57 protein-coding genes (2 of these 57 cut by a window edge) are annotated in these 57,671 nt (G+C 49.1%); 37 read left to right on the forward strand and 20 right to left on the reverse strand.

Going from position 1 to position 57,671, the window contains the following annotated elements:
- Together PGL02S_RS05630 and PGL02S_RS05635 are read left to right on the forward strand one after the other, a co-directional pair.
- Positions 1–388, forward strand: the end of a protein-coding gene (locus PGL02S_RS05630; protein ID WP_036642411.1) for a siderophore ABC transporter substrate-binding protein. The gene continues 587 nt to the left of window position 1, outside the view; the window shows 388 of its 975 coding nt (coding positions 588–975); its start codon lies beyond the left edge, outside the window; it ends in the stop codon at positions 386–388.
- A gap of 198 nt (positions 389–586) precedes the next feature.
- Entirely contained in the window at positions 587–2,011 is a 1,425-nt protein-coding gene (locus PGL02S_RS05635; protein WP_036641933.1) for an NAD-dependent succinate-semialdehyde dehydrogenase, read from the forward strand.
- A 138-nt stretch (positions 2,012–2,149) separates the two neighbouring features.
- Here PGL02S_RS05635 and PGL02S_RS05640 read toward each other — a convergent pair whose 3' ends face one another.
- The 4 genes from PGL02S_RS05640 to PGL02S_RS05655 form a co-directional block, all read right to left on the reverse strand.
- Positions 2,150–3,112 carry a Gfo/Idh/MocA family protein gene (locus PGL02S_RS05640; RefSeq protein WP_036641935.1) on the reverse strand — a complete coding sequence of 321 codons (963 nt, stop codon included), beginning with the start codon at positions 3,110–3,112 and terminating at the stop codon, positions 2,150–2,152.
- A gap of 311 nt (positions 3,113–3,423) precedes the next feature.
- A complete protein-coding gene (locus PGL02S_RS05645; RefSeq protein WP_036641938.1) occupies positions 3,424–4,260 on the reverse strand; it encodes a carbohydrate ABC transporter permease in 837 nt (278 codons plus the stop codon).
- 16 nt (positions 4,261–4,276) lie between these two features.
- On the reverse strand, positions 4,277–5,215 hold the full coding sequence (locus PGL02S_RS05650; RefSeq protein ID WP_036641941.1) for a carbohydrate ABC transporter permease: 939 nt from the start codon (positions 5,213–5,215) through the stop codon (positions 4,277–4,279).
- Positions 5,216–5,263: 48 nt separating this feature from the next.
- Entirely contained in the window at positions 5,264–6,523 is a 1,260-nt protein-coding gene (locus tag PGL02S_RS05655; RefSeq protein ID WP_036641942.1) for an ABC transporter substrate-binding protein, read from the reverse strand.
- Positions 6,524–6,963: 440 nt separating this feature from the next.
- Here PGL02S_RS05655 and PGL02S_RS05660 point away from each other — a divergent pair, with 440 nt between their 5' ends.
- The 4 genes from PGL02S_RS05660 to PGL02S_RS05675 all read left to right on the forward strand — a co-directional run bounded on the left by PGL02S_RS05660 (position 6,964) and on the right by PGL02S_RS05675 (position 12,772).
- The gene (locus tag PGL02S_RS05660; protein WP_036642413.1) at positions 6,964–8,166 is read left to right on the forward strand and encodes an ROK family transcriptional regulator; all 1,203 of its coding nucleotides are present in this window, start codon (positions 6,964–6,966) and stop codon (positions 8,164–8,166) included.
- 70 nt (positions 8,167–8,236) lie between these two features.
- Positions 8,237–9,727, forward strand: coding sequence for a glycerol kinase GlpK (glpK, locus tag PGL02S_RS05665; RefSeq protein WP_036641943.1), 1,491 nt, complete (start codon positions 8,237–8,239; stop codon positions 9,725–9,727).
- A gap of 189 nt (positions 9,728–9,916) precedes the next feature.
- On the forward strand, positions 9,917–11,644 hold the full coding sequence (locus tag PGL02S_RS05670) for a glycerol-3-phosphate dehydrogenase/oxidase (RefSeq protein WP_036641946.1): 1,728 nt from the start codon (positions 9,917–9,919) through the stop codon (positions 11,642–11,644).
- Positions 11,645–11,779: 135 nt separating this feature from the next.
- Positions 11,780–12,772 (forward strand): aldose 1-epimerase, encoded by a 993-nt coding sequence (locus PGL02S_RS05675; RefSeq protein ID WP_036641948.1) that lies wholly within the window; start codon positions 11,780–11,782, stop codon positions 12,770–12,772.
- A 103-nt stretch (positions 12,773–12,875) separates the two neighbouring features.
- On the opposite strand, the gene PGL02S_RS05680 is transcribed toward PGL02S_RS05675, so the two are convergent.
- Positions 12,876–13,646 (reverse strand): YwaF family protein, encoded by a 771-nt coding sequence (locus tag PGL02S_RS05680; protein WP_036641949.1) that lies wholly within the window; start codon positions 13,644–13,646, stop codon positions 12,876–12,878.
- 190 nt (positions 13,647–13,836) lie between these two features.
- On the opposite strand from PGL02S_RS05680, the gene PGL02S_RS05685 reads away from it, so the two are divergent.
- Positions 13,837–14,751, forward strand: coding sequence for a hypothetical protein (locus tag PGL02S_RS05685; protein ID WP_255308612.1), 915 nt, complete (start codon positions 13,837–13,839; stop codon positions 14,749–14,751).
- Between the two features lie 96 nt (positions 14,752–14,847).
- Here the strand turns inward: PGL02S_RS05685 and PGL02S_RS05690 are convergent, their stop codons facing one another.
- The 3 genes from PGL02S_RS05690 to PGL02S_RS05700 all read right to left on the reverse strand — a co-directional run bounded on the left by PGL02S_RS05690 (position 14,848) and on the right by PGL02S_RS05700 (position 17,772).
- A complete protein-coding gene (locus tag PGL02S_RS05690) occupies positions 14,848–15,192 on the reverse strand; it encodes a LytTR family transcriptional regulator DNA-binding domain-containing protein (RefSeq protein ID WP_036641952.1) in 345 nt (114 codons plus the stop codon).
- Positions 15,193–15,326: 134 nt separating this feature from the next.
- On the reverse strand, positions 15,327–16,526 hold the full coding sequence (locus PGL02S_RS05695) for a peptidylprolyl isomerase (protein WP_036641955.1): 1,200 nt from the start codon (positions 16,524–16,526) through the stop codon (positions 15,327–15,329).
- A gap of 178 nt (positions 16,527–16,704) precedes the next feature.
- Positions 16,705–17,772 (reverse strand): permease, encoded by a 1,068-nt coding sequence (locus PGL02S_RS05700; RefSeq protein ID WP_036641958.1) that lies wholly within the window; start codon positions 17,770–17,772, stop codon positions 16,705–16,707.
- Between the two features lie 299 nt (positions 17,773–18,071).
- On the opposite strand from PGL02S_RS05700, the gene selD reads away from it, so the two are divergent.
- The 3 genes from selD to PGL02S_RS05715 are packed head-to-tail and all read left to right on the forward strand — an operon-like array spanning position 18,072 to position 20,450.
- The gene (gene selD / locus PGL02S_RS05705) at positions 18,072–19,124 is read left to right on the forward strand and encodes a selenide, water dikinase SelD (protein ID WP_036641960.1); all 1,053 of its coding nucleotides are present in this window, start codon (positions 18,072–18,074) and stop codon (positions 19,122–19,124) included.
- Between the two features lie 41 nt (positions 19,125–19,165).
- Positions 19,166–20,218, forward strand: a complete 1,053-nt coding sequence (gene mnmH / locus PGL02S_RS05710) for a tRNA 2-selenouridine(34) synthase MnmH (protein ID WP_036641961.1) — start codon at positions 19,166–19,168, stop codon at positions 20,216–20,218.
- A 37-nt stretch (positions 20,219–20,255) separates the two neighbouring features.
- Positions 20,256–20,450, forward strand: a complete 195-nt coding sequence (locus PGL02S_RS05715) for a hypothetical protein (protein ID WP_006211422.1) — start codon at positions 20,256–20,258, stop codon at positions 20,448–20,450.
- Positions 20,451–20,536: 86 nt separating this feature from the next.
- Here the strand turns inward: PGL02S_RS05715 and PGL02S_RS05720 are convergent, their stop codons facing one another.
- The gene (locus PGL02S_RS05720; RefSeq protein WP_036641966.1) at positions 20,537–21,181 is read right to left on the reverse strand and encodes an SDR family oxidoreductase; all 645 of its coding nucleotides are present in this window, start codon (positions 21,179–21,181) and stop codon (positions 20,537–20,539) included.
- Positions 21,182–21,362: 181 nt separating this feature from the next.
- Here PGL02S_RS05720 and PGL02S_RS05725 point away from each other — a divergent pair, with 181 nt between their 5' ends.
- From PGL02S_RS05725 to PGL02S_RS05745, 5 genes are all read left to right on the forward strand, one after another.
- Positions 21,363–22,028, forward strand: coding sequence for a phosphatase PAP2 family protein (locus PGL02S_RS05725; RefSeq protein WP_036641968.1), 666 nt, complete (start codon positions 21,363–21,365; stop codon positions 22,026–22,028).
- A gap of 128 nt (positions 22,029–22,156) precedes the next feature.
- Positions 22,157–23,215 carry an FUSC family protein gene (locus PGL02S_RS05730; protein ID WP_006211418.1) on the forward strand — a complete coding sequence of 353 codons (1,059 nt, stop codon included), beginning with the start codon at positions 22,157–22,159 and terminating at the stop codon, positions 23,213–23,215.
- A gap of 310 nt (positions 23,216–23,525) precedes the next feature.
- A complete protein-coding gene (gene helD / locus PGL02S_RS05735) occupies positions 23,526–25,853 on the forward strand; it encodes an RNA polymerase recycling motor HelD (RefSeq protein ID WP_036641971.1) in 2,328 nt (775 codons plus the stop codon).
- 309 nt (positions 25,854–26,162) lie between these two features.
- Entirely contained in the window at positions 26,163–27,866 is a 1,704-nt protein-coding gene (locus PGL02S_RS05740; protein WP_036641974.1) for a methyl-accepting chemotaxis protein, read from the forward strand.
- 107 nt (positions 27,867–27,973) lie between these two features.
- Positions 27,974–29,263 (forward strand): MFS transporter, encoded by a 1,290-nt coding sequence (locus PGL02S_RS05745; RefSeq protein ID WP_036641976.1) that lies wholly within the window; start codon positions 27,974–27,976, stop codon positions 29,261–29,263.
- A 130-nt stretch (positions 29,264–29,393) separates the two neighbouring features.
- Here the strand turns inward: PGL02S_RS05745 and PGL02S_RS05750 are convergent, their stop codons facing one another.
- The 5 genes from PGL02S_RS05750 to PGL02S_RS05770 form a co-directional block, all read right to left on the reverse strand.
- Positions 29,394–30,323 (reverse strand): glycine betaine ABC transporter substrate-binding protein, encoded by a 930-nt coding sequence (locus tag PGL02S_RS05750; protein WP_036641977.1) that lies wholly within the window; start codon positions 30,321–30,323, stop codon positions 29,394–29,396.
- A gap of 22 nt (positions 30,324–30,345) precedes the next feature.
- Positions 30,346–31,002 carry an ABC transporter permease gene (locus PGL02S_RS05755; protein WP_006211412.1) on the reverse strand — a complete coding sequence of 219 codons (657 nt, stop codon included), beginning with the start codon at positions 31,000–31,002 and terminating at the stop codon, positions 30,346–30,348.
- A complete protein-coding gene (locus PGL02S_RS05760) occupies positions 30,999–32,129 on the reverse strand; it encodes an ABC transporter ATP-binding protein (RefSeq protein WP_036641980.1) in 1,131 nt (376 codons plus the stop codon). The genes PGL02S_RS05755 and PGL02S_RS05760 overlap by 4 nt, the downstream gene beginning before the upstream one ends.
- A 215-nt stretch (positions 32,130–32,344) precedes the next feature.
- Positions 32,345–33,589 (reverse strand): MFS transporter, encoded by a 1,245-nt coding sequence (locus tag PGL02S_RS05765; protein ID WP_036641983.1) that lies wholly within the window; start codon positions 33,587–33,589, stop codon positions 32,345–32,347.
- Positions 33,582–34,046: a MarR family winged helix-turn-helix transcriptional regulator gene (locus PGL02S_RS05770; protein WP_036641985.1), complete on the reverse strand. Its 465-nt coding sequence runs from the start codon at positions 34,044–34,046 to the stop codon at positions 33,582–33,584. Before PGL02S_RS05770 ends, PGL02S_RS05765 begins: the two co-directional genes overlap by 8 nt.
- 227 nt (positions 34,047–34,273) lie before the next feature.
- Here PGL02S_RS05770 and PGL02S_RS05775 point away from each other — a divergent pair, with 227 nt between their 5' ends.
- The 4 genes from PGL02S_RS05775 to PGL02S_RS05790 all read left to right on the forward strand — a co-directional run bounded on the left by PGL02S_RS05775 (position 34,274) and on the right by PGL02S_RS05790 (position 40,683).
- A complete protein-coding gene (locus tag PGL02S_RS05775; RefSeq protein ID WP_036641986.1) occupies positions 34,274–35,011 on the forward strand; it encodes a glycerophosphodiester phosphodiesterase in 738 nt (245 codons plus the stop codon).
- Positions 35,012–35,015: 4 nt separating this feature from the next.
- Entirely contained in the window at positions 35,016–36,224 is a 1,209-nt protein-coding gene (locus PGL02S_RS05780; protein ID WP_006211407.1) for an SLC45 family MFS transporter, read from the forward strand.
- 147 nt (positions 36,225–36,371) lie between these two features.
- On the forward strand, positions 36,372–37,382 hold the full coding sequence (locus PGL02S_RS05785; protein ID WP_036642418.1) for a LacI family DNA-binding transcriptional regulator: 1,011 nt from the start codon (positions 36,372–36,374) through the stop codon (positions 37,380–37,382).
- 76 nt (positions 37,383–37,458) lie between these two features.
- Positions 37,459–40,683 carry a hypothetical protein gene (locus PGL02S_RS05790; RefSeq protein ID WP_036641988.1) on the forward strand — a complete coding sequence of 1,075 codons (3,225 nt, stop codon included), beginning with the start codon at positions 37,459–37,461 and terminating at the stop codon, positions 40,681–40,683.
- Positions 40,684–40,753: 70 nt separating this feature from the next.
- Here the strand turns inward: PGL02S_RS05790 and PGL02S_RS05795 are convergent, their stop codons facing one another.
- Positions 40,754–41,026 carry a hypothetical protein gene (locus tag PGL02S_RS05795; protein ID WP_036641991.1) on the reverse strand — a complete coding sequence of 91 codons (273 nt, stop codon included), beginning with the start codon at positions 41,024–41,026 and terminating at the stop codon, positions 40,754–40,756.
- A gap of 118 nt (positions 41,027–41,144) precedes the next feature.
- Here PGL02S_RS05795 and PGL02S_RS05800 point away from each other — a divergent pair, with 118 nt between their 5' ends.
- The 3 genes from PGL02S_RS05800 to PGL02S_RS05810 all read left to right on the forward strand — a co-directional run bounded on the left by PGL02S_RS05800 (position 41,145) and on the right by PGL02S_RS05810 (position 42,901).
- Positions 41,145–41,768, forward strand: a complete 624-nt coding sequence (locus tag PGL02S_RS05800) for a TraX family protein (RefSeq protein WP_036641994.1) — start codon at positions 41,145–41,147, stop codon at positions 41,766–41,768.
- A 56-nt stretch (positions 41,769–41,824) separates the two neighbouring features.
- Positions 41,825–42,256 carry a hypothetical protein gene (locus tag PGL02S_RS05805; protein ID WP_036641996.1) on the forward strand — a complete coding sequence of 144 codons (432 nt, stop codon included), beginning with the start codon at positions 41,825–41,827 and terminating at the stop codon, positions 42,254–42,256.
- 69 nt (positions 42,257–42,325) lie between these two features.
- Complete coding sequence (locus tag PGL02S_RS05810) at positions 42,326–42,901, forward strand: O-acetyl-ADP-ribose deacetylase (protein ID WP_036641998.1); 576 nt, start codon at positions 42,326–42,328, stop codon at positions 42,899–42,901.
- A gap of 45 nt (positions 42,902–42,946) precedes the next feature.
- Here the strand turns inward: PGL02S_RS05810 and PGL02S_RS05815 are convergent, their stop codons facing one another.
- Complete coding sequence (locus PGL02S_RS05815; RefSeq protein ID WP_006211401.1) at positions 42,947–43,144, reverse strand: hypothetical protein; 198 nt, start codon at positions 43,142–43,144, stop codon at positions 42,947–42,949.
- 90 nt (positions 43,145–43,234) lie between these two features.
- Here PGL02S_RS05815 and rpiA point away from each other — a divergent pair, with 90 nt between their 5' ends.
- The 4 genes from rpiA to PGL02S_RS05835 all read left to right on the forward strand — a co-directional run bounded on the left by rpiA (position 43,235) and on the right by PGL02S_RS05835 (position 45,675).
- Positions 43,235–43,951 carry a ribose-5-phosphate isomerase RpiA gene (gene rpiA, locus PGL02S_RS05820; protein ID WP_036642001.1) on the forward strand — a complete coding sequence of 239 codons (717 nt, stop codon included), beginning with the start codon at positions 43,235–43,237 and terminating at the stop codon, positions 43,949–43,951.
- Positions 43,952–44,000: 49 nt separating this feature from the next.
- Positions 44,001–44,450 (forward strand): MarR family winged helix-turn-helix transcriptional regulator, encoded by a 450-nt coding sequence (locus PGL02S_RS05825; protein ID WP_036642002.1) that lies wholly within the window; start codon positions 44,001–44,003, stop codon positions 44,448–44,450.
- A gap of 28 nt (positions 44,451–44,478) precedes the next feature.
- On the forward strand, positions 44,479–44,910 hold the full coding sequence (locus tag PGL02S_RS05830; RefSeq protein ID WP_036642004.1) for a GNAT family N-acetyltransferase: 432 nt from the start codon (positions 44,479–44,481) through the stop codon (positions 44,908–44,910).
- A gap of 129 nt (positions 44,911–45,039) precedes the next feature.
- Entirely contained in the window at positions 45,040–45,675 is a 636-nt protein-coding gene (locus PGL02S_RS05835) for a GDSL-type esterase/lipase family protein (protein WP_063456013.1), read from the forward strand.
- Positions 45,676–45,756: 81 nt separating this feature from the next.
- On the opposite strand, the gene PGL02S_RS05840 is transcribed toward PGL02S_RS05835, so the two are convergent.
- Positions 45,757–46,428 (reverse strand): tetratricopeptide repeat protein, encoded by a 672-nt coding sequence (locus tag PGL02S_RS05840; protein WP_036642006.1) that lies wholly within the window; start codon positions 46,426–46,428, stop codon positions 45,757–45,759.
- A 177-nt stretch (positions 46,429–46,605) separates the two neighbouring features.
- Between PGL02S_RS05840 and PGL02S_RS05845 the strand changes: the two genes are divergently transcribed.
- From PGL02S_RS05845 to PGL02S_RS28705, 5 genes are all read left to right on the forward strand, one after another.
- Positions 46,606–46,860 (forward strand): helix-turn-helix domain-containing protein, encoded by a 255-nt coding sequence (locus PGL02S_RS05845; protein WP_006211395.1) that lies wholly within the window; start codon positions 46,606–46,608, stop codon positions 46,858–46,860.
- Between the two features lie 212 nt (positions 46,861–47,072).
- Positions 47,073–47,180, forward strand: a complete 108-nt coding sequence (locus tag PGL02S_RS05850) for a YjcZ family sporulation protein (protein WP_006211394.1) — start codon at positions 47,073–47,075, stop codon at positions 47,178–47,180.
- A gap of 261 nt (positions 47,181–47,441) precedes the next feature.
- Positions 47,442–48,110, forward strand: a complete 669-nt coding sequence (locus tag PGL02S_RS05855) for a hypothetical protein (RefSeq protein WP_036642419.1) — start codon at positions 47,442–47,444, stop codon at positions 48,108–48,110.
- Positions 48,100–48,633 (forward strand): accessory gene regulator B family protein, encoded by a 534-nt coding sequence (locus PGL02S_RS05860; RefSeq protein WP_036642008.1) that lies wholly within the window; start codon positions 48,100–48,102, stop codon positions 48,631–48,633. The genes PGL02S_RS05855 and PGL02S_RS05860 overlap by 11 nt, the downstream gene beginning before the upstream one ends.
- Positions 48,630–48,758, forward strand: a complete 129-nt coding sequence (locus PGL02S_RS28705; RefSeq protein ID WP_006211391.1) for a hypothetical protein — start codon at positions 48,630–48,632, stop codon at positions 48,756–48,758. Before PGL02S_RS05860 ends, PGL02S_RS28705 begins: the two co-directional genes overlap by 4 nt.
- A 114-nt stretch (positions 48,759–48,872) precedes the next feature.
- Here the strand turns inward: PGL02S_RS28705 and PGL02S_RS05865 are convergent, their stop codons facing one another.
- Positions 48,873–50,834, reverse strand: coding sequence for a stalk domain-containing protein (locus PGL02S_RS05865; RefSeq protein ID WP_152826451.1), 1,962 nt, complete (start codon positions 50,832–50,834; stop codon positions 48,873–48,875).
- A gap of 536 nt (positions 50,835–51,370) precedes the next feature.
- Between PGL02S_RS05865 and rsmD the strand changes: the two genes are divergently transcribed.
- Positions 51,371–51,976, forward strand: coding sequence for a 16S rRNA (guanine(966)-N(2))-methyltransferase RsmD (gene rsmD, locus PGL02S_RS05870; RefSeq protein WP_036642421.1), 606 nt, complete (start codon positions 51,371–51,373; stop codon positions 51,974–51,976).
- Positions 51,966–52,481, forward strand: coding sequence for a pantetheine-phosphate adenylyltransferase (gene coaD, locus PGL02S_RS05875; RefSeq protein WP_006211388.1), 516 nt, complete (start codon positions 51,966–51,968; stop codon positions 52,479–52,481). The genes rsmD and coaD overlap by 11 nt, the downstream gene beginning before the upstream one ends.
- Here the strand turns inward: coaD and PGL02S_RS05880 are convergent.
- The gene (locus PGL02S_RS05880; RefSeq protein ID WP_036642010.1) at positions 52,459–53,691 is read right to left on the reverse strand and encodes a nucleoside recognition domain-containing protein; all 1,233 of its coding nucleotides are present in this window, start codon (positions 53,689–53,691) and stop codon (positions 52,459–52,461) included. The two genes, coaD and PGL02S_RS05880, sit on opposite strands and share 23 nt — an antisense overlap.
- A 113-nt stretch (positions 53,692–53,804) precedes the next feature.
- Between PGL02S_RS05880 and PGL02S_RS05885 the strand changes: the two genes are divergently transcribed.
- Complete coding sequence (locus PGL02S_RS05885; protein ID WP_036642012.1) at positions 53,805–54,845, forward strand: SepM family pheromone-processing serine protease; 1,041 nt, start codon at positions 53,805–53,807, stop codon at positions 54,843–54,845.
- Here the strand turns inward: PGL02S_RS05885 and PGL02S_RS05890 are convergent.
- Positions 54,835–56,070: a nucleotidyltransferase gene (locus tag PGL02S_RS05890; protein ID WP_036642014.1), complete on the reverse strand. Its 1,236-nt coding sequence runs from the start codon at positions 56,068–56,070 to the stop codon at positions 54,835–54,837. The genes PGL02S_RS05885 and PGL02S_RS05890 overlap by 11 nt on opposite strands.
- A 198-nt stretch (positions 56,071–56,268) precedes the next feature.
- Here PGL02S_RS05890 and PGL02S_RS05895 point away from each other — a divergent pair, with 198 nt between their 5' ends.
- The 3 genes from PGL02S_RS05895 to fapR all read left to right on the forward strand — a co-directional run.
- Entirely contained in the window at positions 56,269–56,778 is a 510-nt protein-coding gene (locus tag PGL02S_RS05895; protein ID WP_036642015.1) for a YceD family protein, read from the forward strand.
- 53 nt (positions 56,779–56,831) lie between these two features.
- The gene (gene rpmF, locus PGL02S_RS05900; RefSeq protein ID WP_006211382.1) at positions 56,832–57,005 is read left to right on the forward strand and encodes a 50S ribosomal protein L32; all 174 of its coding nucleotides are present in this window, start codon (positions 56,832–56,834) and stop codon (positions 57,003–57,005) included.
- Between the two features lie 184 nt (positions 57,006–57,189).
- A protein-coding gene (fapR, locus tag PGL02S_RS05905) for a transcription factor FapR (RefSeq protein WP_036642423.1) crosses the window boundary here: on the forward strand, positions 57,190–57,671 show its 5' portion. 85 nt of this gene lie beyond the right edge of the window; 482 of the gene's 567 nt are visible here — the first part of the coding sequence; its start codon is at positions 57,190–57,192; the stop codon falls past the right edge of the window.

Raw genomic sequence — 57,671 nt, forward strand, 5'->3', positions numbered from 1 at the left:
CAAAAAGGCATTGATCATTCTTGCTAACGAAGGCAAAATCAGTGCATACGGTCCAGGTTCCCGTTTTGGTATTCTGCATGATGTGTTTGGTTTCGGAGCAATAGATCCTAACATCGAAGTCAGCACACATGGTAAAGATATTTCGAACGAGTATATTGTAGAGATGAACCCTGACTATCTGTTTGTGGTTGACCGCGGTGCAGCTGTTGCCACTGGCGAAGGGGAATCAGGCGCTAAAGCGGTAGTTGAGAATGAGCTTGTAAAAACAACCAATGCCGCTAAAGACGGAAACATCGTTTACTTGAACCCGGATTTCTGGTATCTTTCCGGCGGCGGGTTGACTTCCGTATCTGAAATGATTACTGAAGTTGACGCAGCTATTAAATAATCCAAGACCCTTTTCGAAGGGAACGGTAATGAACATAGAAGACACCGGAGCAGCTTTTACCAGGCGCTCCGGTGTTTTATTTTTTTGCATTAGGGTAAGTGGTTAACGGATAATAAGATAAGGCAGATGTTGACGTAATGAGATGATGATCATCAGGCTCGCTCAACCTGGAATAGTCGATTAGGAGGAGGTCTTTATATGTATCGGAATCAAATCTATATAGATGGACAATGGGTCCAGACCGAGGAGCAAATGGACGTATACAATCCGGCGGACGGGAAGGTTATAGGCACCGTGCCTAAAGGCGGCAAGAGAGAAGCCCAGCAAGCGGTGGATGCTGCAGCGGCAGCTTTTTCGGATTGGTCCGGCAGAACCGCGAATGATCGCGGGGAACTGCTTCGCCGGTGGCATCAGTTAATTGCAGATCATACGGATGAATTGGCCCGAATCATGACCACGGAGCAGGGGAAACCGCTGAAGGAAGCAGCAGGCGAGATTCGATATGCCAACAGCTTTGTTGATTGGTATGCGGAAGAAGGTAAACGAATATATGGCGAGACCATACCCGGTTCTTCCAGTCGTCAACGTATCATCGTGACCAAGCAACCAGTGGGTGTTGTAGCTGCCATTACGCCTTGGAACTTCCCGGCTTCGATGATTACACGCAAGGTAGCCCCTGCGCTGGCAGCTGGCTGCACCGTAGTTATCAAGCCGTCCGGTGAGACGCCATTCACGGCGATCAAGCTGGTGGAGCTAGCAGATGAGGCGGGCATTCCTGCCGGGGTAATCAACATCGTAACTGGACCTTCAGGTGATATCGCTGACGTGTGGCAGAAGGACAGTCGGGTGAGAAAACTGTCATTCACGGGTTCAACCGAAGTGGGGAAACAACTGATGGCTGGCGCTGCGGCCAATGTGAAGAAAATATCGCTGGAGCTTGGTGGTCATGCTCCATTTATCGTGACAGATCAGGCAGACCTGGATCAAGCGGCAGCGGGATTAATCTCTTCCAAGTTCCGCAATGGGGGACAGACCTGTGTATGTGCCAACCGGATTTATGTTCAAGAATCAGTTGCGGAGAAGTTCGCAGCGAAGTTTACGGAGCTTGTCAAACAATTGAGGGTGGGGAATGGACTGGAGAACGGAATCGATATCGGACCCTTGATTAACGAGGAGGCTGTGGATAAAGTCGTTCGACAGATCAAGGATGCGGAAGAGAAGGGCGGCGTTATATTGGCTGGCGGTCAAGCTCTCCCTGATCTGGGAGGCAACTATGTCGAGCCAACCGTGATCATGAATGCCACGGATGACATGGAGTGCATGAATGAGGAGACCTTCGGTCCCCTTGCACCCATTACCACCTTCAAAACCATAGACGAAGCGGTCAAGCGAGCCAATAACAGTCCTTACGGATTGGCTGCCTATGTGTTTACGCAGAATTTGGGCGAAGCGGTCAAAATCGCGGAATCTCTCGATTATGGCATCGTAGGAGTGAATGACCCTGTACCTTCCACCGCTCAAGCTCCGTTTGGCGGATTTAAAGAGAGCGGACTGGGCCGGGAAGGCGGCCATTACGGAATGGAGGAATTCCTGGAGGTAAAGTACATTTCACTTGGTTTGTAAGAGCGGAATGAGTATTGCGATATTCAATGAACATGGACAAGCTGAGCTGTCCAAACGAATTTAAGCCGTACTGCATCAGGGCAACAAAAATTCAGGGGCGTTCTCCAGGTTCAGACCTGGAGAACGCCCCCTTTTGAGCTATTGCTGAATCAATACCGGCTTACCGGTTTCCGCGGATTCATTCGCGGCCAGCGTCACCTCGAGTGTCTTGAACCCGTCTTCGTAGGAGGCAAGCACAAGGCTTGGATCCTGGTTTCGAATGGCGTCGATCAAGGCCGTAGTAAGATCCTTGTAGAAGTCGGTTTTGCTGCGGTATACCACTTCTTTCTCCTTATCTGCGATGGAAAGCGTGGTTCCATCCAGAACGACCCGGAAATCGCGTCCCATGATCTCAATTCCGCTCCGATGATCGAATTGGATAAATCCCGTCTGCATATGGCCGACTGCTCCAGAGTCCAGCACGAATTGAATCGCGCCTACATCGGGAATGTCCAGATCCGGAATATCCTGCATAAGCAAGAGACTCATATCGGCATACAAACGGGTGATGTCGCCGCACAGGTAGCGTACAAGGTCCATGGTATGAGTAGACTGCTCAACCAGCTGTCCGCCGGACAATTCTTTTTTGCGCCACCAAGGAGTAGGTACAGGTGTCGTTATGTAGTGGGCACGGACCATGCCGATTTTTTTGTCTTTAAGAAAATCCTTGGCGATTGCAACGGTGTCCAGGTACCGCAGACAGTATCCGGAAGCTGCTATGATTCCGCTTTCATTGATGACTTTGACTTTGTGACGGACGGACTCCACGTCCAGACCCAGCGGCTTCTCGACCATCAAGTGAATGCCTTTGGTTGCTGCCTGTTCTTCAATATCTCCATGGCAGAATGGCGGGATGCATACGTACAGAACATCCAGCGGTTCCTGTTCCAGCATCGTGCTGCCGTCCGTATAATAAGCGGAGCCATACAATTCGGCCTGCTGTTTGGCTAATGCTTCATTCGTATCGCATATTGCAGCCAGTTGAACATGTTCATTCTGGTGAAGGTTTTTAATATGGACAGCGCCCATACCTCCGGCTCCAATTACACCTGCTTTAATCATAGGTTGCTCACTCCTGATCGTATAATGATGATGGATAAATATTCCTCAATTCTAGGACTCACACGTGATTATAGCCCCGCTATCCATATTATTCAAGCTTTCCTTTGATGCCGGTACAGAGGATTCACCTGGAAAAAAGTACAGCAAACCTTCCTGAATACATACTAGGTGCTTGCTGCTAATAACCCTCATACCCGGCATAGGTGCATCGGCAGCGCCATAGGGACGATGTTTCCCATAGCGCCAACACCAACTCTGACATCGGTATCATCCGGCAGACTCCTTTATCGTGTATATTGCTGCGGCATGTGTTATCCTTTAATCCCGTTCATGGCAATGCCCTCAATGAAGTAGCGCTGAAGGAATATAAACAGGATGATGATCGGAAGGGTTGCCATAAGCGCACCGGCCATCAGGAGAGGATAGTCGGTGGAATGCTGTCCCTGAAAGCTGGAGATTCCAATGGATAGCACCCGCATGTCCTCTGAGCTTGTCATAATGAGCGGCCACAGTAAATCGTTCCACGAGGCGAGTATGGTGAAGATGGCCAGGGAGACAAGCGCAGCTTTGGATAACGGTAAGTAAATATTCCAGTAGATCCGGAAATAACTGCAGCCATCGATTTTGGCTGCCTCCTCCAGATCCTTCGGCAATGTCATGAAGAATTGTCTTAACAAGAACGTACCGAAGGCACTGAAAATACCCGGTACAATGAGCACATAGAACGTATCCAGCCAATTGAACTCACGCATAATGACAAAGCTCGGGATCATCACAACCTGTGACGGTACCATCAATACCGCAAGGAGCGCGAGGAAGATAGCATTCTTGAAAGGAAATCTCAAACTTGCAAAAGAATAGGCTGCAAGTGAGCACAGGACAAGCTGGCCCACTGTGCGTCCGAGTGTGACGATAACGGTATTCAAGTAATACGTGCCAAAATCAATGGTTTGAATGACACGGAGGTAGTTGTCCAAGTGCCATTCGACAGGGAGCCATTTGGGCGGAATCGACATGGAATCGGCAAAGGACTTGAAGGATGTGGATATCATCCACAGAAACGGCATAATCATGAGCAGCGCCCCGGCAGCTAACAGAACGTGGACTGCCAGACGGCTTGCTTTTCCCGATCGGGTTGAAGTATTCACGTCTTCATTCCTCCTGTTATTGGTAGTGAACCCAGCGCTTTTGAATATACATTTGAACCATGGTGATGACTAGAATCACAACGAATAGAATGAAGGCCTGCGCTGAAGCGTAACCCATATTGAAATATTTGAACCCGTCTTCCCAAATGCTGTAAACGACGGTCCGGGTGGATTCCAGCATCGTAGTCTGCTGATCCATCATAATGAAAATCAGGTCAAACACCTGGAATGAATTGATAAAGGACATGACCAATACAAAGAACAGGCTGGGCGTCAGCAGCGGCAGCGTGATCCGAAAGAACTTGTACATCGTTCCGGCACCGTCCAGCGAAGCGGCTTCATAATAGCTGCTGGAGATGCCCTGGAGACCGGAGAGCAGAATGACGGCGTTATACCCGATACTGCTCCAGACGCTGACAAGCACGATGGAAAACAAAGCGAATTTTTCATCAAACAGCCAATTCGGCTGAGGTAGATTCAACACTCCCAGCACATGGTTGATCAACCCGAATTCGGAGTTGTACAGCCATTTCCAGACCATGCCGACCGCAATCGGCATCGTGATTACCGGGATGAAATACAGTGTGCGGTAGAAGACCATGCCTCTGATCTTCTGATTCAGCAGTACGGCCAGAACCGTTGCGATTGCAACGGACAACGGAACGGTGCCGACGGTATACATCATCGTGTTCAGCATGGAGCCGGTGAATTTGTCGTCCTTCATCAGATTCGTGAAATTATCCATTCCGACGAACTGGGGAGAGGTTAACCCGTCCCACGATGTAAACGACAGGAACAGGGATGCGGCGGAAGGGGCCATGTAGAACAAACCAAGCCCCAGCACGACCGGCAGGATGAAAATATATCCCCACAGGGCTTCGTGCCGGGCAAGTTTCCCGACCTTTCGCTTGGGCATCTCAGGAGGTTTCGTGGTCACAGTTATAGGAGAGCTCACAGGCTGCACCGTCCTTTCTTGGTATTCCTACTTGGGAGCGGATGGTTGTCATTTGGTTTCAGTTGCAAGGATTGCATCCATTTGTTCACCGGCGTTTTTGAGCGCTTCTTCAAAGGTTTTTTTGCCAAGAAAGGCTGCCTGGATTTCCTTCACTTCCGCATCCTGCCATTCCGCTGTTTTCTGGGACACCGGATAAGGCACGGCAAATTCCAGACTGTCCACAAATACCTGCAGATCGAGAGAAGGAATGGATTTCAGCCAGCCACCTTCCGTGCCTTTGTAGGCAGGCATCGAGAAGCCGGAATCGGCCAGCAGTTCCTGTCCTTCCTTGCCCGATAGTATCTGCAGCAATTCCCAGGATTCCTGCTCTACTTTTGTCTTGCCGTTGATTGCCCAGCTCAGTCCGTGAACGATGGAAGCTTTCTGTTTACCGGCAGGAAGAACAGCAACGCCGAGTTTATCGCCGAGAAGCTTGTGCAGCTCAGGCGAGTTGACCGAAATCCCCGGAAACATGGCGGCCTTGCCGGAGCCGAACAATTGGCGGGACTTCGTTTCAAGCTGCTGCTGCGCATTCGGCGAGTAGCCTTTGTCAATCAAGCCTTGTTCCCACTTAAAGGCCGACAGAGCTTCAGGCGTATTAAAGCCGGATGACTTCTTATCGTCCGAGATTACAAATCCTCCTGCTTGGGCAATAAAGTTGTAGTAACCGATTTGATTGTCGATCGGCGCTATGTAACCGTAAATACCGTTTGTTTTATCGGTCAGCTTGGCCGCATTCTCCTCTACGGTTTCCCAGGTCCAGGTATCGTCGGGATAGGACAAGCCCGCGTTGTCAAACAACTCTTTGTTGTAATAGAGTCCGATGGAATCCTGGAAGTAAGGAAGACCGTGAAGCTTGCCTTGATAGGTATACATATCGACGAGTGCTTCGGTATAAACCGAGGTGTCCAGTCCGCTTTGCTCAATGAGGGGAGAGAGGTCTTTGATCAGACCGGAGGAGGCGTAGGAGTGAAAGTTGGGTCCGTTCATCCAGTAAACATCAGGACCACTATTGCCGGCGAGGCTTGTTCTCAGCTTGGTCCAATAATCCGCCCATGGCGTATACGTTACTTTCACTTGAACATTCGGATGCTTCTCATTGAAAATTTTGATGGACTTGTCCAGCGTGTCCCGTACATTTTCGTCCCAGAGGGCGACGTTGATTACCTTTTTCCCATTGTCGCCACCGGAGGCATTGCCACCACAAGCGGACAGTAAGACAGTAAACACGAATAGCATCGTAATCAGGACAGACATTCCTTTTTTCATTACATAACCCTCCTTAAAATGTTGGCATGGTTTTGATCAAGCATGATGGGGTCATAAAGCTTGTTCGACGTGAAAACCAGTCTCCTTGGATGGGAGCGCCCCCTTTGTATAGCTGGAGTAAAAAGCATTAGTTATTCCAATCATCGAAAAAAGTTAACATCAACATGCTATCTTTTGTGACAGAATAACTAGCTTCTATTGCGAAAGATTATATAATCCCCTCGATTATTTTTCAAGATAGCGATTTCAATTACTTTTAAATTATTTTTTTCACATATTGTGAGGTTGGGATGAATTCTTACATATAACATTATTTTGATTGATGGAATAAGTTAATTTCGGTTATTGAAAATGTTATAGTGTAGCTAACCTTATTTTTCCGATACAGAAAGTCGCACTAATTGATGAACCTATAGAAAGGTTGAGCTTGCTTGAACAATATGAAAAAAGGGGATCACAAGCTGATCCAGGCGTTAAACCGATCCAAGGTGCTGAACAAGATTCGTACGGATGGTCCCATATCGAGAATTGAGCTGGCCAAAAAAAATAAGCTGAGCCCCTCCACAGTCGCTTCCGCCGTTCAGGAGCTGATTAAGGAGGGCTACGTCTCTGAAATCGGCACGGGTTCTTCCAGCGGAGGGAGAAAACCCATTCTTCTCCAATTCAATCCGGATAATCATTATTTATTTGCTGTAGCCATAACGAATTCATTCCTAAATCTGGCCCAGATGAACCTGGAGGCAAGGGTGCTGAGAAAGGAAACCTATCCGATCGAAGGACTTCAGGGTAATGCGGTTATCGAGCGGCTGCTCGAGCTCATGGATGATTTCACTGCAGGAGCGGAGGACTTGGAACGTTGTGTCGGCATTTCCCTCACCGTTCCAGGTATTGTGAGTGATAGTCAGGGAGTGCTGCACTATAACACCAAGCTGCGGATGACCGATGTTCCGCTAAGGCAGATCCTCGAAGACCGCTATGGAATGCGGACCTGGGTTGAAAACGATATGAATTCCGTTGTGCTCGCAGAGCGGCGATTTGGTGATTATGCATTCGGGAATTTGATCTATATTTCCATCGGTGACGGACTCGGCTCCGGTATATTAATAAACGATAGCCTCCTGAGAGGCAAGCATGGGGGTGCCGGCGAGTTTGGACACACCAGCGTGAATCGCAGCGGAATCCGGTGTGAATGCGGCAATGTAGGCTGCTTGGACAGTTATATCAGCTGGATCGCCGTGTATTCACGAATCATTACAGCAATAGCCACAGGACGACCGACTCTAATTCAGGAGCTGAGCGGAGGGGATTACAGCAAAATCGTTCCGTCCGTGTACAAGGAAGCCCTGTGCAGAGGGGACAAGCTGGCCATGGATCTGAATGAAGAAGTAGCGGAACACCTCGGCGCAGCCATTGTTAATCTGGTCAATATGTTTAATCCCGAAGCACTCGTTCTGGGCGGGGAGATGGCGCATGGGAATCCGGAGCTTTTGGCAATGGTTCGAAAATATATGGACCGGCATGCGATGCCGATCCTGAAGGATGATATGGTGTTTGGATTGGCATCCCTTGGCGAAGATGATAAGTTAATCGGTGCGGCTTCTGTCCTTCTGCAGGACTTATTTGGTTTCACCCTGACGGAATAATGAATTTGACAACGTTTCCACCTGCACGTTATCTTTGGTTAAATGCACTTAACGGAAGGGGAGAAGATGATTGGAGCAGTACATTCTGTCGCTTGACCAGGGAACGACAAGCTCTCGGGCAATCTTGTTTAACAGGGAAGGAGAAATTGTACACTCAGCGCAAAAGGAGTTCCCTCAGTATTTTCCTCAACCGGGGTGGGTGGAGCAGAATGCCAATGAAATATGGGGCTCCATCCTTGCGGTTATTGCGACCTGTTTATCCGAATCGGGTGTGAAGGCGGATCAGATAGCGGGCATCGGGATCACGAATCAGCGGGAGACCGCAGTACTGTGGGACCGCAACACGGGTGAACCGATATATCATGCGATTGTATGGCAGTCCAGGCAGACAGCCGGCCTATGCGAGGAGCTGATCGCTGCAGGGCATGACGGAAAGGTAAGGGAGAAGACCGGGCTTTTGATCGATCCGTATTTCTCTGGTACCAAAATCAAATGGATTCTCGACCATGTGGAGGGTGCGCGGGAACGCGCCCGGGGTGGAGAGATTATATTCGGCACCATTGATACCTGGCTGATCTGGAAGCTGTCCGGAGGCCAAGCGCATGTGACCGACTATTCCAATGCTTCACGCACGATGCTCTATAACATCCATGACCTTAAATGGGATGATGAGCTGCTGCAGCTGCTGGATATTCCGAAGGTCATGCTGCCTGAGGTAAGGCCTTCTTCCGAGATATACGCCAATACGGTGACTTATCACTTCTTCGGGCGTGAAGTGCCGATTGCCGGGGCTGCGGGAGATCAACAGGCAGCGCTGTTTGGTCAGACCTGCTTCTCCGAGGGCATGGTCAAGACAACGTACGGAACAGGCAGCTTCATGCTGATGAACACTGGCGACAAGCCGGTCAAATCCGAACATGGGCTGATTACGACGATTGCCTGGGGACTCGATGGCAAGGTGCAGTATGCGCTGGAGGGCAGCGTATTTGTGGCCGGATCAGCTATACAGTGGCTGCGCGACGGTCTGCGGATGTTCCGTGAGGCGAAGGACAGCGAGCCTTATGCGCGCAGGGTTGATTCAACGGAAGGCGTGTACGTTGTGCCCGCTTTTGTCGGACTTGGCAGTCCGTACTGGAACAGCAACGTACGGGGCGCTGTTTTTGGTCTGACCAGAGGTACGTCGAAGGAGCATTTCATCCGTGCAACCCTGGAGTCGCTTGCCTACCAGACCCGGGATGTACTGTCCGTCATGGAGGAGGATTCAGGGTATAACATCACATCCCTGCGAGTGGATGGAGGCGCGGTGACCAACACCTTTCTTATGGAATTCCAGAGCGATATTCTGAACGTTCCCGTGGAACGCCCGGACATCACGGAGACGACGGCTCTTGGAGCCGCATTCTTGGCGGGTCTTGCTGTTGGCTTCTGGAAGGACCAGGATGAGATATGCAGCAAATGGAGCATGGGGCGGAGCTTTACGCCAACCATGCAGGAAGAAGTAAGGGAACAATTATATGCGGGGTGGAAAAAAGCCGTTTATGCGGCAATGGCTTTTCATTAGCATTTTATATGTTATAATAATTCATAAGTGAATATTTGTCTGGAGACTTGGAGAGACCACTAGGCGCGGAAGACCTCATGGAACGAGGTTTGTTACTGCGTGTTTCGTGGTCTCTTTTTTGTTGCTGTTTCTATAAGAGGTAACAATAGATAAAAAAAAGGGTAAAACATACTGGGAGGGATTTGTTTGATGTTGCCACAGTCGTTTTCAAGCTTGGATCGCAAGCGTCGTTTTGAGGGAATTGCAGAGAGCACTTATGAGCTGATCGTGATTGGCGGAGGGATCACCGGTGCGGGGATTGCACTCGATGCGGTCACGCGCGGCATGTCGGTCCTGCTGGTGGAGATGCAGGATTTTGCCGCAGGAACCAGCAGCCGCTCGACCAAGCTGGTGCATGGCGGACTGCGGTATTTGAAGCAGTTTGAAGTGGGGATGGTGGCTGAAGTCGGCAAGGAACGGGCGGTAGTCTACGAGAACGGACCGCATGTTACTACGCCGGAGTGGATGCTGCTGCCCATACATCAAGGAGGCACCTTCGGGAAGTTCAGCACTTCTGTCGGCTTGATGGTATACGATTTCCTGGCTGGCGTGAAGCGGGGAGAACGGCGCTCCATGCTGTCTGTCTCCGAGACGCTGAAGCGGGAGCCGCTTCTGAAGCAGGAAGGCCTGAAGGGCGGCGGTTACTATGTAGAGTACCGGACGGATGATGCCAGACTCACGCTTGAGGTCATGAAAGAGGCAGCGGCCAGAGGGGCTGTGCTGTTCAATTACGCGAAGGCCGAGTCTTTGAACTATGATACGAATGGACGGATTACCGGCATCACGGTGAGAGATATGCTGGACGGCGAGGTCAGGACCGTAACCGGAACCAAAATCGTGAACGCCGCTGGTCCTTGGGTGGATCAGGTGCGAGAGATGGATAAGTCCAAGAAGGGAAAAATGCTTCAGTTGACCAAAGGGGTCCATCTGGTCATTGACCAGTCCAAATTCCCGCTCCGTCAAGCGGTGTACTTCGATACACCTGACGGCAGAATGGTGTTTGCTATTCCTCGTGACGGAAAGACCTACGTGGGAACAACCGATACGGTGTACAAGGCCAATCCCGTGCGTCCCCTGATTACGGTGGAAGACCGGGATTATATATTGAAAGCTATTCACTATATGTTTCCCGATGTGAAGCTGTCCGCGGCTGACGTTGAATCTGGGTGGGCCGGAGTCCGGCCGCTGATCTTGGAGGAGGGCAAGAGCCCGTCCGAAATTTCACGCAAGGATGAGATATGGGAATCCCCGTCCGGTCTGATCACCATTGCGGGTGGCAAACTGACCGGTTACCGCAAAATGGCGGATACGGTTGTGGATCTGGTTGCCAAACGAATTCAGGAGCAGGGCGGCCAAACGTTTGGTCCCGGGATAACGAAGAATCTGCCGATATCCGGCGGGCATATAGGCGGCTCCCGTCAATTTCCTGAATTTGTTCGCAAGCAGGCGGATATCGGAGCGGCACAAGGAATCGACCGTAAGCTCGCCGAGCAATGGGCGCAGATGTACGGCTCCAACGTAACGGAGTTGTTTCGCTTGGCCAGCGCAGGATCCGATCAAGCGGAAGCATCCGCGCTTCCCGTATCGGTTCTGGTACCGCTGATGTATGCGATCCAGTATGAGTTGGCGTCGAAGCCGACGGACTTTTTCATCCGCCGTACGGGTTCCCTGTTATTTAACATCCAGTGGACAAGAAAATGGAAGGAGCCCGTAATGGATTATATGGCTTCCGTTCTGGCATGGAGCGAGCAGCAGAGAACGGAATACGCAAGGGAACTGGATGAGGAACTGGCATCTGCCACACAGCCAATAGCACAGGAGCAATCGGAGGCAGTGTCCCTCTCACAAGACTCCACACAAGAAAAACTATCTTCTTAAACGATGTGCCTAACCAAGATGCAAGGAAGAGGGTTTGGTTAGAGCCATAACGGCTTATTCAAGCTCGACAATCTAGTCGTAAGGGCAACGGTATGATAATCTATATACGTTCACATTGAGAGGAGAGATGACCCGATGAACCACAAAGCGTATGAAGAATTATATCACGGAGAGAGCGCGGTTTGGCTCCAGCATGGCCCTTACGAAGCGGCGATATTGCCTGGGATCGGAGGCAATCTCATCGCTTTCAGGGATAACGAAAGCGGTTACCGTTTCCTTCGCGAACCTGAAGCACACGAGATGGAAGCATTCAAGTCCAATCCAGGCGTTCACGGCATTCCTGTCCTGTTTCCGCCGAATCGATATGAAGACGGGAGGTTTCCATGGAATGGACAGACCTATCAATTCCCGGTGAATGAGGTTGAGACAGCTAATCACCTCCATGGCTTTTTACATACGATACCGTGGACGGTCGAGGATTATGGCAGCAGTGAGGCTGAAAGTTATGTGGTCGTTTCCGTAACGATCGATGAGGATCACCCGGTGTACGCCATGCTTCCGCACACGTTCACGTTTCGGCTCCGCTATACGCTGAATCGGGATGGATTAGCCCAGCATGTGTTGATACGCAACCGGGGAACGAGCAGCATGCCTTGCCTGCTTGCCTTCCATACGGCGATCAATGCTCCGTTTGCACCTGAGAGCACAGCGGATGATTGCGTTGCAAGAATAACGATCGGAGAGCGGTGGGAAATGAGTGACCGCATGCTGCCGACCGGGGAATTCCAGTCCCTGACGGCGGAAGAAGAACGGCTGCGGACAAGCGGGGTCAACCCCTATTTTGCCCCCATGGACAACCATTACACGGCTGTACCGCAGAACGGCAGAAACCGTATGGAATTGACGGATACCAGGCTGGGAAAAACCTTGGTCTATGATGTCGGCAACTCATATAAGCAGTGGATGGTATGGAATAACAAGGCATCCCGGAAGTTTTTCTGTCCCGAGCCTCAGATCAATCTGGTGAATGCTCCAAACGTGAATTTGCCGGCGGATGATATCGGTTTGTTCGGTTTGGCACCGGGTGATATTTGGGAAGCCACCTCTCGGCTGTATCTTAAAGGCTGATCCTTAATTCCTCCTCCATAAAAAAGCGTATGGATCGCAACACCTGTTACTCAGGGCGTTTACAGTCCATACGTTTTTGCTATAAGACATATGATTTCATGCTTCAGCTCCCTGCGGAAGAGCCGGGAATCTCTTCACGCCCATGCCTGCGACTGCGTTTGATGTGGTCCGGAATGACAAAAAAGACAACATACATAAGGATAAATAATACAAGTGCAATGAATTCCTCAACCATAATGTATAGGGGATGTGGACCCAGCAGATCCAGTAGCGACGCGGTTTCCGGCTTGCGCATCAGGAACATGTAATTGGAACCAACAGCCCAATTAACAAGACCGACAAGCACGGCGGACACGTTAAGAAAGACCATCGTCCAGCCAATAGATTTCCAGGTTGGCCGGTATCCTCTTACCCATGTCATGTACAGCGCTGTTAATATAATGGCGGTATGGACGGTAAAGAAATGAAAGAAGCGGAAGTGAGGGAAAGGATAACCCAGATTGGGTGTCAGTATGGCCTGAAGCGCCCCTCCGATGCCTGCAAAATAAACGAGCGGATATAAGCGGCGCTCATCCGTAAGCAGGATGGCTATGGAGAGAAACAGGGTCAGACTGCACAATTCCAGCGGCAATGACGTGGCGGGATCCCAGATGCCGGTTAACACATACCAGAGGTGAAGGGAGGCCTCCGGCAACGAAAGTGCGGCAAGCAGGCTCCATTTCACGGTCTTTTGAAGGGCAGTCGTTGAGACGATTACAGACCTGAACAGATACAGGAACGCGGCAAGGGCGATCAGGATAACGATGGCTATCCAATGCTCGGTGGAGAAGGCGGCAAATGCCTTCGGATAACTCGGATCAAATAAGGATTCGATGCTGTATCATCCTCTCTGTAGTTCGCAAGCCCATTATGATCGATATTACCATGAACTGGATGTGGAATGAATATCATTTTTATGCCGGAATACATTGAAGTTATGTCGGTGTCGAGAATCCGAGAAGCATATCGGTTATTAAGGAAGTGGGTGCGTTATTGTGAAAAGACTGTATGGGCTCAAGCGGTATTTGAATATAGGATTACGTTTGGTTTTGATCTTCACCCTCATCGGTTTTGCTTACCCTGGTGAGGCGCAGGCTGCTTCCTCCAAGTACAAAAAGTTTTTTGATATTAGCAGAAAGGGAGCCGTGGTCCCCGGCTTATCCGGAAACAAAGAATGGATACCGCAGGGACTCGGCCTTGTGCCGAGCAAGAATTGGGTTATTATTTCTCATTATTGGGGCGATACAAAGAGCAAGCAGGCCAGCAGTATCTCGATCACCAGCAGCAAAACCAACAAGCGAATCAAAACGCTCTATTTATATGAGAGCGGAAGCAATAAGCATACCGGTCATGTTGGCGGACTCGCCGTCAGCAAAAATCATCTGTGGGTGGCGTCTGGCAAAAATGTGTACAAAATTCCGCTAAGCACCATCGAGGGCAAAAAAGATTACAGCCATGTTGTCATGACCCGATATGCGCTCGGTCATAAGGCATCTTATGCCACTTATTCCGACGGGATTCTATGGGTAGGTGAATATATGGATGGAGAGGATAAGGGCAGCAAGCAGTGTATACCCGGACCGAAGGGCAAGCTTCGAGGTTATAGATTGACTTCCGGCGATGACCTGCCGTCGAACCGGAAGGCGGCTTATACATGGAGCACGCCTGATCGTATCCAGGGTGCGGTTGTGACGAAATCCCGCGTATTGTACAGTCAGTCCTGCGGCCGCAACAATGCAAGCAAGCTGCTTATTTATACACGTGGGGCATCCGGCAAGGTCGCAGCTACCCCTTTGACCATGCCGCCCATGTCCGAGAATATTGCGATACGTGGCAATGATTTGTATGTTCTGTTTGAATCCGGTGCCCGGAAGTACAGAAATGGCGCATTACCGCTGAAGAACCTTTACATTGTGAATGCCAAGAAACTGAAGATTTGATACTGAACAAGCAAAAGATCCCGACTCCGCTCAACGGATAAGGGATCTTTTGCTTGTGATTCGAAAAACAGAACCATATACATGTTGCGGCACTGCTCAAACAGGCTGTTTGGATTCCGTGATCAGGCGCTTCAGCGACTCCTGCTTCCATCTCGGAATACGCAGATGCTTGGCAGAGGGCGCCTTTTCTCCAAAGTAAACGATGCCTTGCTCTACCGTAGTGACTTTGTCTACATTCACATAGCAGTTGCTGCCGACATGATAGAACTGTTTACCGGAGAGCAGGGATGCGATTTTGTCGGCAGTCATTCTCTTTTTAATATTATAGTTCCTGCCGTGAAAGCTGACCAAACCGTGTGATCCGGTTTTAAAGAACAGAATGTCTGTCTCCACCACGAAGTCCTCATACATGTTGCGGGATTCCGATACGTGCTTCATCATTCTGCTTCCCCCTTTGTCAAGATCAACAATTGATAACGCTTACATTCTAACATGTTTTCCGCAGGGTTTAAAGAACTTTTTATTTTGGCATGATAAAAGCCCCGCACCACGAGGGTGCAGGGCTTGGTCAATCTTTAGGGTGCAGCAGGTGCTTCCGGTGTCTCTGTTGCAGGATCTGCCGGCGCTACTTCCTCCAGCGTGTTGGTGATGGTTGCTTTGTCTTTCAACTCTTGAATGTAAGCGGAAGATTCCTGGTAAACTTTTTGATTCTCAAGCTGTTTACGGATTTCATCCTTCTTGTCTTCCAGAGTAGGATTCGTAGCTTCCTTGCGATCGGTAAGCTTGATAATATGATAACCGAAGGAGCTCTTCACCGGGTCGCTGATTTCATCCTTCTTCAATTTGAAGGCTGCTTCTTCAAAAGCAGGATCCATCTCGCCGCGTCCGAAGAAGTCCAGGTCACCGCCTGTGTCCTTGGTAGCGTCTTGATTTTTCTCTTTGGCGATTGCCGCGAAATCAGCGCCATCCTTAAGCTGCTTCACAATCTCATCGGCTTCTTCTTTGGTTTCAACCAGGATATGAGAAGCGCGAACCTGTTCAGGTGTAGCAAAGGATTCTTTGTTCTGATCATAAATGGTTTTGATCTCTTCGTCCGTTACTTTGATTTTGTCGCCCATCAGTTTTTTGAGTTCGACTTGGGTTTTGGTCTGCCCTTTCAGATCCTCAAGTGTCATTCCCGATTGCTGAAGGGCCATATTGAATTGATCTTCGGATGGGAAGGATGCCTTGAGAGCGTCAACTTCTTCATTCACTTCCGCGTCCGTCACGGTAATGGACTGCTTGGCCAGTTCCTGCTTAATCAGCTCTTCCGTGATCATGGAATTTACGGTTTGTACCCCGCCCGCTTCAACAAGCTCATTGTACAGGGTATCCTTCGTAATCTTGACGTCATTGACTTTGGCCACTGCCTCGTTACCGGATCCCTTGGCAAATGGAGGTACTATCAGGACTACGATCAACGCTGCCGCGAGTACCAGTGAAGCGATCATCCAGCCTTTGCTTCCATTACCGCTATCACCAGCCGGAGGCTGCTCATCGTGCAGGGGCTGCTCGGGCTGATCCTCTGAATGCATGACAGCAACCGGAGACAGGGGCTGATCGCTCTCTTCCTTATAAGGTTCACTGGATTCAGGATAGGTTGAATCCGAATCTATTCTTTCCTCTTCATTAGACAAGTCGCCCGGTTCTTGGGGGATAATCTCTTTCTCTTGGGCTTGTCCCTGTTCATCCTCGGGTTGCCCCGGGTGGTTTGGCTGCAAATCGTTATCTTTCATTTAATGATTGACTCCCTTCGACTGCATATAATAATGAGTTGGTTCATTCTTTAATCACTTTACCAGATAAGCTTTTGGTTTACCTTAAGAAAAAATAAAAATTGAAAATATAATTGAAAGCCCTTGATTTGAATACAACTGATTATAACTCTTTGAAAAAAGTGCACCCATGTGCTGGTTACAGTATAAGCATTCCCGCTATGCCGCATGCAATACCAAGCAAGACTACAGACGAAACCACAAACCATATGACCTTTCTCGGGAACGAACGTCTTACCATGAGAAGGGAGGGAAGGCTGATGGCCGGCAAAGTAAGGAGCAGCGCTGCTGCGGGGCCGGCTCCAAGCCCTGCTGCCATGAAGGCTTGAATGATCGGGATTTCGGCGGCAGTCGGAATGACAAAGAGCATCCCCATGACGGCAAAGAAAATGACAGCCAGCATGCTGTTCCCGGCTGCTGTTCCCAGGTGAGGGAACATCCAGACTTGCAGCGCGCCAAGCAGCAGGACTGCGATAAAATAAGCCGGAACCACGCGAATGAGCATATTGCCGATGCTGGCGAGCCAGCGTTTCCACAGTGGGCGATCGTCTTGCAGATCGGTGCTCGGCGGTGTGTCGATCTCCACCGGCTCCGATTCTTTGGCAAAGCGGTTTGCCAAGTAGCTGACGCCAAAGGTTAGAAGGATGCCAAAGACCAGTCGCAGCAAGGTGAATTTCCAGGATAGAACAAACGTCATAAAGACGAGTGTTGCCGGATTAATGGTTGGATTACCGATCCAGAACGCAAGTGCAGACCCTACAGATACCTTTTTCTTGCGTAGACCGATGGCGATAGGCGCGGCACAGCAGGAGCACATCATGCCTGGAATGGATGCAATCCCTCCTATCGCCGTACTGCCAAAGGTCGATTTGCCGAGAACGCGAAGGAGCCACTGGGAGGGCAGCAGGGACTGGACTAATGTGCCAAGCAGAATGCCCAGTACGGCTGCTTTCCAGACGGCTTTGAAATAAGTGATGGCATAATCCCAGGCAGCTTGCCATGAAGGGGTGGCACCGCTATCCATGCCTAGTATGGATGAGCCGATACTGTGCTCGACAATCGCCTTGAGTGCTTTATCGTAATAAGGCCACCACTTCACATAGGTCAGACCGGTTGCTGCAATTATAATGAAGATTGTGATGAACCAGATGGTTTTTCTGCGATTCGAATGATCAAAGGCCATTCTACCGTCGCTTGAGTGATTCATAATTCGTACTCCCCCGATATATCGTGAAATTATTTACATATCCAATCTAATAGTATATCACAATGTGGACTTGTCGTAGAGAGATTTTCCCGGGAATTGCAAGAAATAGGAAGATCATTAGACTTGCGGCAGCTGATTTCATATAATATAAGTATTGTGTGCATAAATGAAGTGATTGGCAAAGATTAATATTAGATGATCCCCGGAGTAGATGAGACGTATTTCGAGCATCCGTGCCGGGGTTGTTGCACGTGCTCTTGCAATATATCAAAATTTAGATGATGAAGGGACGACCTGTGATGACTCAATCGGAGAAAATAAAATTAACTTCCTATTCCTCTAAAGGAGGATGCGGCTGCAAAATTGGTCCTGCGGATCTGGCTCAGGTCATTCGCAAGCTCCCCCAAGCGGAACCCAATCCGAATCTGCTGGTTGGTCTGGATACGAGCGATGATGCAGGTGTATACCGTCTTACCGATGATTTGGCTATGGTCCAGACGGTTGATTTCTTTACACCGATCGTGGATGACCCTTATGATTTCGGTCAAGTGGCAGCGGCCAATGCAATCAGCGATATCTATGCGATGGGAGGCAAGCCGCTAACGGCATTGAATATTGTGGCATTTCCGATCTCAACGCTCGATAAGCAGGTGTTGACCGATATTTTGAGAGGTGCTGGGGATAAACTGAAAGAAGCGGGTGTAACACTGGTAGGTGGACACTCCATTGATGATAAAGAGCCGAAATTCGGCCTTGCCGTAACAGGTACCGTACATCCTGACAAAGTGAGAACGAATGCGGGAGCCAAGCCGGGCGATGTGCTGATTCTTACAAAGCCCATAGGTGTCGGTATCCTTACGAGCTCCATTAAGAAAGACCTGTTAAGTGATGAGGAGATCCGCCGGGTTACCGCCGTAATGGCAGCACTCAACAAGACCGCTGCCGAAATGATGGAATCGTATAACGTTCACGCGTGCACCGATGTGACCGGATTCGGGCTGCTTGGCCATACACTCGAAATGGCAAAAGGAAGCGGGACGGGGATACGCATTTCCAAGTCCTCTGTACCTGTCCTGGAGCGAGTTAGAGAAATGGCCGAGGGTGGTGTCATTCCGGGTGGGACAAAAAACAACTATGATCACGTGAAGGACGATGTTGATTTTCCGGACGATATGGATCAGATCGACAAGTGGATACTGTGTGATGCGGTAACTTCGGGTGGACTTCTTATCGCCGTTGACGGCTCTCAGGCGGATCAGCTTCTAATGGAGCTTCGGCAAGCCGGGCTGGAAGCGGGAAGTGTCGGCAAGGTCGTAAACGATCATCCGTCCCGCATTGTCGTTGAGTTGTAAGTGAGCCTTTTTTTTGGGATCAATAAAGGAGCGAGCAGACCATGTTTCAAGACATCAGCGTTAACGAGTTATTGGAGCTTCAGAATAAAAAGAAGATGACATTAATCGATGTCCGTTCCCCGTCGGAATACAGGGATTCAACGATCCCGGGAAGCCTGAACATTCCGGTCTTTAATGACGAAGAACGGGCGGAGATTGGCACCATCTATAAGCAGGTAGGCGTAGACGCGGCTAAAGAGCGCGGACTTGCCATTATGTCGGCCAAGCTTCCCGCCTTCGTTAAGCAATTCAAGGAAATTGACGGTGATAAAGCAGTTTATTGCTGGCGTGGGGGCATGCGCAGCCGGACAGCGGCAACCGTGCTCTCCCTGATGGATATCCATGTCAGCCGGATTACTGGCGGGATTAAGGCTTATCGAAAGTATGTGCTGGATACGCTTGAACATAAGACATTAGAGGCCGAAGCGTTTGTTCTGCATGGTTTGACGGGAACGGGCAAGACGGCCGTGCTCAGGCAGCTTCAGCAGGAGGGGTATCCTGTCGTTGACCTGGAAGGGCTGGCAGGTCATCGCGGCTCGATATTTGGCCATATCGGTTTACAGGCCAGCAATCAAAAGACCTTTGATTCGGAATTGGTTGAACGACTGAAGCAAGTGGAGTCGGCCCCTTACGTGTTATTCGAAGCCGAGAGCAAGCGGATTGGCAAAATCGTTGTACCCGACTTCCTTATGGAGAAGAAGGAGTCCGGCGTAGCTATCGTACTTGAACTGCCGATGGAAGAGCGTGTTCGCCAGATCATGGAGGACTACAATCCCGCTGCATACAAAGAACAGTATTTGGCGGCTTTCCAATTGATTAAAAACAGGATCCATACTCCTGTTGCTGCTGAGATCGGGAGGTCGCTGGAGGAGGGACGGTTTCCACAGGGAATCCGGATGCTGCTTGAGCATTATTATGATCCCAAGTATAACCATACCTCCAGTCAATATGAAGATGCCTCGCCTATCGTTGTCTCAGTGGATAAAGTAGAGGAAGCCGTGAAAGCCGTAAAAGAAATATTGCGGAATCAGATGCTGCAGAAGACCGGCACGTAATCATTCGTATAATCCGAGAGGATAAGGAGGATCCATTGTGGTTCTGTATTTAATCGTGATTACTTTGGCTTTGATCGGCGGCATTGCGACGCTGCTTGTTGGTTTTTCCCAGGAAAACCGCAAGTCGAATCCAGCGTATGAAAGTAAAACCAAAGCTAATATTACCAAGCTGATCGTCATCTATGTGTTGGCCTTGATCGCATTTATTGTGATTTGGTCACTATTCGATTAGAAAAAACAGATCGCCCCTGACCAAGAGCTGGATACCTGACGTATCGCTTTTGGCAGGGGCGATTTCTTTGAGATGAAAGGCTTTCTTTAAATAGACGAAAGGGCTTCGGATATGGGCGAATCGCCTGCGATCAGATCGAAGGAACGCCGGAAGGTGTTCTCTTCATCCAGGGATAACAGAATCGTGCTTGCTACATCCTCCCGCGGAATGGAGCCGCTATGGATGTCCTCGGCAGCGGTGATACGGCCTGTACCGGGTTCATTCAGAAGTCCTCCTGGACGAATAATCGTATAGGAGAGGCTGCTGCTGCGCAGGATCTGATCCGCATAATGCTTGGCTGCATAATAGGGCTTGATTTTTTCATTCCAGGACTCCCGGTTGTGGGCCTGTATGGCGCTAACCATAATGAAGCGTGAGACATGTGCCTGCTCGGCAGCCTCGATCATTTTTGCAGCCCCATCCAGATCAATTAAGAGAGTTTTATCGTAACCGGTTGCACCGCCTGAACCGGCGGCAAATACAATGGCTTGGCAATCCTGCGCGGCCTGTGCAAGCTCATCAACCGCTCCTTCCAGATTAGCAAGGACGGTTTCGATTCCGGCATTTTCGAAATATCGTGCCTGCTCCTCTTTTCGAACCATCGCTTTTACGGTGTAGGCTTCATGATCTTGAAGCAGGTGTGTAAGGTGTTTTCCGATTTGACCATTCGCACCGACTACTAGAACCTTCATAGGACAAACTCCTTTATCGTTAAAATTTATCATATTAGAGTAATAATACCAAATTTAGCATAACCTAAGGGAAATTTCTTGGGAATCAGCGCTGGACTTTTCTTTATCTCTGGAAAATGATATTATCTTGTTTTCACCCAAGTCATATAGATTTGAAACAACGCAAAGGAGAAAAGAGAGTTTGAGCGGACAGATGAATTGGGCTTCAGGAAGACAACGCTGGATTTTCTTTATATCACTCATCAGCTTCGTAGGATTTATCATAATGGCCGCATTGGTTAAGTTTCAGCTCTTGGCTCCACTCGATCTGGCCATCATAACCTCAATACAGAACCTGGAGCATCCATTCATTACGGATATCGCAATAGGCCTCTCATTTATAGGCTCGATCGGTCCGGTTACTGTATTGTGTCTTATCGTAATCGCCGTGCTATATTGGGTATTGAGGCGTCGCACGGAGATTCTTCTACTTATTGTAGTCGTATTCGGTTCATCTATTCTTAATCTATTATTAAAATTTATTTTTCAACGGGTGAGGCCGGATATCCACCGCCTGGTTGAAATTACGGGATACAGCTTTCCTAGCGGGCATTCGATGGGTGCTTTTTCCTTCTATAGCGTGCTGGCATATTTGTTGTGGAGACATATAGACAGCAGGACAGGAAGAGGAGTATTAATCGCCTTTGCAATCATCATGATTCTAAGCATTGGGCTTAGCAGGATATATCTGGGTGTTCACTATCCAAGCGACATCCTCGGGGGCTATTTGGCTTCCTGCGCATGGGTTAGTTTTATGGTCCGATATTATGAGAGAAGAATGGGGAAGCGGGCCTTCCCGGATGCGTGAACGTCATGTCGGCCTGCATCACTTTGGAAAAGTAAGGGTAATTCATGGAATAGCGGTTTAAGCGGAGGAGTATGTATCATGGTGTGTAAGCATAGATTTGAATTTGGGTTATGTAAGGAGGGCTGTCTATGGCATTTGGAGCAAGAATGTTCAAAACCGGCCTAGCCGTAACGCTGGCTCTTTATTTGGCTATGCTGTTTGATTTTCAATCCCCTGTTGTAGCCGCCATAGCCGCGATTTTTGCGATGCAGCCGTCTATCTATCGGTCGTGGAGATATTTTCTGGACCAACTGCAGACGAGTACGCTTGGGGCGATACTGGCGATGCTCGGAGGATATTTTTTATCCAATCAACCGATTTCGGTCGGTCTGGTATGTATTTTAGTGATCATGATCTGCATGAAATTAAAAATGGGAGAGACGATCGGTCTCACCTTGGTTACGGTTATATCCGTAATGGAAGCTTCCGGTCAATGGGACTTTGCACTCAACCGGTTTATTCTCACGATCATCGGCATCGTATCTGCTTTCCTTATTAATATTCTCGTATTTCCTCCAAAGCCGAAGGAGCAGTACATTAAACGGATTCATATTGTCTTCGGCAAAATGTCGCTGCTGCTGCGGACGGCCATTTCCCACGAGATGAAGGATTCGGTCTACCGTGCGGAGAAGAAGGAACTTGAAACAGCAATCAAATCGTTGTCGGACAAATACAATTTGTTTGAGGAGGAGCAGAAGAAGCTGAAGCGAGCCAAGTATAGTCAAGCTAGACAGCTTGTTGTGTATAAGCAGCTGCTCCAATCCCTTCGTAAAGGATATGAAGTGCTGGACGCCGTGGAGAATCATTACTTCCAGGCGGAACGGTCGGAACTGATCGATGAGCAATTTGATAGCAATCTGGAGCGGCTGATGAAGTACCATGAGCATATTCTATGGAAGTTCGAAGGAAAGCTGAAGCCGAATGAGGACGAGGCGGAGACCATGGCCGAGAACAATGAAGCGTTTATGGAGCAAGTGATGTGCGGACCGGGCGCAGATCCTGGCGGGCTTCGGCTGTCGGTTGTGGCTGCCTCCATGTATGATTACGGTTATCAACTTGACCGGTTGAATCGGGTGGCGGATCAAATCAGCCGTGTCGTGGAGGACAAGGAACAGGAAGAAGCCTTGTTCTCCTGGTTGAGAAAATAAGCATATCAAACGATATGAAGGGGCCGATCAAGACTCGCTTTTGATCAGCCGTTATGACCAACATGCGGATGGCAGGAGCTTTCTTGGCAAGCCCAATCGGACATGGTATGGTAGATGAACCACACGATATGAATGCAAAAAAACCGGCCATTCAGGCCGGTTACTAAATTCAAATGTTGTATTAACTGTAGCATGCTGTTATAATTAGCAATGGTTTGTCATTAAAAACAACTAATGTGGTTAGAATACCACAACTGTATTATATCACAGACATTTTGCGCTGTCAACCAGTATATTAGGGGGATGAACAATGGCTATCAGCGAACAGGATTGGCAAGAAGAACAGAAACGGGTAACGGAAGTATCAACGAAAATCAGCAATAAAATATCTCAGTTGGAAGCGAGTGTCGGAGATATCCGTGATGTCGTTATCGATATGCGGAAGGACTTCTGGGACGAAGTTACGGTTAACTTCAGCAACCCGGATGATTTAGGTGAAACATCGACCAATCTGAGACAGCAGTCACAGGTACTGGCAGAACGTGAGCATGCTCATCTGCAGTCAAGCAAGCTGCTTAAAAAGTACAGAAAACTCGTGGAATCTCCTTACTTTGGTCGCATTGATTTTAAAGAGGAAGGAACCTCGGAGACGGAGACTATTTATCTGGGAACCGGTTCTTTTCTGGATGAAAATATGGAGACGTTCCTCGTCTATGACTGGCGCGCACCGATATCCAGCCTGTATTATGACGGAGCCCCGGGTCCCGCCCAGTATGAGACGCCCTCCGGCCTGGTGAAAGGTGAAATGCTGCTGAAGCGCCAGTTTGTAATCCATAGCGGCCAGATCAAGGTATTGTTTGATACTGGCGTGACGATTGGTGATGAACTGCTCCAGCAGGTACTCAGCCACAGCGCGGATGACCGGATGAAGAGCATTGTAGCTACCATTCAGAAGGAGCAGAATGCGGTCATACGAAACGACAAAACACGCATGCTGATCGTTCAGGGAGCTGCTGGCAGCGGAAAAACCTCAGCCGCACTGCAGCGGGTGGCTTATCTACTGTACAAATACCGGGAGACACTCCGGGCCGATCAGATGATTCTGTTCTCCCCGAACCCGCTGTTTAACAGTTATGTGTCCACCGTGCTTCCCGAGCTTGGCGAGGACAACATGCAGCAAACGACCTTCCAGTCCTATCTGGAGCACCGTTTGGGCAAGGAATTTGATCTCGAAGATGTATTCACACAGACGGAAACTTTGCTGAATGCAGATGATTCGCTCCGCTACCGCGCGCGTCTGGAGAGCATATCCTATAAATCCTCCGGCGCTTATCTGGATACCATCCGACGATATAAAGAGCTGCTTGAGAAGAATGGCATGCTCTTTAAACCGGTTGTATTCCAAGGCAAGGTCATCGTCAGCTCGGATGAAATGACCGCCCAGTTCTATGGTTATGATTCAGCGGTTAAACTCGCCGGCCGGATTGATCTTATGAAGGAATGGATGCTGAAACGTCTGTCGGATTTTGCCCAAAGTGAAAAAGACGCTCCATGGGTCGAGGAGCAAATCGAGCTGCTGGATTCGGATGATTACCAGCGCGCCTTCCAAACGATGAAGCGGAAGCAGAAACGGAAGGAAGAGACGTTTGACGATTTTGATAAGGAAAAGGACGTCCTTGCAAAAATGGTGATCAGCCAACGTCTCAAACCGGTCAGACGCTGGATCAAGCGATTCCGCTACGTGGATGTCAAGGGGATGTACCGTAAACTGTTCACAGACGAATCCTTGTTCCGCCGGGCTGCGGGCGATCCTGAGAATCTTCCGGCACATTGGGAGGATATCTGTAAGCTCACCACAGCCTCCCTGGACGATAAATCGTTGATGTACGAAGATGCTACCCCGTTCCTGTACCTGAAGGAGCTGCTCCAGGGTTTCCGTACGAACACCGCCATTCGTCATGTGATTGTCGATGAGGTTCAGGACTATTCGGGTTTCCAGCTGGAATTCCTGAAGCGATTGTTCCCTCGGGCCAAAATGACGGTACTCGGTGATCTTAATCAAGCGATTTATGCGCATGGGGAGGCTCTGGGAAGCTTGGAGAACTTGGTCAGTTTGTATGGTAAAGAGGATACGGAAGTTATCACCCTGACGCAAAGTTACCGCTCCACGTATGAAATCGTTGATTTCACTCGGCAAATGATTCCTGGAGGAGAGCGGATCGTTCCCTTTAACCGTCCGGGTGAAGCGCCGCGGGTGATTCAGGTTCAGGATGAAGAAGCGCTGAACGGAACGATTATTTCCGATATACGTGAGCTTCATGAGCAGGGATTCCAGTACGTCGCGGTCATCTGTCGAACGGAAGAAGAGAGCCGGCGTGTGCACAAGCAGCTGTCAGATGATATTCATACGAGATTGATCACCAAGACGACCCCGGCATTTGAAAAAGGAACCCTTGTTGTTCCCGCCTATTTGGCAAAGGGTGTCGAATTCGATGCGGTTATCATTTACAACGGTTCCGAGGACGTGTATCACCGGGAAAGCGACCGGAAGCTGTTCTATACCGCCTGCACACGTGCGATGCATAAACTGCATGTTTATCATATCGGGGAAAAAAGCCATTTTATCCCGGAAACTTGAAATAGGAAGATCTGTCTGAGCTCTGGGTTCAGGCAGATCTTTTTTTTGAGGAGTGATTCATGAAAAAAAATGTTCTGTTTCATGCAAGGAAAAAATCGGAAATTATTTTGTGGATGAATCAGGGTAATTTCTTATGTCTTATGGAGGGTGTTATCCAATTTAAAGCATTATTTGACCGTTGATTAATAAATTTTTTGAAATATTTTTGGGTTAAGCGGTTTCATGGCCTCCATAACTATTCATTTTAGACACAATTTTGACGAAAATAGAATGGGGGTATATTACTTATCAAAGGTCGGGTGCTTGCGGATGAAGATAAAAACAAAATTAATTCTATCGTCTACGATTCTTGCGACGGTTACAGCGGTTATCGTAATCATTGCATTTATCACTTCGAACATGACGGAGAAGAGGTTCAGCAAGATTATTGAAGAGGATCAAAAGGTCATTTACAACCTGACCCAACTTGAAACATTATTGACAGGGATTTCAAATGACGAGCGCGGCTACTTGTTGACCGGGGATTCGACCTTTGTAGATTCGTTAAAATCGAGACAGGAATCCGTTAGTAAACTTATGAAAGAAACCAAAGTCCTAATGACGGCTGAGGAAGATGTAAAGGTCTTCAACCAGATTGAAACCGGATATGTAATTTACACGGAAGCTGTGACACAGGTCTTAAACAAATTGGGGTACGATACGGGGTTTTACAAGGCGGTACCATTTCGGGTATACGAAGCCGCGTTTAAACAGGAACGTGAGATTCGCAACTCTTTCAGTACGCTTATAGCGGAGTTCACGATCAATAAAAATGAAGCTTTGGCCAAGCAGGCCGATGAGATTGCCAGCAGCAGCGAACTTCAGAATATGATGATTATGCTGATTGGTGTGGCAGCCGTCGTTTATTTTGCGATCCAGGGATATCTTCTTACCCGCTCCATTCGTCCATTGAACCAGATGAGCGATCAGCTATTAAGAATCGCCGATGGCGGCGGTGATCTTGTTACCCGCCTGAACATAACCACGAAAGACGAGATCAGGGCGGTTGCCGATGCGTATAACAAGCTGGTCGAGGGGTTCCGAGCATTGGTTGTACAGGTGCAGGATACCGCTGGACAAGTCGGTACCGCAGCGTCGACATTGCACTCGACCACGGAGGAAATTCGTCAGGCATCTCAGCAAACCTCGGGTATCATGGAAGAATTGGCAGCCGGGGTTGAGAACCAGCTTCAGGATACGGAGGAAACGACAGCAACGGTAACGGATATGGCGGAAGGAATGAAGCATATCACGCTCGCCGCACAAGACGTATCCGGGTTGGCAGCCACTGCGAACAAGTTAGCATCCGAAGGCGAACAGGCGATTATACATACGTTGAACCAAATGGAAGGCATCCGCACCAGTGTAGATCAATCCGCACAGTCGGTAAGAGCTCTTGGTGAAAAAGCCTCAAACATCGGGGCGATGGGACAAATTATTATTGAAATTGCGGAGCAGACTTCCCTTCTGGCTTTGAATGCTTCGATTGAGGCAGCTCGCGCGGGAGAGCACGGAAGAGGTTTTGCAGTCGTTGCTGCTGAGGTACGGAAATTGGCAGACCAGGCTTCCAATTCCTCTGTTGAAATCAGGCAGTTTGTGCACGAGCTTCAGCAGGATATTTATGATTTGGCCGGGGTCATGGAACAGGGTACACGCGAGGTTACAGAAGGCATGTCCGTGGCGCAGGGAGCCGAGAGAGCCTTTAAGGACATCGAGCAGTCCGTTGTGGAATTGAATGAACAGATTCAAGGCGTAACCGTTGCAACCGAACAGATGAACTCCGGGGCTGATGATCTCGTTCATGCCATTCGCAGAATTCAGGAAGTTACAGAAACCACAGCCGGCGGAACACAAAGTGTCAGCGCTGCAACGGAAGAACAGCTGGCTTCCATGGAGGAAATTACCAATTCCGTAGAAGATCTGAACGTAATGTCCGGCAAGCTGCGACAGTTGATGTCCGGTTTTAAAGTATAAATAAGGAAAAATTGCATAAGGGAAAAATTGACCACCTTGCAGTCATGCATATTCTAGGCGAAAGAACCTACAATATGGATGACAGATAACGCAAAGGTGGTCTTCTCATGGAAAACAAGAAATGGGATCTGGTTGCCTTGGCATCCATACCACTCATCATGACGCTGGGCAATTCCATGCTCATTCCCATTTTGCCGCAGATTTCCAAAGTCCTGGGAATCAGCTCCTTTAAAGTCAGTATGCTCATTACGGTTTATGCTGTTGTGGCTATCTTGTTAATTCCGATTGCCGGCTATTTATCGGATCGGTATGGACGAAAGAAGATCATCATCCCAAGCTTAATCATTGCCGCATTAGGCGGAGCGGTATCCGCCGTGGCCGCATGGATGCTGAGCGGGACGACGGCGTATTATGTTATTTTGGCGGGGAGATTTCTGCAGGGTATAGGGGCCGCCGGTGCATTTCCCATCGTTATTCCGCTTGTGGGAGATATGTTTAAGGGTGAAGAAGAGGTCAGCAAGAGTTTAGGTATTATAGAAACCTCCAATACATTCGGTAAGGTAATCAGTCCGATATTGGGCGCTTTATTAGGGAGTTTTATTTGGTTCCTGCCCTTTACAGCGATTCCGATTCTGTGTCTGATTTCACTCGTTCTGGTCATATTTCTTGTGAAGACGCCAAAAACGAGCAGCAACAATAATAAACAGTCCCTCCGTGAATTTTTGAAAACGACAAAGCAGGTTTTGCACGAGAAGGGCCGATGGCTGTACGCGATTTTTGCTATCGGCGGTATCGCTATGTTCGGCGTGTTCGGTGTGCTTTTTTATTTGTCAGAGACACTGGAGAGCACCTACAAACTGCAAGGCGTGGTAAAAGGCCTTGTACTTGCGATTCCGCTTGCATTGCTGTGTCTCGCGTCGTATCTGGCAGGTAAATTCACGGGCAAGAACAAGGCGGCCAAAAAGTGGACAGGTTTTGCAGGTATGACCCTCTTAACCGCTTCCTTGATTGTGACCGGCTTCAGTTCACAGATTTATTTTGTGGTCGGTATGATGACGCTTGGCGGCATCGGGATCGGCATGGTCCTGCCATGTATGGATACGCTGCTTACCGAAGGCGTTGAGAAGGAACAGCGCGGCACCATCACTTCATTGTACAGCAGCATGCGTTTTATTGGCGTATCTCTTGGACCCCCTGTCGTCTCACTGCTGCTCGGCGCGAATCATTGGGTGATGTTCGGCACCTTGGCCGCTGTTGCAGCAGTGGGCGGGCTCCTCACATTATTCGCCGTGAAGCCGGAGGCCAAAGAAGAAGACGACTCGCCGGGAGGAAATGCATACCGAGCGGATTTCAAGAAGCCGCAGGAATTCAAGAAAAAGGGTCTTGTCCATAAATAATGGACAAGACCCTTTTTTGTATGGGCGAAAGCCGTTCACTCCAAATTGAATCGCTGCATTCTACTCCGTATACGGGTCTATTTCTTTGATCATACGATGCCCGGATGGTGTTTCCTCCCCTAAGGCGATTCTACTTATCGAGCAGACCCGCTTTGACGAGGTACTCCCGCGCTACCAGATCCTCGCGGTATCCTTCATCCACCAGCGCGTTCAACTCCTGCATGTTCTCTTCGTTGATCTGTCCGCCAAGCGCATTCAGCGCCTCGCGCACTTCCGGATACTTTTTCAGCAGATCGCTCCGCACAATGGCACCCGCATCGTACGGAGGGAAGAAGCCCTTGTCATCCTCCAGAACAAAGAGATTGTTCACCTTGACCTGTCCGTCTGTTGTATAGGCACTGGCAACGTCAAGGTCATTTTGGGCAATCAAGCGATATTTGATCCCCTGATCCATTCCTTTGACACGCTTGAAGTTCATATGGTACAGCTCCTTCAGACCTGGATACGTATCTGGCCGGTCCGTGAATTCAAACTCGGCGCCAAGCTCCATATTCTCAGAAACCTTGGCAAGATCACTGTAGGTCCTGAGGCCGTATTTCGCGGCGGTATCCTGAGTAACTGCAAGAGCATAGGAGTTGTTGAATCCGATGGGCTCCAGGAATTCCAAGCCGTCTTGTGCAACGAGCTCTCTTGTGCGCTTAAGAGTCTCTTCCGCACTGCCGGTTTCCTCCAGATAATAGTTAGCCACAATGGTACCGGTATAGTCGGGATAGAGCTGTATGTCATTGTTCTGCAGTGCCTTCCAGGTTACGCTGGATCCCCCGAGATTTAGCGTTCGCTTGACGCTCAGCCCCGTACGGTCTTCGATCAGGTCTGCCATCATATGAGCCAGGATAATGTTTTCTGTGAAGTTTTTGGAGCCGATGACCAGATCGGCAGGACCGCTGGAACTTACGCCGGGGGATTGCGGATTGGTACAGCCGTTAAGGCTGACGGTCAACGAAACAAGTAGCAGTAAAGTAAGGATTCTAGAAGCGGCAGATTTTTTTGTGTTTTTCATGCGGTTTCCCTTTCGCTCCACGTTATATTTTCAATCCGCGCGGTGTTGTCCACTTCTCGAGGAGTCCGAGCAAATAATCCAGCAGCAGGGCCATAATGGCTGCCGGCAGCGCACCCAGGAGAATCAGTGCATCGATATTGCGGGTGATCCCGAGAAAGATAAAATCCCCCAGGCCGCCAGCCCCGATAAAAGCCGCCAGTGTCGCGGTACCGACATTAATAACCGTTGCCGTCCGGATTCCTGCAAGGATGACCGACATGGCGAGAGGCAGCTGAACCCGTAACAGGATTTGGGTTCCCGTCATTCCCATGCCGCGTGCCGCTTCGATAACTGAGGGGTCCACATCCTTGATACCGGTGAAGGTATTGCGGATAATCGGCAGCAGTGAATAGAGGAACAGTGCGGCTATCGCAGTTTTCATGCCGATCCCGAGGAGCGGGATCATAAAGCCGAGCAGAGCCAAGCTTGGAATAGTCTGAAGAATGCTGGCTCCGCCTATGATCCAGGTTCGCAGGAAGCTATACCTGGATACCAGAATTCCGGCAGGAACTCCAATGATGATGGCGATGACCATCGAGATGAGAACGAGCTGAATATGTTCTCCAACGGATACCAGAAGCTCGCCCCACCGCAAAGAGAACTGACGGCCGATTTGCTCCCAGATGGATGAGGAATTCATGCTTCATCACCCCCTCCGGCCCAGTGGCTTGCAAAGGTGGAGATTAGAGTCCCGCGTGTGACAACGCCAATGAGCCGCTCCCGCTGGTCGACAACGGGAATGATGCCGAATGGGGCATCATTTACAGCGATTAAGGCATCTTTGGCCGTTGCCGTATCAGGCAGCGTCAGCTTCACGGGTTTCATAATTTGCTGCACAGTCGCCGCGGTATCGATGTTGGATTGCAGATCATAGGCCGATACCAGACCCGCGAGAACGCCATCTTCCGTTAGCACAAGCAAGGTATCCGTCTTCCGCTGGCGCATAAATGTGATGGCGCGCAGCGGAGACCGGTTCAGGCTAACTGTCGCCGGGTTTCTGCGCATCACTTCCGTAACCGGTATGAAAGTAGGATTTTGATAAACCCGATTCTTGCCGATGAATTCTTCAACGAATCCATGTCCCGGCTCCCGGAGCAGCGTCTCAGGTGAATCCAGCTGAACCATCGTTCCGGATTTCATCACGCCGATCCGATCTCCCATCTTAAGGGCTTCATCCATATCATGGGTAACAAATACAATCGTTTTCTTCATATCCTGCTGCAGCCGAAGCACCTCATCCTGCAGCTGTTCGCGCGTGATCGGATCGAGTGCACCAAATGGCTCGTCCATCAGTATGATTTCGGGATCTGCAGCCAGGGCGCGTGCAACGCCGACGCGCTGCTGCTGCCCACCTGAGAGCTCTTTTGGGTATCTTGAAGCAAAGGTGTCGGGATCGAGTCCGACCAATTCAAGCAGCTCATAGACCCGCTGCTTTTTCTTAGCCTTGTCCCATCCCTTCAAATCCGGGACCAGTCCGATATTCTGTTCCAATGTATAGTGCGGGAACAGCCCCGTCTGCTGGATAACATAACCGATGCTGCGGCGGAGCTCAACGGGATTGGTGGAACGGATATCCTTGCCATGAATCGTAATCGTTCCGCCAGTATGGGGAATCAGACGATTGATCATTTTCATGGTGGTTGTTTTTCCGCAGCCGCTTGGTCCGATCAGAACGAGAAATTCCCCCGACTGAATCTCGAAATTCAGTTCTTTAACAGCATGAAAGCCGTCGGAATAGGTTTTGCTGACGTTATCGAATGTAATCATAAACATCCTCCCTTGAACATGGGTGTTTCATATGGCTGTAACGAAAAATTCAAATAAAGCGCAAAAGTCTTCAGCGTAAGGCTGAAGACGGTTTGCACATGATTTTCATTTTGGCGTAAGTATGAAATCCAATTATCGTCATTGTGTCCGGGAGGTGGAAGCTTTATGCGTGAATGATCTGTGAATGGATGTTTACATGAGGGCAGCTCTGCCTGTTATGATCCTGCTGCCGTAGACTTGGTCTCCTCAAGTCTTGTTCGGGCTTTGGAGCGAGATTTGCCGATGATGTGCGCTAGGATATAGATCAGAATTAACAGTGCAAGCGCGAGGGCTGAATAACGGTACATGATGGCATACGATGTGGATTTGGCGATGGAACCGAGCACGATGGAGCCTATGGCAACACCGAAATCGAGGGAGTTAAAGAACATGCCGTTTGCCATGCCGCGCTGCAGGGGATGAACCTCCTGAATCATCCAGGTCTGGATGGACGGCTGAATGGCACCAAAGCCAAGACCGTAACATAATGCCGATAACAGCATGGTTCCGGTTGAGGATGCTAAGGTCAGGAGCAGAAGACCCGAAACCATCAGCACCGCTGCGGGCACAACGAGCGCTTTATGTCCATAACGATCATAAATTCTGCCGGAGAAGGGTCTGACCAGAATAATGGCGATCGCATTAAATAAGAAGAAATACTGGGGATTCCGAAGGTGAGCCTCGGCTCCGTACAGCGCCATGAAACTCAGCAGACCTCCGTAAGTAATGGACATTAAAAAGTTAAGAACGCTGGGGAGGATCAGCTTGCTGTTAAAGGAACTCCGTGGTTTATCTTCCAGGTGGACTGGCTCGGTTACGGGGCGCTCAGGTATTCGTCGTGCAGGCGCCCTGGACGTAAGAATGTAAGCGAGCGGGAAGATGAGGACATTGATGATAACGGTGATGATCACTAAGGGGGTGAAGCCGCCGCCTTGGAGCAATGTTAAACCGATCATAGGTCCGATCGACATGGCAAGGGTGGTGGATAATCCGAAGTATCCCATACCTTCACCCAATCGTTTGATGGGAATGACATCGGATGCCATCGTCGGAAACGAGGTGCTTGTCATACCGAATCCGATGCCGAACAAGATGCGCATCAGCAGCAGAAATACGATGCCGGATGCCCAATAGTATCCGAGCGTGGCTGCCAGAGATATCAGGAGTCCGACATAGAGAAGCAGCCGGAGCTTTCCTTTTTCAAGTGCTCTGCTTGAGACAAAGCGGGAAGCAATCGCACTGAAGGCGAAGAGGCTGGTAATCAGGCTGACCTGCAGGGGGCTTGCCATAAAAGTTTCCTTGGCATAAGCGGGCAGCGTGGTCAGCATCATCTGCAAGGTCAGAAACAGAAAGAGGTTGCTGACCATCAAGGTGATAAATTCTTTAGTCCATAATGGTTGTTTGGCTTTCATTTCATTCATGTGAAACATCTCTCCTGTTGTTGTGTATATGATTCATGTTGTTGTTGATGCGTGAGAGAGTGTCCCGGAACATCTCCAATTGACGATCGTCAATTCCTTCTATTATTTGGCGTCCGCATTCACTTTCGATTGCGGTGGTAGCCTCGATCAATTCTTTACCGGTGTCCGTCAAATAGAGCTGGAAAGCTCGGCGGTCGTTAACCGATACGGATTTGCGCGTGTAACCTTTTTTCTCGAGCAGATCCAGTATGCGGGTTGTCGTAGGTTGGTCTTTGTCCGCTTTTACGGCAACTTCCTTTTGGTTTAACCCTTCATGTTCGCCAATATGAAACAGGACCAGCCATTGTTCAGGGGTGATGTCAAAGGGTTTTAGGGCATTGGCAAACAATTGGGATGCACGGCGATAGGTGTAACCCAGGTGAAAGCCGATGGAGGGATTGCGTGTAGGTTCTTTCAAAAAACAAGTCACACCTTTCATTTTTAGGTTATCGAAATAATAGTTGTCTTAACAATTATATGTTTAACAATTAAATACGTCAAATCCTCATAAAATTTAAATCGTTTACATGACAGGGTTTCACAGGCCGATGTGGAATATGAAAATTGACGATAACATAGTTCTAACAATTGGGAGCTATATTTATATTACAAAACCAATATCCCAACACTCAGGAGGAATAAGGAATGTCACAATTGATTAATTTTGCCCACCGCGGCGCATCGGCCGTATGCCCGGAGAATACGATGGCAGCTTTTGCAAAGGGGCTTGAACTGGGAGCTACCGGGATTGAAACCGATGTCCAGATGACCAAGGACGGAAAGCTGGTTCTAATCCATGATGAGAGCGTAGCACGTACGACGGGAGCCGAAGGACTTGTCAAGGATTACACTTATGAGGAGCTCTCTTCATTGGATGCGGGTTCATGGTTTGGAGCTGCATTTCAAGGCGAGCGCATTCCGCTGCTGGAGGAATTGCTGGAATTAACAAAGAATCCGGGCACGATCGTGAATATTGAGCTGAAGAACGGGGCGATTCAATATCCGGAGCTGGAGAAGCGTGTAATCGAGGCGGTAAGACATTACGGCATGTCGGAGCAAATCGTCATCTCAAGCTTCAATCACTATTCGCTGGTAGAGTGCAAGTTAATTGATCCTGAAATCCGCACGGGCCTGCTGTATGGGGAAGGCTTATACAAACCGTGGGAGTATGCCAAGCTGGCAAAGGCCGATGCCCTTCATGCATATCATCGAGCGGTTCTCCCGGAGTGGGTAACGGAAGCGAAGCTGCACGGCGTTGTTTATCATCCATGGACGGTGAATGACGAGGAACAGATGAAGGCTTTGATCGATGCAGGCGTAGCCGGAATTATTACCGATTACCCGGATGTGCTCAGTGGATTGCTTCAAACCAAGGGAGTGTGACCCTGTGAAGAAAACATGGCTGCTGGGCTTTGGTTTTTTCAGCATTAGCATAACATGGGCGCTATATAATGCTTTTGTGCCCTATTTTCTGGAAGATTACATATCCAGTGTCGCATTGATCGGTTTTTTTATGACAATTGACAACTACTTTGCTCTATTCTTGCAGCCATGGATTGGAAGTCGAAGCGACCGGACACATACCCGGTTTGGAAGAAGAATGCCTTATCTGCTTATCGGAATGCCGCTGGGCGCCCTGTTTACGGCGATCATACCGTTTCATACCGGAATGGCAACACTCATTCTGTTCATGGTTCTTATGAATCTGGCGATGAGCTTGTATCGTTCACCGACCGTCTCTTTAATGCCGGACATTACAGAAGAGAAGCGGCGGACAAGAGCCAACGGCGTTATTAATTTTATGGGTGGCATCGGATCGATACTGGCTTTTGGCGTGGGCTCGGTGCTTTATAAAGCCCATCAGTCCTTGCCGTTTATAGCCGCTGCCGGCATAACGCTTGTATCTTTATTTATCCTAATGACATTTATCAAGGAGAAGCGTGACGCACCCGGCTATCAGGCCCAGACTGCCGCCAAGCCCAAAGTTTCCTTCAGGAGCCAGCTCGATCGGACGACGGTGCTGCTGTTGGCGGCGATCTTCTTCTGGTTTGTAGCCTATCAAGGCGTAGAGACGCTGTTCACATTGTATGGCAAGAATGAGGTAGGGCTGACCGAATCGCAGGCTTCCTTCTCCTTAACGTTTTTTTCACTTGCTTTTGTGCTGTTTGCTATTCCAAGCGGATGGCTTGGCGGCAAATTCGGCAAAAAGCGGATGATTCTCATCGGTGTCAGCGGTCTGCTGATTGTTTTCTCGATGGTACCACTGGTCGATTCGCTGTTATTGCTCCGCATTTTGCTGACGGTGGGTGGGTTGTTCTGGGCATGCATCAATATCAATTCCTATCCATTCATCGTATCAACAGGATCGGAGGACAGCATCGGAACACGGACAGGGATGTACTATTTGGTGTCATCGCTCGCGGCGATCTCCTCACCTCCTCTTCTGGGCAAGCTCATTGATGGAATGGGGTATTGGATTCTGTTCTATTGTGCCGCGGGCAGCATGCTGCTCGCCTTGATCTGTGTACTGATGATTCGTTATCCGGAAACGGCAAGCCCCTCCACACCGAAGGGAGCGACTGCCGGCTTATCCTAGTGGATGAATATGTCGTGACCGAAGTTTTGGCTCCTGCTTGTTAGTGCGGAATAACATTGACGAGAGCCGGTTAGCGCAGGTAGAATCTTATATCAGATACACCCGTATCGGAATATGCCGGCGAAGGTGCAGGAGCTGATTCTTAGGTTGACTACTATTTATGATATTGCGAAGAAAACAGGCTATTCGCCTACGACGGTGTCCAAAGTCTTCAACAACTATCCGGATGTCAGGGAGAAGACGAGGGTCAAGATTCTGGAGACAGCGAAGGAAATGGGCTATCTTCCGAACGCGAATGCCAGGTCTCTAACGACCAAGCGTTCATGGACCATCGGTATACTGTTCGTAGAAGCAACAGGAGCGGGGATTCGTCACCCTTACTTTGGGGCTGTTATCGAAAGCTTCAAGAAAATCGCCGTCTCCAAAGGGTATGATCTGATGTTTATTTCCAAGGATGTTGGCGGACTGAGAAGCAGCTACGTGGAGCATTGTAAAATCCGCGGGGTCGATGGCGTAGTTGTCATTCTCTCGAGCAACGATGATCCTGATTTCCAGGAGCTGCTGGACAGCGGCATCCCTTGCGTTATTCTGGATTCCTCGCCAGAGAAGGCCCATTCCGTCTGCTCCGATAACATCGAAGGAAGCTTGCAGGCACTTCGGTATCTGCATTCACTCGGACATCGCAGCATCGCCCATATCTCCGGCGGATTGAATACGTTTGCAGGCGATCAGCGTCAGCAGGGCTATGAGCAAGCTCTTCGCGAGCTGGGTTTGACATTCAGGAAAGAATACATAACAAGCAGCGACTTCTTCTCCATGGAGAGCGGATATGATGCGATGAACGGGTTGCTTGCACTGCCGGATCCTCCGACAGCTGTTTTTGCCGCTGGGGATTTACTTGCGCTTGGAGCTATTCGCGCCGTGCAGGATCGCGGCCTGAATGTGCCTGGGGATGTGTCGATTGTCGGGTTTGATGATATTGAGATGTCCCGTTACATAACCCCTGCGCTCACGACCATACGTCAGCATACAGAACAGCTGGGCTCTGTTGCCGCCGAGATTCTAACGTCTTCGATTGAAGAGCAAGATACCGCAGTGAAGTCGGTTATGCTGCCTGTTGAATTAATTATTCGGGATTCCTGCCGCCCGGTCACTTAGGTGAACCTGAAAGAGCAGGCCTATTTTTACACCATTTCGAAACCGGTTTCGAAATTAATTTAAGGGGGATACGAACATGGCAAATTACCGTTTTGAGAAGGATACCTTTGTTATCGAGCAATATGATCAAGCCAAGACCTTTTCCAGCTTTCTGCCGGGCATTGCAGGTTTGAAGGGAATTCCGATGTGGACTTTTTACGTGAATCGGGGTCAAGGGATATGCAGCTTCGGGATACGCGACAAGAACTCGCCGATTATGGAGTTTTCGCCAGCTAATATTGCATACAAGAATGTGTCTGCTACAGGATTTAGGACGTTTATCAAGCTTGCCGGGACCCCGTCCGTCTACGAGCCGTTTCAATCCTTTCAACCCGACCCGCAGGCGCAGCGAACGATGTTTATTCGTCAGAATGAGCTGGTGATCGAAGAAGATCATGCCGGAAACGGACTTCGCACCTCGGTATCGTATTTCCAGCTGCCTGGAGAAGACTTTGCCGCGCTGGTCCGTGAGGTTAAGATAACGAATGCTGGAACTCGGAACGTATCGTTTGAGCTGCTGGACGGTTTGCCGGAGATTTTGCCTTACGGTGTTGCGAACAGCGGCTACAAGGAGATCGGCAACCTGCTTCGCAGCTGGATGGAAGTGGAGAATCTGGATCAAGGCATCCCGTTTTATAAAGTGCGCTCCAGCACGCATGACGAGGCGGAAGTGAGCGAGGTTACGAACGGTCACTTTTATCTGTCATTTGATCAGCACGGAAAGTTAATCAAGCCACTCGTAGACTTCGAGCTGATATTTGGTGGGAATACATCACTAATCTATCCCGATCGCTTTGCCACAGCGTCCATCGAATCGCTGGCACAGACGATACCCTATGCTGTGAACAAAGTACCCTGCGGCTTTAGCGGCTTGCCGGCTGAGCTTGGGCCCGGGGAGTCGATAACCGTCTACACTCTGGTTGGTCATGTGAATGACATTACCAGAATCAATAAACGCTCAAATGATTTGTCCTCGCCTGCTTATATCCTCAGTAAGCGAATGGAGGCAGCCGCATTGACACGCGAATTAACCGATGATGTTGCCACGAATACGGGGTTGCCGATATTTGATGAATACAGCCGTCAATCCTATCTGGACAATTTCTTGAGAGGCGGGTATCCGTTTATATTCGATAACGGGAAGGAAGGCGCCGTTGTCCATCTGTACTCCCGTAAACACGGGGATTTGGAGAGAGATTACAACTTCTTCTCGCTCGCCCCGGAGTATTATTCGCAAGGGAACGGCAACTTCCGGGATATGAATCAGAATCGACGGAATGATGTGTTCTTTAATCCCAAGGTGGGCACATTCAATATCCGGATGTTTTTCAGTCTGATCCAAGCTGACGGGTATAACCCCTTAAGCGTGGAAGGGACCAAATTCCGCGTGACTGAAGGTATGGAGGAGCAGCTGGAGAAGCTGCTGCGCGCCTCGGTATCGGGGGATGAGGATTACGATAAGCTGAAGGCGGTCTGTGGCGGCGATTATACGCCAGGGAACATCATAAACGCGATTGCGGATCAGGGCATTGAATTGTCCATCGGCGAGGAACCCTTCTTATCCAAGCTGCTCACCATCTCCGATCAACATTTTGCAGCATCTTTTGGTGAGGGATTCTGGTCGGATCACTGGACATATAACATGGATTTGGTTGATGCCTACCTTAATATTTATCCTGACCGTTGTGAGGAACTGCTGTTTGGCGAGAAAACGTATTCGTTTTTTGACAGTCCGGTTTATGTGCTTCCGCGGCACGAGAAGGTTGTGATCAGCCGTGGCAAGGTTCGTCAATATGGTGCCCTGCTGGAGGATGAGGAGAAGCTGATGAAGCTGGGCAGAAAACGGAACGCGGCGGAATGGCTGCGGGTTGACGGCGGGAAGGGCAGCATATACCGTACCAATCTGTTTGTCAAAATGATCTCATTATCACTCAGCAAAATGGCTACACTCGATCCGTACGGGATGGGGGTCGAGATGGAGGCCAATAAGCCAGGCTGGAACGATGCAATGAACGGCTTGCCGGGCTTGTTTGGTTCAGGCATGAGCGAGACGATGGAATTGAAGCGCATGGCGGCTTTTATTGTGGATACTGCTGAGCAGTTCAGCCGGCATACCATTCAAGTACCGGAAGAGATTGCTTCCTATTTAGAAGGTGTATTTGCTGCAGTGCAACAATATCATTCCGGGGCATTGGATTCTTTCCGTTACTGGGATCAGGTGGCGGGATTACGCGAAACCTACCGCGCTTCCGTAAGGTTTGGCATTACAGGCCGCGAAGTCGAGTTGCCGGTGAAGGACGTGAAGATCATATATGCTGCATTCCTCGGCAAAATTAATGAAGGGATTGAGCGTGCGGAGCAGATGGGAGGCGGAATCGTGCCGACCTATTTCCGGTTTGAAGTGGAGCAGTTTGAGGAGATACGGGATGCGGAGGGGAATCCGGTGATAACCGGATACGGCCTGCCTGCCGCTAAAGTACTCGGGTTCAAACCCTGTGCGCTTCCGCACTTTCTGGAGGCCCCAGCCCGGGGAATGAAACTCGCCGGTGAGGAACAGGCAAGAGCGATGTATGAGCGAATCAAGGCTTCCGAGCTGTATGATCCGGAACTTGGGATGTACAAAACTTCCGTCAGCCTTGAGGAAGAAAGCGACGAAATCGGGCGCATTCGTGCTTTTACAGCCGGATGGCTGGAGCGGGAATCAGTATTCTTGCATATGACTTATAAATATTTGCTTTCTTTATTAAAAGCCGGCTTGTATGACGAGTTCTTCTCGGAGATCAGGTTATCGCTTATTCCATTTCTGGACCCGGCAGTGTATGGACGAAGTACGCTGGAGAACTCCTCCTTTATTGCAAGCAGCGTCAACCCGGATCCCCATGTCCATGGACGCGGTTTTGTGGCTAGGCTTAGCGGATCGACGGCCGAATTCCTCAGCATGTGGATTACGATGATGGCAGGGAAGCAGGTATTCCGTTACGAAGACCATCAGCTTCAGCTGCATTTGAACCCCGTGCTCCCGGCTTGGTTGTTCGATGAGAACCATGAGGTGTCGTTTACTCTCCTCGGTTCCGTCAAGATTACGTATCGTAGTAAGCGCACCGCCAATACGTACGGACAAGATGGGGTTCGTATCCAGCGTTTGACCCTGACGACAGTGGATGGAGATCAGGTTGAGGTAGATGGGCCGATTCTTTCAGGGGAATGGGCACATGAGGTTCGTAACGGGAATGTCCAATCGATTCAAGCTGTTATGGGGTAAAATAGTATCCCCAAACCAATAGACCGCCAGGCAGCAGAACGGCGGTCTATTGGTTTTCCTGAAGCTGCCTTTATTCCTCGGGCGGCTTTTTATGTTTGGTTGTTAAGATGGAGCTAAACGAAATGCCTATGGCAACACCAATCGCTATCCCGATGGCGATGTTATTCATGGCGACGCCAATCGCAATGCCGACGCCAATTCCTATACTTATGCCTAATGCCGTATTGTTCTTTTTCTTTTCCATATTGCTGTCACCTCCGCCTTCATGATGCTGCTCTACCGTTACTTCGCCGGGTCTCCAATCATCCTTGTCCTTGTGTTGGAGGATGTTGATCACAGCCATAGAAATACGGCTGCTTCGTATTCTTTCACTTGCAAGTCCTCTTGCTGCAACCCATAATAGGTATATCGATTTGCATACATAAATGAAACATCATCTTAGAGGGTTAGGAGGGGGCTGCATGCAGTGGATTGCAATGCTGACGATGCTGATTGATCATGTGGGGCTCGTGTTTTTTCCAGGCCAGGAGATTTGGAGAATTATCGGCCGCATTGCTTTTCCGATTTATGTATACGCTCTGGTTCAAGGACATCATTATACTTCTTCCAGGCCCAAGTATATCATGCGGCTGGCTATCATTGCAGCGATTTCCCAAATTCCGTATCAGCTTGCTCTGGATCCCGGGGGACTGAATGTGGTCGTAACGCTGGTTGCCGGAGCATTGGTGCTGTATGTGCTGGAACGCTCGGAGTCTTTGTTCCTATCAACGATGCTGGTCGTTGCCGCCTGCGCCCTGATGAGTGAATTTCCATTTGATTACGGGGCTTACGGTTTGCTGCTGATCTTGATTTTCCGTTATGCGCAAGCCAGCTGGCTTGTTTTTCTTCATATTTTATTGAACGTGATGTTCTGGTTTCTTAATAACTGGGAACTTCAGATGTGGAGTGTGATTCCGACGGCGATGATAGCTTATGGTCCGCATCTATGGAAAAAACTTGAGTCCATCCGGGTAAGCCAGTGGGTATGGCGTTCGTTTTATCCTCTGCATTTACTTGCGATTGCATTATTAAGGGTATTTATATAGAGAGGTCCTGATTAGGTCATACCTAATGGATGGATCCTTTACAAGGAGAGACACACATGTTGAATATAGCAATTGCTGCATGCGTCCTTTTGTTTGCTGCAGCGGGTTACATTGCGTTCATGAATTCCAGAATAATTGCGGATAAAAAACGGGAAGCATACATTCCTCCGCCCCCTTCGGAATATACCGTTTATATGACACCTCAATTCTCTGAGGAGGACAAAAGATCTCTTGTTCCCATCGGCGTGATGGAATTCCGTGATTCGCAAGAGATGATGAAGGTTTATCTCTGCCGGGTTAAAAATGAGAAGGATGACTTGCAGCTGGAGCAGGCCGGTAACGTATTTCTTCATCACCTGACCAAGGCCAGAGATACCGGCGCACTCATGTTTTACCGTACAGTGGAGGAAGCGCTGCAGGGACCGGAGGAGAAAAGCTTGACGGACCGAATCTCTGCGGTCGCGAAAAAAAAGGCGAGAACAGAATAGGCTTTCCGGGTCAATCCACCTACTTGCGGGGTAATAAAGAATTAAAAGACCGAAAGGAGATTTTCCGAAATGAAAACATTTAAAATCGGAAGGACATCGGTCTCCGTCTTTATAGGCGATATTACGACATGGACGGGCGACATTATCGTCAACGCTGCCAATTCGGGACTGCTGGGCGGAAAAGGTGTGGATGGCGCAATTCATAGCGCCGGAGGACCGGAGATTATGGAGCAGTGTATGGAAATTCGCAAGCAGCAAGGCGGATGCCCGCCAGGCAACGCTGTTATTACAGGAGCGGGCAATTTGCCTGCCCAGCACATCATTCACACCGTTGGCCCGATATGGGAGGGTGGTGGACGGCGTGAGGAGCATACTCTGGCCGAATGCTACCGCAATAGCTTACTGCTTGCAATAGAGGTCGGTGCGAGAAGCATTGCCTTTCCTAATATAAGCACAGGTATCTATGGGTACCCTAAAGCTCCTGCTTGTGATGTTGCGTTAAAGGCGGTTACCAAACTGCTGGAGGAGGATCCTCCGGATAACCGTCTGGAGCGGATAGACTTCATTTGTTTTTCTCCCGAGAATGAAGAGCTCTATGCTCATTGGCTCGAGCAATTCATCCAGGAGAAGGAGGCGCAAATATAAAAAGCAGGGGCGCAAATTGCGCCCCTGCCGTTTGTTTGGATGTCCTTACATATGATAAGAGCCGTTTGGCTCAAACAATACCCATTCCAGCATGGTGATCATATCGTCAAGACGAGTTTCCTGATGGAGAAGGGAACTGCGCTGAGGACTGTTCTCTTCAAGAGACGTTAGTCGGGTCTGCAGCATTTTCTTTTGCATTGTAAGTTCATTGATCTTGGATTTGATTTGATTTTCTGTTCGCATGGTATAAATCCTTTCGTTTGGTATGAAATCCACCACTTTACCCAATATTATAGCATTTGATGCTGCTTATGACGAAGGAGCGGGGCCGATATGACAAATGAAAAGAATATGAAGAAAATCGCGGCAGAGCATGCCGCGAAGTATGTGCAGGATGGAATGAAGATAGGCCTCGGTACAGGGTCTACTGCTTATTACGCCATTTTAAAAATTGGAGAGATGGTCAGAGGCGGACTTAACATTCAGGCAGTGGCTACCTCTGAAGCATCCGAGAGGCTTGCTGTTGAACAGGGGATATCCCTGACACCCATACAACATATGGATCGTCTGGATTTGACCATTGACGGAGCGGATGAGCTGGATGATCGTCTGCGGTTAATTAAGGGCGGAGGCGGAGCGCTTCTTCGGGAGAAGATTACCGCCTATCAAAGTGACCGGCTCGTGATTGTGGCCGATGAGGCCAAGCAAGTAACTCAGCTAGGAGCTTTTCCACTGCCGGTTGAAATTGTACCGTTTGCTTATGAGTGGACGGTTCAGTCACTTGCCCGGCTTGGGTGTTCGGTGCAGATACGCCGCAGCCTGTCCGAAGGGTTTTATGTCACGGATAATGGGAACTATATTGCGGATTGCAAATTCCAGCTCATTACCCACCCCGAGGAATTGAGTACGCGCCTTGGCTCCATTCCGGGCGTAGTAGAACACGGACTGTTTATCGGTATGGCGGATCAAGCAATTATTGGCTGTAAGGATGGAACCGTTCGGATATTGCATTCCGGCAGCTCTGAGGCGAAGAATATATTTGACAGTTGATCCGGCGTTCATTAACCTTAATTACATGATATCTTTCGGAGGGTGAAGTATGTCGGATATTCAAGAACAAGAGGACTACCCATTATATTTGCTGGTGGTGCTGGCTAGAGCTTATAACGCAGTCATGACGCATTCGAATCGGAGCATCAACAGTCACGGACTGAATTCCACGGAATTTGGTGTGCTGGATGTGTTATACCACAAGGGGCCGCAGCCGCTGCAGAAAATCGGTGAGAAGGTACTGATCTCCAGCGGTAACATTACATACGTGGTGGACAAGCTCCAGAAGAAAAACCTGCTCGTCCGCCGGGCTTCCGCTGAGGATCGCCGCGTTATTTACGCTGAGTTAACCGCGGAGGGGGAAGAATTCTTTGAAGCCATCTTCCCGGTTCATCAGGAGCTGATGGTGAAGGTGCTCAGTGGTTTGTCGGAGGACGAGAGAGCGAAGGCCGCCGTTTTGCTGCGGAAGCTGGGTATCAGTGCTGAGAAGATGTTATAGTCCTAGTTAAAACAGATTGGAGATTAGTATGCTTAAAGATATAACTACGCAGGCTTTGCAGCAAGAAGTGAAGGAATTGCTGGAATACTCGGTCTTTCCGGATCCAGAGGCGGTGGAACGCGCGGCCTCATCCTATCAGACCGGTGAAAGCCGGCTATTCGGATATGAAGAAGACGGACTTCTGGTGGGAGTCATCGGTTTTGACGTTGAGCAGGACGAGCTTACGATAAGACATATCGCGGTTCTTCCCGAGAATCGGGGTAAGGGGTACGGACGGGGCATGATTCTGGAGCTGCTGCTTGAGCTTCTGCCCAAACCGGATCGTGTCATTGCGGAGACGGACGAAGAGACCGTGGACTTTTATCGCAATATCGGATTTGAGGTTTACAGCCAAGGGGAGAAATATCCGGGTGTAGAGAGATTCCGTTGCATTTATGAGGTCGAGGAATCAGAAGAATAAGCTGTTATTGACATAGAAAGCATGTTCATCGTTGTGAAATGGAATTAAAATTGCCATTCGAGACAATATACCGTTTCCCGTTTAAGACATGATTCATATAATGTCGTAACGAGCGGGCAGGGGGTGAACATGTTGGTGTACCATTATACCGCTGTCGGCGATTCCTTGACCTTCGGGTTTGGGGCCATGCCAGGCAGCGGTTTTGTTCCGTTATACCGCCGGATGGCGGAGGAGAAGCTTCGCCAGTTCGTAGCCCACGAAAATCTGGGAGTCAACGGATTAACCTCGGATGAGTTATACGATCGGGTGGTTCAGTCTCCGGCTTATCGTTATCATCTGCAGCAGGCCCAGATTATAACGATATCCATCGGGGGCAATGATCTGATACGTGCCGTGAAGTCCACCGGGGGGCGTCCGAGCCGGGAAGTGCTGGATGCTGCATTGTATCGCTGTCAGAATCATGTAGCAAACATCGTCGGACATATCCGGAAAATAAAGTCACCTGTTAGCAAGCCGTATTATATTCGTGCTATCGGTTTGTATAATCCTTATCCGGTCTGGACAGAAGCTACGGAATACGTAGTTCGGTTCAATCGGCATTTGTTGGGGTTAAGTGATGGCTATTTTCGTATTGCTGATGTGTACTCGCAATTCTCAGGCAGAGAGAAGGAACTGCTGTCGGTGGATGGCATTCATCCAAACAGCCGAGGGTACCGAGTCATTGCAGAACAGCTAAACCGGCTTGGGTACAAGCCTCTGGGTTGACAAAATGTTTCATCAGACAAAAAGGGCGTCCATTGGTCATTTGACCAGTGAGGACGCCTTTGTTGTACGTTCCTGTATGTTTTACAATAATTTCCGAAAAAAACTCCGTACAGCCCATTTGCGTTCTTGCCGTTTTTTGTATTTAGGCAGTGATCGATAAACGTCCAGCGATTCCTGATAAGATTTCTTGGCATCCTCGGTCCTTCCGAGCGATTGATACATATAACCAAGTAAATAGTAGGCCTCGCTTGAGGAGGAGTGAATGGAGTGGAACTGCTCCAAATATTGCAGTGATTTCTCGCGGTCAGTATCTCGGAACGTATCAGCGAGGCGCAGATAAGGCCGGCCATATTTGACCCTTGGGTTGATCTCCAGTGCATGAAGAATATCAGCCTCGCCTTGAGCGATGCTGCCGGTATGTAAGCGAGCGCTGCCCAGATCGTCCCAGAACTCGGCGGAATCCTCCGAGCTTGATTGAATGGATTCGAGAAGCTGCAATGCTTCCCCATGCTTGCGCCGCTCCAGAAGCAACCTGGCAAGCTCATGCCGGGATGAGACATCGCTTGGGCTGACTGCAATCTGTCTGAGCAGCTTGGAGATATTTCTTGCACGTTTGATCGGCTTCGTAAAGCTTGGGAATATACCGACAAAACGGCGATCCAGCACATAGACAATGAGAAGCAGAACCAGGATGGCTGTAAACGGATTGCCGAAAATGTAAAACAGAAATCCAAACAGTATTAATTTAATCAAACAGATCCCTCGATTTCTATAGAATGTATAGCACAAATTATACCATATCATGAATTTTTTTAGGATGAAATGTCTTCGGTTCTATAGACCTTGATGGCATGCGCATGTCGGAATAGGTCATAGGTATTGAAAGACGGTCGAAGATAACCGATATAGTGTAGTAAAGAGGTGATAATCATGGCGAAAAAGGGACAGATATTCCATCATTACAGTTTCGAAACGAAGAAGAAGGCAGTCGCCATGCGGCTGGAAGGAATGACTAAGAAAGAAGTAGCATCCGCCTTGCAAATATCAGATATCGGACGGCTGAAAGTATGGATGCGTAAATACCGTGAATTTGGCGAGGAAGGTTTGGTCGATCGTCGCAGACGAAATTCAACTCCAGACCATGACAATGAGCGGGATGAACAAGAGCAGCTTGCACAGGTTTAAGAAGTTAACAGTTACATGAAGGCGTGATGAACGACGGATCGTTTCATTACGCCTTTTTGATATGGGATCAAGGAGAAGGAATGGTGTTCAACAAACCCCTCTCCAGACACATCTGGGCCAAATCACTATTCTTATTTCGAACAGGCGACAGCCTAGTCCACTTATAAGCCACTGACATAACATGTGGTATGTTCAAAAAAGGAGGGATTCATGTGAGCGGAGTAGTAGAAGGTTATGGCGGTTATGGATATGGTTCTTCTGTTGGTGCTATTTTGGTGTTATTCATCTTGTTGGTGATCATTACTCGCGCATTTATCTAATCCATCTTTTGAATGAACAATTCAAATGAATCAATAGGTGAATACCAATCAGGCAGCATGAGCAGTCACAACGACAGACCGTTCCAAGGGAAGGACCGACCCCTTTGGACGGTCCTGTTTTTTTTGGAGAGAACTGTCTGTGAAAAATAAAGTTATTCATCGCGGATTCAATATTAAATTGAGGATTTGTCGAAAATTGTCTGTTTATTATTAATGTTTGTCCTATATAATTTTAGTATATTACCGATAGGACGGTGTCACGTGGATATTGTATTATACATTGGTTTGGGGATTTTAGATGCATTGGCAATGCTGCTGCTGATCATGAAATTATTTAAACTTCCGATTTGGACGTACCGCTACAAAATAGGTGGATTTGTTCTTTTTATTGCCGTTTTCTCTTACATAATAAGGATTGTTTTGGAAGTCCCGCAAATCGATTTGCCCTTGCAGTATATTTTGTTCGCGTTGTTTTTACGGTTGGCCGTGAAAATAAAATTGCATCTGGCAGCGTTCATGTGCGGAGCGGGAATCACAGCCTATGCCGTGCTGCAAATGGTACTCTATTTTATTTTTCAATACACGGGTATTATGTCGGTCACAGTTGTACAGCAATCTATGGGCTGGCTGGTCTATTTGCTGCAAGCGACCTCCATTCTGTCCGCTTATTTAATCTCATATGGCCTATATCGTTTTAATCTCGGGTTTTCCTTCATCCCCAGCCCTCCTCATGATTTCTATTCCAAGGAGGACTACCTCTCTGACCATAACTATGTTTTGGTGATCGGCAATGTGATTTCTGTTATTACGATTTGTTTGACGTTAGTGTTATTGTATCGTGCAAATCCACTTGGATTATTGGTGTTGGCCATTATGAATTATGCGATGCTCTATTACTTCTCTAAACGGAGGGAGGATCATGATTCTTGAAAGCCTGTCGAAATGCCTGGCAACCCAAATAAAGGAGGCTGACCCGGAAGGACCCGGTTCCATTGAGGTGCTGACCTATGGGATTGGATTGAAATTGAACCTGTTCAGCTGTCTGGTGTTGACAGCGCTGTTCGGAACCATACTGGATACGTTGGCAGGTTCTTTTTTCGCATTGTTTTCCTTTATGGCTCTTCGAAGGTTTTCGGGAGGAGTTCATCTGCCCATTACACTATGTTCGATCGTCACAGCAATGGCTGCATCGATTATTCCCTTGATCACCATGTCGCCATCGGCAATCCTGTGTGTGACAACGATCAGTTTTGTGCTGATGCTGATTTATGCCCCGCAATATTATGAAGCCGTTCGTCGTAGCCGGTGGGAACCATGGTACAAGTGGATTGCCGCCTGCATCGTAGGCGGCAATTTTGTTTTAGTATCCAATATTTTGGCATTGGCGTTTTGCTTGCAGGCTGTATTAATCGTGCCCCTATGGAAAGGACGAGAGGAGGTGAATTGGAATTGAAGCCATCAATAGCACGTATACTTGCCAAACTTATAACGTCGTCTGCACTAAAATCCGCCACGCAGCCCAAGAGCATTGTCGGCACGTTGCCGCTTCCTGATGAACTGAAGAACAACCAGAAATAAGCAATTATAACTATTCTTACTGGATGGAGTCGACACATGATGGTGCGGTTCATAACATAATGGATATCTGTATACAATAACGCCTCCAAGCAAACTACTTGGAGGCGTTAATCATTACATCATAATCAATATTACTTTTCCGTTCACAAAAGATACGATATCGAAATTGGAGTACCCCCAAGTTTCAATGGTTTTTCCACCACCAGTGGTAATGTCCTTGGCTGCCGGATTCCCCCATGAAAGCTGTACCTGCTCTTTGGTCATGCCGAGGGATACCTGGCCTGCTTTAATCTGTTTCCACACCGATGCGGACCATTTATATTTTTGATAGGGATCGTAATTTAATAATGAAGAACGATCTGCAAACAGCTGCATTACTTCGGATGACCGCATGGGATAGCTTTTCACTGTTTTTCCTGATGTTGATGTGAAGATAACGTTGAATTCACCTTTGTCGTCCGGCAAAATATCGCTTACCTTTAATTTGGAGAAGCGTTCCAAGCCTTCAAAATCGTTCACCCAATACGTTCGGCCGATAAATTTAACCAAGCTGCCCTGCATCGCTTTTTTGATCAATCCAGCCGTTTCGCTGGAGACAACGGTCAGGGTTGCATCTCCGAAGGAGATATCCGCTTGTTTCCACTTGGCATCCCAGCTGATTTTGGCTCCCAGCGCATCGGAGAACACAGCAGCCGGAATCAGTAACTCGCCTTTATCCGTAAGTGGGGCTGTCTTCAGACGTATAGGATTACCATTCAGGATGGCTTGGCTGCTGCCAGCTTTGAACGAAAGCACGTTCTCGCCAAACTTCGCTTCGATGCCTCCGTTTTTAGCCGAATACGTGCCGCCGAGTGCCTGAATGATGGTTTTCGCTGGAACCATGACATTCCCATTGACCTGTTTGGCATATTTCAAATTGCTGCGAAGACTGGACGATACCGTTACCGACTTAGACAGGCCGCCAGAGGTTACCGTAATCTGTGTCTTGCCAACGCCCGCAGGTTTTAGCGTGCCGTTCTTTTGCATGTTCATTAAATATGGCTTCTCGATGTCGATCCGGGCATCTTTAACAGGTACCTTGATCTTGGCCCCATTGGTGTAGGTTTCCTGGATACTCATTTCCAGTGTGTCCCCTACAAAAGGCTTGGCATCGGAAATCGAGATCGATAAGCTCTTAACGACAGGCACATCAACAGGCTTGTTCTGTCCACCCTTATGATGTATCCAGCTTCCATCCGCACGCTGTGCATAGAACCCCTCCGACAGATCCGTTGCATTCCCATCTATGGATGTCCTAACGATCCCGCTAAGTCCGGAGACCTGCTCTTTGAGCTTCCAGCGGTCTTTATACACACCCGTTGTCCAAACGGTTCCGTCCTTCAGTGTCACAATCAGAAGATCCGTTGGCTCATTCGAGACATACACGATATGAACTGCATTCTGGGCCACGGTAACCGGTATGATGCGCCCGTTATCATCGAAGTTGGACGTCTCGTACACTACGACATCACCGTTGTCATGCAGGAGGGCAACACGCCCGCTATGAACCGTCATGGATCTAACCGTGACCGGGCTTTCCACGATGCCCAGCTTTTTGAATTGACCTCTTTTGTAATTATCCTCCAACAGCAGCTCTCCGTTCGAGGACAATGCGGCAAATTCCTGATCCGCATTGGCGATCAGCATAATGCCACTGAGGTTCTTTGCTTTTTCATTGCCGAACCATACCGTCCCGTCTGACTTCAGCCAGTAGGAACCCGCGATCTGCTTCACACCGCTTGTTCCCGGAACGACCTGGGGACCCTTGCCGATGTCCCATTCCGCTAATCGGCCATCCTTCGTCATGCCGATGCCCCTATACTCATAACCACTGATGGCAGCGACTGTACCGGGTGTCCGGATAGCATGGCGCCCGTCAATCAAGGACCACATCGAGCCATCACTCATCAGATAAGTGTTCCTTCCCGCAATGTCTTTGATCTGGAGCTCGGACTCCTCCGCAAAAGCAATGCCTTGCGTTGTCCCAGCAAACCCAAGCCCTGCCAGCATGCTGAACAAGACGAGAATATACAACATTCTTTTCACTTACATGACCTCTCCTCTGTACAAACAGGAATATTTTTCAAACAGCTTAATTGATTTCGACAAAATAGCTGTTATTCCTGCATGAGCGAATGGCTTGATAGCATAAAAAGAGAATCAAAAAAACGCTCCCCGAATATGAGGAGCGCTTAACTTATTTATAAGCAGATGAGGTTACGCCACCTTATGTGCCACCCTAAATAAAAAAAAGAACAAAAGCCCCGTAATCCATGCTGCCATTACAGGGCTTTTGTTCGGGAGCCTCCGGAGAGACTCCCTCATGGGAGAGGAGAAACCGGACGAAGAGCTTATGGGGAAACGTAAGTCTTCTCCGCGGTTGTCTACGACATTCATTGATGTCGATATTTCAAGGATGCCCGGCTGCTGCCTAAATATACCTTACTTAGAAAAAAACTTGGGAGCCATGAGGTTTCATTTTTCATATATGGGATGATTGTGTTACGATAATCACTGTCCATGGCGTTGTCATGGCATTAAATTTTTGGATAATGAAACGGGTGAATGAAGCAGTGAGAGTAGTATCCGGAAGTGCTAAAGGCCGGCCGCTCAAAAGTGTGCCAGGTACAAGCACCCGTCCGACGACGGATAAAGTGAAAGAATCCATATTCAGTATGATCGGCCCTTACTTTGAGGGGGGAACCGCGCTTGACCTGTTTGCAGGTACGGGAGGCCTTGGTATTGAGGCGTTAAGCCGGGGAATTGATCGTGCTGTTTTTATTGATGTGGAGCCGAAAAGTATCAGTACTATCAAGGATAATTTGAAGGCTGCCCGGCTTGAGGAAAGAGCCGAGATATACCGCAACGATGCGGCAAGAGCACTTAAAGCACTCGAGAAGCGCAGCTTCAAATTCGATCTGGTCTTTTTGGACCCGCCATACAGATTCAAGAACGGTGATGAGCTGATGGTGGATATGGCCGAGCGAAGTTTGCTACAAGACCTGGCTGTGGTGGTATTGGAATACGAATCGAGTTACAATTATCCTGAGAAATTTGGTGGTTTTTGTTGTCTCCGGACCGTGAAGTATGGAGAGACCGCCATATCGATATACCGTTATGAAATTGCGCAAGATCAAGCGGGCAAGCTTGACGAGGAGGAATCACAGGATGACAAATGAGAATACTAGTACATATCGCGTTGCCGTATACCCGGGCAGCTTTGATCCGGTCACAATGGGTCACATGGACATCATTACACGTGCTTCGAAGCAGTTTGATCTGCTGATCGTAGGCGTGTTGAATAATTTAAGCAAAAATCCGCTGTTTACGGTGGAGGAGCGGACGGAACTGTTGAGACAGGCCACAAAACACCTGCCTAATGTCGAAATCGACAGCTTCCGCGACCTTCTGGCGAACTATATCCGCCAGAAGAATGCCCAAGTCATCGTACGTGGCATTCGCACGGTCACCGATTTTGAATATGAACTTCAGCTGGCTTCCACCAATCACAAGCTGAACCCGGATGCGGAGACCATCTTCATGATGACCCATCCGAAATATTCGTTCTTAAGCTCAAGTCTTGTTAAAGAGATTGCCCACTTTAATGGAGATACTACGGATCTGGTGAGCCGCGAGGTTGATGCAGCCCTACGCCGCAAATTCAGCGGCGATAACGCTCAATAAAGCGGGAGCACAACCCGAAAACAGCTATCAACAACAAACAAATCACGGCCTGGAACTGCAAAAATGAAGGAAAACCGCTCCAAAAATTAAAAAGCTGTTCTGTGGCTGCATGCTCTAAAGGCTCCGTTCGGAATGCCGGTACAATGCCTGCCGAAAGAGCACTGGCGGGTTTCCATAATGCGATTGTAATCAGAAAAGCGAACACGGAATGCAGGGCGCGCTTCATCATAAAGAAACGCCAGGAGAGACCGGTTTCCCGCATCAGGGACAGGCTTTGCAGCTGGGCGCTTATCCCGCTCCATGCCAGTGCGGCAGACAGAACGGCCAGCTGCAGGGTTCCTGTTGAGAATGCTGAGGTGCTGATAGACTGGGCTGCGAGATGGATTTCCAGTAATCCTGATGTGAAATATGACGGAAGCTGCGGCAGCAGATGGCTGCTCAATACTCTTATAATGACGGCGAAGAACAATATAAAGCCGCCTGTCATCATTAAGGTCTGGACCGAACGGGTAACGGAATCGCCCAGCAATTTGCCGAAGCCCCGGCCATCCCGTTGATGAGCATCCAGCGCTGCGGCGGAGGCGCGTTTCAGGATGGGGTGTTTGGCTAAGTCGTTCATGTGTGTATGGTTCAGGGGCAGTGCAGCGATCTGCCTGTTTGCTGTATGGGAATTTTTACTGAATAGACCAAATGTCCAAGCGGCAAGCAGTCCGGAAATCCAGTGAACGATCAGCAGCAGGTAGCCTGCTTCAGGTTTATGCAGCAGCCCGGTTCCGATGACAACGAGAATGGTCATCGGATTGCAGAAATGGGATATAGCGGCGAGCTTGCCGGCATCGCTGGCATGGAGCTCGCCCTGTTTGTACATACCGGAGGCAGCCTGTGCTCCTGCCGGGAACCCGGCTGTCATTCCTGTTATGAGAACCCAGCCGCCAGTACCGGGAAGTTTGAATATTTTCCTCATCAGAGGGTCTAGGAGAACGCCAACTCCATGGGCCCAGCCATAGGCAATGAGTATTTCCACCAAGACGAGAAAAGGAAGCAAGGCGGGGAATACGATGTTCCACCATAGCTTGAGTGCTTGCAGGGTGGCTTGGAAGGCAGGCTCGGGTGCGCTGACGACAGCCAGTACAAGCAGGAATGCAGCGGCCCCCAGGAGGATGGTGTTCCACAGCCCGTTTGATGACTTGACGGCGTTGCCTTTATTCATAAGGAATCTCCTTTCTGCGTAAACATGGCTAGTACAACTTTATGCAAGGGAGACAACCGTCAGACCAAACTTGGTGGAAGGCTGGACATATAAGGCGGAGGGAAGGGAAATACATGAAGAAGTCCGTAAAACCGAATGGCTTAAAAATCGCGCTGTATTTATTGTTGGTCGGGGTTATGCTGTACGTTGTCGTTTATATGCCAACCCCTTATCTCGTATACCAGCCGGGAAGCGCTGAGGAGGTTCGCCCGATGATTAGCGTAGAGAAGGGCGATCCGGCGGAAGAGGGAACATTTATGATGACAACCGTGTCGGCAAGTTATGCGAATATGGCGCTGTTAATGCTGTCTGCTTTTAATCCCAATGCAGAGGTTGTAAAGAAGGCGGAAAAGATGGGCGAGCAGAGCAAGGATGAATATGCAGCCACACAGGTGTATTACATGAATTCCTCCCAGTCTGCCGCAATGGAAGCTGCCTACCAGGAAGCCGAGGTGGATTACAGTATTGAGCCTGCCTATGTATTTGTCATGTCGATCTCTGAGAATTCAGCCAATGCCGAGCATTTCCGGCCAGGGGACAAACTGATTAAGGTGGATGGGCAGCCGGCGGAGGATAATGAGAAAATTGCCAGCCTGTTAAGTGGAAAAAGCATAGGTGATGTGGTGTCCGTAGAGCTTGACCGCAAAGGGAAAACCGTTAAGGAACAGGTGAAGCTGGTTAGCATCAAGGACGATAAGACAGGCGCGGAGCGTCCAGGTCTGGGCGTTATGATCGCCACGATGCAGAAGGTGGAGCCGGCTGATCCGGACCACACGATCCACTTCGCGGATACGAATATCGGGGGGCCGTCGGCCGGGCTTATTTTTACTCTGGAGATTTACAATCAGCTCACCGCTGGAGATTTAAGTAAAGGTTACCGGGTAGCTGGAACAGGCACCATTGATAAATCAGGTGCTGTAGGCCCCATCGGGGGAGTGAAGCACAAGATTGTTGCTGCGGACCGGAAGGAAGCCGATATCTTTTTTGTGCCACAAAAGAATTATGACGAAGCCAAGAAGCGGGCGGACCGAATCAACACGGATATGAAGCTTGTGCCGGTTGAGGATCTGCAGGATGCCGTGGATTACCTAGAGGAGCTGCCGCCTAAGGGGTGAGCGGCGGCAGCAGGTAGTCGCTGTAGAAGTGGCGGATATCCGGCACGGGGTGACCGTTCGCGTAAACGGCGGCAGCCATCAGGTCCCGTTCCAGTTGAGGATGCTGAAGTAGCGTGGGCTTTTGGATCACGGGAAGCGTAGCGCTCTTCTTCATCCGTTTCAGCAGCCCGCGTCCGGTCTCGTTGAATCCGAGTACCCGAATATACCCGGGACCTTTGGCGAGCTCTTCAGGGCTCATAGAGCCCTTGTCATGGTTCAGCATGATGTGCAGCAGCATGCGCTGAAGCTTGGTACGCGTATAACGTTTGGTCTTCAGCGCTCCAAGGAGTCCTTCAACCGTCGGGTTCTCCAACTGTGAGAGCATGCGCTGTACGCGATGCTCCAGACCCTCGGTGACTTCGAGGTAGTCTTCAAGCTGGGCGGGTGTGTGCGTGAGCAAGGTTTGAAACAAGGGCTGGCGAAATCGTTCCCAATGGATCGGAGCTTGTCCGGCCTGGATTTCCCGGTTCATGATCTCCAGAGTGAACTCCGGTATGTAAGGTCTGGCAGCATTCAATCCTTCCGAAAGGATGATATTCCGGATAGCGGTTGCGCTGGCAATGGAAGATGATCCTGGGAGCGGATCGTGATATTGTGCCTGTTCTCTTGGAATGGTATAAGGTGTAATACGGCTGTTTAGCCGGTTGAGTGCGATCAGATAGTGCAGCCCAAGTGAATTGTTCGGCTGTGTCAGCAGTTCCTGCAATGGGTTAACAGCGGGTCCGGATTGGCCGAACACGGCCGCAGCTGCAGCACCATAAGCGGATGGGAAGTTCATTCCTTCCTGGAGATGCTGTTCAATTTTCGACCGGAATTCGCCGGGTTCGTTCGCAAGTAAACGGGAGAGCGGCAGAATCTGCTCCAGCGAGCCGCTCTCCGAACCGAAGGATAAACAGTCGACGACCCCGGTAGCCTCCAGAATGGATACCGCACCGTACGCGAACCATTCCGCTGGCTGAACGGCATAGGTGACCGGGAGCTCGATGCATAGGTCAACTCCCATGGCGAGCGCCATTTCGGCACGGGCGCGCTTGCCTGCAATTGCGGGCTCGCCTCGCTGCAGGAAAGGGCCGCTCATGACTGCAACCACGGCGTCTGCGCCGGTTACTTCCTTGGATTTATGATAATGCAGGACATGACCATGATGTAAGGGGTTATATTCAACCACAATACCAACCGTTTTCATTTGCTTTTCAACTCCTTGATAAGAATATATCATAATTACATGACGTTCCTGTAACAATAAACGTGTCGCCCTAGCGGGTGATGTTCTTGGGGTAACATGAGAAATATCGGGAAACAATAATGGTTCTTCAAGGTTATCCTGTTGACAAAACTCTTGCGGAATCGGTATAATAATCTTTGTTTGTTTGGAGTGATGGATATGCTAATTCAATTTCGTAAATTGACAACCAGCGATCAACCGTTACAGTTCCATCAAACCGTGGATGTAAGCAACGCCGTTAAGGGCCGAAAAGATATTGTTGCTGTTCAGCCACTAGACGTGGATTTGAAAGCAACACCTTCGATTTCCGGTACGGTTGATGTTCGTGGAAGTCTGCAGGGCGAGCTGGAGATGCATTGCTCCCGCTGCCTGAAGCCGATAAACGAACATGTGCACATCCCTTTTCATGAAGTATTCCAGCCGGTGGAAGATCCTGAAACCCTTCAGGATGAGAATGATGATACTACATACGTACAAGGTGAGAGTGTGGATCTCACTCCCTATGTAGAAGAAACATTTTTGCTCCACCTGCCGCTAGCTCCGGTTTGTAGTGCCGACTGCAAGGGACTTTGCCCGAATTGTGGCAAGGACTTGAATGAAGACACATGCAGCTGCGATACGGAAGTGATCGATCCAAGGCTGGCCGGACTCAAGGACTTCTTTAAATGATGATGGATATGGCACCCGTGTTCAGCGGGTTGAACTGATAAGGAGGTGGGAACATGGCAGTACCTCAACGTAGAACGTCCAAAACACGTCGTGACAAGCGTCGTACTCATTTTAAGCTGGCTGTGCCAGGCATGGTGAAATGCGAGCAATGTGGAGAATTGAAACTTGCTCATCGCGTATGTAAAGTATGCGGAACGTATAAGGCAAGAGAGATCATCAAACAATAGTTTTTAAATAAGTAGTACTTCATCTTTGGTGAGGTGCTATTTTTTTTGTCCGAAGTCCCCCTTTCTTTTTAACGTGACTTGATTTATACTTTACATTAGTACCAGGTTCTAATATTTGCGACTAATTTACATATATGAATTGAAGTATGGCGGCTTTAATAGCGGCAGAAGGAGTTGTTTCGTCATCGATCGTTTATCCAAGAAAGACCGTCACCAGCGGCTGATTCAGCTGATCGACGAGAATCCCTTTGTTACAGACCGCGAGTTGACTCGCCAGCTTAAAGTTAGCATTCAGACGATTCGCCTTGACCGCATGGAACTGGGCATACCGGAGCTTCGTGAGCGGATGAAGCAAATGGCGGAGCATTCCTATGACCAGGTTCGTTCCCTGTCGCTTGAAGAAGTGATCGGGGACGTTGTCGACTTGCAATTGGACAAGAGCGGAATATCGATATTTGAAATTCGTGAGGACCACGTATTTAGCAAAACGCGGATTGCCCGTGGACATTACGTGTTCGCACAAGCCAATTCACTTGCAATTGCCGTTATCAATGACGAAATCGCATTGACCTCTTCAGCGGATATACGGTTCCTGAGACAAGTGCGCCTCGGGGAGAAATGCATTGCCAAAGCCTACGTTAGGTCCATTGCCGGCCAGAAGGGAAA

Source organism: Paenibacillus glucanolyticus NBRC 15330, from assembly GCF_004000885.1.
Lineage (GTDB): Bacteria > Bacillota > Bacilli > Paenibacillales > Paenibacillaceae > Paenibacillus_AQ > Paenibacillus_AQ glucanolyticus.

Coding starts and splice junctions, on each gene's coding strand:
- PGL02S_RS05635 (WP_036641933.1), top strand. CDS start 587: ATGTATCGGAATCAAATCTATATAGATGGACAATGGGTCCAGACCGAG.
- PGL02S_RS05640 (WP_036641935.1), bottom strand. CDS start 3,112: ATGATTAAAGCAGGTGTAATTGGAGCCGGAGGTATGGGCGCTGTCCAT.
- PGL02S_RS05655 (WP_036641942.1), bottom strand. CDS start 6,523: ATGAAAAAAGGAATGTCTGTCCTGATTACGATGCTATTCGTGTTTACT.
- PGL02S_RS05660 (WP_036642413.1), top strand. CDS start 6,964: ATGAAAAAAGGGGATCACAAGCTGATCCAGGCGTTAAACCGATCCAAG.
- PGL02S_RS05670 (WP_036641946.1), top strand. CDS start 9,917: ATGTTGCCACAGTCGTTTTCAAGCTTGGATCGCAAGCGTCGTTTTGAG.
- PGL02S_RS05675 (WP_036641948.1), top strand. CDS start 11,780: ATGAACCACAAAGCGTATGAAGAATTATATCACGGAGAGAGCGCGGTT.
- PGL02S_RS05690 (WP_036641952.1), bottom strand. CDS start 15,192: ATGATGAAGCACGTATCGGAATCCCGCAACATGTATGAGGACTTCGTG.
- PGL02S_RS05695 (WP_036641955.1), bottom strand. CDS start 16,526: ATGAAAGATAACGATTTGCAGCCAAACCACCCGGGGCAACCCGAGGAT.
- PGL02S_RS05700 (WP_036641958.1), bottom strand. CDS start 17,772: ATGAATCACTCAAGCGACGGTAGAATGGCCTTTGATCATTCGAATCGC.
- selD (WP_036641960.1), top strand. CDS start 18,072: ATGACTCAATCGGAGAAAATAAAATTAACTTCCTATTCCTCTAAAGGA.
- mnmH (WP_036641961.1), top strand. CDS start 19,166: ATGTTTCAAGACATCAGCGTTAACGAGTTATTGGAGCTTCAGAATAAA.
- PGL02S_RS05720 (WP_036641966.1), bottom strand. CDS start 21,181: ATGAAGGTTCTAGTAGTCGGTGCGAATGGTCAAATCGGAAAACACCTT.
- PGL02S_RS05730 (WP_006211418.1), top strand. CDS start 22,157: ATGGCATTTGGAGCAAGAATGTTCAAAACCGGCCTAGCCGTAACGCTG.
- helD (WP_036641971.1), top strand. CDS start 23,526: ATGGCTATCAGCGAACAGGATTGGCAAGAAGAACAGAAACGGGTAACG.
- PGL02S_RS05740 (WP_036641974.1), top strand. CDS start 26,163: ATGAAGATAAAAACAAAATTAATTCTATCGTCTACGATTCTTGCGACG.
- PGL02S_RS05745 (WP_036641976.1), top strand. CDS start 27,974: ATGGAAAACAAGAAATGGGATCTGGTTGCCTTGGCATCCATACCACTC.
- PGL02S_RS05750 (WP_036641977.1), bottom strand. CDS start 30,323: ATGAAAAACACAAAAAAATCTGCCGCTTCTAGAATCCTTACTTTACTG.
- PGL02S_RS05755 (WP_006211412.1), bottom strand. CDS start 31,002: ATGAATTCCTCATCCATCTGGGAGCAAATCGGCCGTCAGTTCTCTTTG.
- PGL02S_RS05760 (WP_036641980.1), bottom strand. CDS start 32,129: ATGATTACATTCGATAACGTCAGCAAAACCTATTCCGACGGCTTTCAT.
- PGL02S_RS05765 (WP_036641983.1), bottom strand. CDS start 33,589: ATGAATGAAATGAAAGCCAAACAACCATTATGGACTAAAGAATTTATC.
- PGL02S_RS05775 (WP_036641986.1), top strand. CDS start 34,274: ATGTCACAATTGATTAATTTTGCCCACCGCGGCGCATCGGCCGTATGC.
- PGL02S_RS05790 (WP_036641988.1), top strand. CDS start 37,459: ATGGCAAATTACCGTTTTGAGAAGGATACCTTTGTTATCGAGCAATAT.
- PGL02S_RS05795 (WP_036641991.1), bottom strand. CDS start 41,026: ATGGCTGTGATCAACATCCTCCAACACAAGGACAAGGATGATTGGAGA.
- PGL02S_RS05800 (WP_036641994.1), top strand. CDS start 41,145: ATGCAGTGGATTGCAATGCTGACGATGCTGATTGATCATGTGGGGCTC.
- PGL02S_RS05805 (WP_036641996.1), top strand. CDS start 41,825: ATGTTGAATATAGCAATTGCTGCATGCGTCCTTTTGTTTGCTGCAGCG.
- PGL02S_RS05810 (WP_036641998.1), top strand. CDS start 42,326: ATGAAAACATTTAAAATCGGAAGGACATCGGTCTCCGTCTTTATAGGC.
- PGL02S_RS05815 (WP_006211401.1), bottom strand. CDS start 43,144: ATGCGAACAGAAAATCAAATCAAATCCAAGATCAATGAACTTACAATG.
- rpiA (WP_036642001.1), top strand. CDS start 43,235: ATGACAAATGAAAAGAATATGAAGAAAATCGCGGCAGAGCATGCCGCG.
- PGL02S_RS05825 (WP_036642002.1), top strand. CDS start 44,001: ATGTCGGATATTCAAGAACAAGAGGACTACCCATTATATTTGCTGGTG.
- PGL02S_RS05830 (WP_036642004.1), top strand. CDS start 44,479: ATGCTTAAAGATATAACTACGCAGGCTTTGCAGCAAGAAGTGAAGGAA.
- PGL02S_RS05835 (WP_063456013.1), top strand. CDS start 45,040: ATGTTGGTGTACCATTATACCGCTGTCGGCGATTCCTTGACCTTCGGG.
- PGL02S_RS05845 (WP_006211395.1), top strand. CDS start 46,606: ATGGCGAAAAAGGGACAGATATTCCATCATTACAGTTTCGAAACGAAG.
- PGL02S_RS05860 (WP_036642008.1), top strand. CDS start 48,100: ATGATTCTTGAAAGCCTGTCGAAATGCCTGGCAACCCAAATAAAGGAG.
- PGL02S_RS05865 (WP_152826451.1), bottom strand. CDS start 50,834: ATGTTGTATATTCTCGTCTTGTTCAGCATGCTGGCAGGGCTTGGGTTT.
- coaD (WP_006211388.1), top strand. CDS start 51,966: ATGACAAATGAGAATACTAGTACATATCGCGTTGCCGTATACCCGGGC.
- PGL02S_RS05880 (WP_036642010.1), bottom strand. CDS start 53,691: ATGAATAAAGGCAACGCCGTCAAGTCATCAAACGGGCTGTGGAACACC.
- PGL02S_RS05885 (WP_036642012.1), top strand. CDS start 53,805: ATGAAGAAGTCCGTAAAACCGAATGGCTTAAAAATCGCGCTGTATTTA.
- PGL02S_RS05890 (WP_036642014.1), bottom strand. CDS start 56,070: ATGAAAACGGTTGGTATTGTGGTTGAATATAACCCCTTACATCATGGT.
- PGL02S_RS05895 (WP_036642015.1), top strand. CDS start 56,269: ATGCTAATTCAATTTCGTAAATTGACAACCAGCGATCAACCGTTACAG.
- rpmF (WP_006211382.1), top strand. CDS start 56,832: ATGGCAGTACCTCAACGTAGAACGTCCAAAACACGTCGTGACAAGCGT.